The sequence below is a fragment of the uncultured Caulobacter sp. genome, assembly GCF_937900395.1.
Lineage (GTDB): Bacteria > Pseudomonadota > Alphaproteobacteria > Caulobacterales > Caulobacteraceae > Caulobacter.
Map to the genome: position 1 here is coordinate 1 of NZ_CALCDX010000240.1, position 55,103 is coordinate 55,103.

Below are 55,103 nucleotides of genomic sequence, written 5' to 3' on the forward strand. Positions count from 1 at the left end.
GAGGGTCGGACGCGGCGCCGCGGCCGGCGCGGGCGGCGGCGGCGGCGCCGGCGAAGCCGGGGGCGGCGCGGTCAGCCGGACAAACGCCATCCCGGCCAAGCCGCCGATCAGGAAGACGTTGATGGCCGCCGAGACGGCCAGGGCGATCATCCAGGGACGCGATCCGTTCATCAGGCGTCCGGCTCGGCGATGGCGTCCTGCAGCGACGCGTTGGTGTCCACGGCCGTCACCACCGGCTCGACAGCGGCGGCGACGGCCACCGGCGCGGCGACCTGGGGCGAGCGCTCGACCGCGACGCCGACGAACACCCCGGCGAAGGCCGCCGCCGAAAGCCCCAGGGCGGCGGAGAGGCCCGCGATCCAGCGCGGTCCCGCCGCGGCGGGCCGCGGCGCGGCCGAGATCAGGCGGCCGATCAGCGCGGCGTCGGGGCTCTGGGCCGGCGCGAGATCCAGCAAGCGATCCAGTTGGGCGGCGGCGGCGAGCACCGGCGCCAGGCGCTCGGCCTGCCCCGCCAGCACGGCGCGCGCGGCCTCGCGCTCGCCTTCCGGCCAGCGGGCGATGTCGCCGCCATAGATCTCGGCCAGATCCTCGAACCTTTCGAGAGACATCATGACCACGCCTCCTTCATCCGCTCGCCCCCCGCAGATCCGCCAGCGACGCCTTCAACGCCCGGCGCCCCCGCGCGAGCAAGCTTTCCAGGGCCTCGACGCTGAGCTCCATCAGCGCCGCGGCCTCGATATTCCCAAGGCCTTGGTGGTGGCACAGCACGATCGCCTCGCGCTGACGCGGCGGCAGCGCCGCCAGCGCCGCCTCGACCCGCCGCGAGAGCTCCGCCCCCATCAAGCCCGCGTCCGGCGCGGGTCCGGTATCGACCTGCTCCGGCGGCGTATCGGTCGCGATCTCGCGCCGACGCCGCAGACGATCGTAGCACAGGTTCAGCGCCACCCGGTGCAGCCAGGTGTCGAACCGCGCCGCGCCGGGTCTCCAGGCCTTCGCCTGCTTCCAGGCCCGCAGAAACGTCTCCTGCGCCACGTCCTCGGCCTCGCCGGCGTCGTTCAGCATCCGCCGGGCCAGGGCCAGGATGCGCGGCAGGCGCCGGTCCAGCAGCTGTCGCACGGCGGTCGGCTCGCCTCGGCTCACCCCCGCCAGCAGCACCTCGTCGGGATCGTTCCCGTCGGACAAGCTTCAACCCGCCGCGCACGCCGCCATCAGACCCCGACCTTGGCCCTGCCGGACTTGGCCTGCAACTCCTCCAGCGTCAGGATCCCGTCGTTGTTGGCGTCCATGCGCTTGAACCGCATGGCCAGGACGTCGGCGGCCTCGGCCCGGGACAGCGAACCGTCCTTGTCCTTGTCGAAGCGCGCGAACATCCGTTTCCCGCGCTTGCCAGCCTTGGTCGCCTTGGCGTCGGCCTTGGCGTTGTTTTCGCGGAAGGCGGCGAACTCGTCGGGCGAGATCTTGCCGTCCTTGTTCGTATCCAGGCGCTCGAACATCTTGTCGGTGTTCTTGGCTTGGAACTGTTCGAGGGTCATCCCCGTGGGGGTCTGGCGCGCGGGGGGCGCGCTGGTCTGGGCCAGCGCGGGGGCCGCCAAGGCCAGCACGGCGCCGGCGGCGATCAGGGTGCGTTTGATCATCTGTCTCAAGGTCTCCGAAACTGGAAGGCCCGTCCCGGAGAGTGAAACGCGTGGACAGGGGGATTCCGTCGGAGGCTTGATCAATAAATCCCGACCTCCCCGGCGAATGCCGGGGCCCAGATTCATCCTGAGCGGTTTGGGTGGGCGCGCCGACCCTCTCGCGAACTTCTGCAGACGACGTGGGTTCGATCTGGGCCCCGGCATTCGCCGGGGAGATCGGCTGTAGGTTACCCCTTCACCACCGCCTCGTAAGCCGCCCTCGCCTCGGCCTTGGCCTTCGCCAGCTTCGGTTTCAGCGACTTGAACTGGGCCACGCCGCCGGCCTTGGCCAGCAGGGCCTTGAAGGCCTTGGGCTCGGCCTCCGGGTCGCCGCCGTCCTCCAGCGCCACCTTGATCAGCTGCGAGAGATCCTGCTCCAGCCGCCAGGCCGCCTCCAGCCGAGACAGCGCCCCCTCATCGGCGAGGGCCGCCTCGCGCAGGGCCGCCAAGGCCTCGCCGGTGTTCTGGCGCAGGGGGCCGCCCGCCGCGGCGTGGGCCAGTTGCAGGAACTGGGCGGCGAACTCGATGTCCACCAGGCCGCCGGGATCGAGCTTCAGGTCCCAGTCGCCCTTGCCCGGTCGCTCGCGCTCCATCAGCTGGCGCATCTCGACGACATCGGCGGCGGTCTTCTTGGGATCGCGCGCCCGGCGCAGCGCCGCCGCGATCGCCCCTTCGGCCCGTTCCCGGAACGCTTCGGAGCTGGCCCAGACCACCCGCGCGCGGGTCAGGGCCAGGAGCTCCCAGGTCTCGGCCTCGCGCTCGTAATAGTCCTCGAAGGCCGCGAAGCTGACCGCCACCGGCCCCTTGGTCCCGGAGGGCCGGAGCTTCAGGTCGACCTCGTACAGCGTCCCCTCCCCCGTGGGCGCCGACAGGGCCGAGGTTAGGCGCTGGGTGAAGCGCGCGTAGAAGACGTCGGCGCTCCACTCCTTGACCGCCGACATCCCCGCGGGATCGTCGGCGGCGTAGAGGGTCATCAGGTCCAGGTCCGACTTGGCGGTCATTTCGCGCGAGCCGGCCTTGCCCAGGGCCACCACCGCCACCTGGCCCGGGAAGGCGCCGCCCAGCCGCTCGACCTCGGCCAGGGCCGCGGGCGCCAGGCCACCGATGATCAGGTCGGCCAGCTCCGCGAACGCTCGGCCGATATCGCGGGCGTCGGCCGTGCCGCTCATCACCCGCACCCCGATCCGGAAGCTCTGGTCGCGGAACAGGCGGCGCGCGGCGTCCATCGCGCCCTCGAAGTCCTCGGGATCCCACGGCGCGACGGCGGGCGTCTCGATCGGACCGAAGAAGCTGGGGTCCAAGAGGGCGTCCAGCGCCGTCGGCCGCTTGGCCATGGTGGTCGCCAGGCGCGGGGCGAAGGCCATGACCTCGACGATCAGCTCGAACAGGCGCGGCTGGGCCAGGAACAGCGACTGGATCTGCACGCCCGAGCTCAGGCGGCTGAAGAAGTCGGCGAAGCGGTTGAAGGCCTGGTCCGGCGCGCCGGTGGCGTTGGCGGCGTCCAACAGGCGCGGGGCCAGGCGCGTGAACAACTCGCGCCCCCGCTCGGTGCGGGTGGCGGCGATATGGCCGTGGTGCCAGCCGCGGATGGTGGCGGCGACGCGCTCGGGGCTGGAGAAGCCCATGCGCTTGAGGGTCGCCAGGGTCTCGGGATCGTCGTCGACGCCGGTGAAGACCAGGCTGCCGAAGCGCGAGGACAGCTCCTCCTCGCCCGCGAACAGGCGGCCGTAGCGCAGGTTGACGCCCTTCAGGACCTTGCCGACGGCGGCGTCGAAGCTGCGCAGATTGCCCTCGCCCCACAGCGCGGCAACGCGCTTGCGGTCGGTGTCGGAGTCCGGGAGCTTGTGAGTCTGGTCGTCGGCGATCATCTGGGCGCGGTGCTCCAGCGCCCGCAGGTCCTTGTAGGCCTTGGTCAGCCAGGCGGCGTCCTCGGGCGTCACGTGGCCGGCTTCCGACAGCGCCTTCAGGGCGTCCAGCGTGCGCGGGCTGCGCAGGTCGGGCTGGCGGCCACCCAGGATTAGCTGCTGGGTCTGGACGAAGAACTCGATCTCACGGATGCCGCCCCGGCCCAGCTTCAGGTCCGCGCCCTTGGCGGTCAGGCGGTCGTCGACCTTGTAGGTGTGGATCTGGCGCTTGATCGAGTGGATGTCGGCGATCGCCGCGAAATCGAGGTTCCGCCGCCAGATGAACGGCTGCAGCTCCGCCAGGAAGGCCGCTCCCTCGGCCAGGTCGCCAGCGGCGATGCGCGCCTTGATGTGCGCCGCGCGCTCCCAGTTCTGGCCGACGCTCTCGTAGTAGTCCATGGCCGCGTCGACCGGCATGGCCGGCGGGGTCGAGGACGGGTCGGGGCGCAGGCGCAGGTCGATGCGGAAGACATAGCCGTCGCCGGTCCGCTCCTGCAGGATCCGGCCCAGGTGGTTGGCGATCCGCACCGCCACGGCCTGGGGCTCGTGCCCCTCGGTCACCGGCAGCTTCTCGGGCGCGTAGAAGATCGAGAAGTCGATGTCGCTGGAATAGTTCAGCTCGAACGCGCCGTGCTTGCCCATGGCGACGCAGAACAGGCCCGGCGCGGGGCCGTCCTCGCCGTCGCCGACGTGGGTCAGGGCGCCGCGATCGACCTCCTGGCGCACGGCCTGGGCCAGGGCGGCGTGGAGCACGGCGTCGGCGAAGCGCGTCAGGGCGCCGGTCACCTGGTCGAGGTCCCAGACCCCGGACAGGTCGCACAGCGCCGTCAGCAGGTGCAGGTCGGCCTTCAGCTCCCGCAGCACCCGGCGAGCGGTTTCGAAGTCCGGCTCGGCGCCCACGGCCTCGGCGGCGTCCAGGATTTGCGCCAGACGCGCCTCCGGCTCGGCCTCCAGGATCGACGGCAGCCGCACGCCGTCGCGCCGCGCCAGGCTGGTCAGGTAGGGCGAGGCGGCGAACACCGGGGCCAGGGCCGGCCAGGCGGCCTCGACGACCGCAAAGGCCTCGCCGACCCGCTTGGCGATCGCCTCGTAGGCGCGCTCGGCGGCCTTGGGATCGACGATGGGGCCGCAGGGCGTCAGCTGGTCAGCGAGGCGAGTCATGGCGGCACCGTCGCGCGCCTTGCTCTCTGGAACAAGACTCCGGCTTGACGCGGGATATTACAGTTGTAACCATCACATCCGAGGAAACGGCAGGAACCGCCCGAGGATGATCGAGCTCTTCGCCCTAGCCCTGATCCGCGCCCAGGTGGCGGCCGCCGCGGCGGTGCTGCTGATCATCGCCCTAAGGCCGTTCGCGCGCCGGCTGTTCGGGCCTCGCCGGGCCTATGGCCTCTGGATCATCGCGCCGGCCGCCGCCGCCGCCGCCTTCTTCCCCAGCCTGGCCGAGACCATGGACCTGGGCGCGCCGGCTCGGCCGCTGGGCGTCTGGGCGCCCAAGCTGGTGATGCTGTGGCTGGCCGGCTGCGCGATCGCCACGGCGATCCTGGTGCTGCGCGAGCACCTGTTCCGCCGCAAGGTCCGCCAGGGCCTGGCCGGTCCCGCCGTCATGGGCGCGCTGTGGCCGCGCATCGTGCTCCCCGCCGACTTCGCCCAGCGCTTCGACGCCCGCGAGCGCGAGATGATCCAGCTGCACGAGCGCACCCACATCAATCGCGGCGACCCAATCGCCAACCTCGCCATCGCCGTCTTCGGCGTCCTGGGCTGGTGCAATCCGCTGGTGGCGCTCGCCCAGCGCCTGGTGCGCATCGATCAGGAGCTGGCCTGCGACGCCACGGTCGTGGCCCTGCGCTCAAACATCCGGGCCGACTACGCCAAGGCCCTGATGAAGGCGCAGCTCAGCGTCTCGACCTCGCCGCTGGCCTGTGGTTGGGCGACTCATCCGCTGATCCTGCGCGTCTCGCTGCTGAACCGCGGCGAGCCTAGCCTGACCCGCGACATCGCTGGGTTCCTGACCATGACCTTTCTGGCCGTCGCGGCCATGGCGATCGTCTGGAGCGTTGCCCCGCGCGGACCCGACTACAGCGACATGCCGCCGGCCTATACGCCGCAGATGGATCCCTATACCGGCGCGATCACCTGGGTGGCGGAGACCCCGTAGGGCGTAAGAGCGCCCCTCCGTCACGCCGCTTCGCGTCGCGACACCTCCCCCGCTTCGCGGGTGAGGAGGACGTCATCCTCCCCCGTGCAACGGGGGAGGTGGATCGGCGCCGACAGGCGACGAGACGGAGGGGGGCGCTTAAGCCCGCCCCCTATTCCACCCGCGGCAGCACCAGGGCCACGCGCAGGCCAGGACCCGTGCCGTTGTACTCGCCAGGCCCTTCCGCCAGCTCCAGCCGCCCGCCGTGCGAGGCGGCCACGGCCTGGACCAGCGACAGGCCAAGGCCGGCGCCGGGCTCGCTGCGGCTGTTCTCCAGGCGCACGAAGCGCTGGACCACCCGGGCGCGGTCGGCCTCGGGCACGCCGGGGCCGGTGTCGGTGACCGAGAACTCCAGTTCGCCCGACGAGGTGCGCCGCGCGCGCAGCATGATCGCCCCGCCCTCGGGCGTGTATTTGATGGCGTTGTCGAGGATGTTGGCCAGGGCCTGGGCCAGGAACTCGCGGTTGCCCTTGATCGACAGGGCCGGCGTGATCTCGGCCTTGAAGTCGAGGCCCTTGTCCTCGCAGGACAGCTCGTAGAGCTCGGCCATGTCGCCGGCCAGCTCCGAGGCGTCGAACACCCGCTGGTCGGGGGCCGAGCCGGCGGCCTGCAGGCGGGCGATGGCCAGCACGGCGTTGAAGGTCTTCAACACCCCGTCGGCGTCGGCCAGCGCCGTCTCCAAGGCCGCGACCGGATCGCCCTTGCCGTTCTCGGCGTCGATCAGGGCGACCTCCATGCGGGCGCGCAGGCGGGTGAGCGGCGAGCGCAGGTCGTGGGCGATGGCGTCGCCGGCGTGGCGCAGGCCGCCCATCAGGCGCTCGATCCGGTCGAGCATGTCGTTCAGGCCCTCGGCCAGCTCGTCGTACTCGTCACGGGCGCCGCGAATCTTGGCCCGGGCGTGCAGGTCGCCCGCGCGCACGTCGTTGACCACATCCACCAGCCCCTGCATCGAGCGGCTGACATTGCGGCTGATCACCACCCCGCCCGCCAACCCCAACAGGATGACCAGCGCCCCGGCGCCCCACAGCGCCCGGACGATCTTGCGGACATAGGCCTCGGAGGCGTCGACGTCGGCGCCGACAAACAGGATCTCGCCGTGGTCGAGGCGCTGCTGAACGCCGCGCGCGGCGGCCTTGACCTCGGCCCCGTCGGGATCGGTCTCGGTGACCTTGAAACTGGCCCATTCGGGACCGTCGCCGGAGAAGTTGGCGATCGGCGATTCCTCGATCGAGCCCGAGATGCGCTTGCCGGTGTTGTCGGCCAGGAAATAGAGGAACGGCCGCTCGCCGGTCGCCCGCTCGACGATGGTCTGGTTTAGGGCGTCGACGCCGCCTTGGCGGTAGGCCGCCTCAAGGCTCTCGAACTCGCGGCTGATCTCGGCCTGGGCGCGCCGGTTCACCTCGCCCGCCGTGGCCACGTAGATATAGCCCAGAAAGGCGCTGGCCGCCGCGGCGAACAACGCCAGGAACAGCAAGGTCAGCCGGAACGGCGTGGTGCGGAGAAGGCGCGGCAGACGCATGGTGTCGTAGGCGCTAAGGCCTCCTCGGGTCCGACCTCGTTGGAGCTCGGAGCATTGAAATCTCCAACCTTCCCGGCGAAGGCCGGGATCCAGATTCAGCCTGAGCGAAAATCCAGTCCGGCGCCGCTCGGCCCTTCGATCTGGGCCCCGGCCTTCGCCGGGGAGATCGGATGAAAGTTACGGATCCAGCCGGTAGCCGGCGCCGCGCACGGTCTGCAGCATGGCCCGATCGAAGCCTTTATCGATCTTGCTGCGCAGGCGCGAGATGTGCACGTCGATGACGTTGGTCTGGGGGTCGAAGTGATACTCCCAGACCTTCTCCAGCAGCATGGTGCGAGTCACCGACTGGCCGGCGTGGCGCATCATGAATTCCAGCAGCTGGAACTCGCGCGGCTGCAGGTCGATCTCCTTGCCCTGGCGATGGACCGTCCGGTTGATCAGGTTCATTTCCAGTTCGCCCACCTTGAGGGTGGTCGCGACGGCGCCCGTCTCGCGGCGGCGCGACAGAGCCTCGACCCGGGCCATCAGCTCGGGGAAGGCGTAGGGCTTGACCAGATAGTCGTCGGCGCCGGCGCGCAGGCCGGTGACGCGGTCGTTGACCTCGCCCAGGGCCGACAGAAACAGCACCGGCGTCTGGTCGCCCTCGCGGCGCAGGGTCTCGACCACGGTGACGCCGTCCATCTTCGGCATCATGCGGTCGACGACCAGGACGTCGAAGCCGCCCTTCTGAGCCACGCCCAGGCCGGCCTCGCCGTCGGGCGCATGCTCGACCTCATAGCCGGCCTCCTTCAGGCCGTGCGCCATGGCGCCGGCGGCTTCCAGGTCGTCTTCGATAATCAGAATACGCATCAGCGAGCCCCTCATGCGCGCGGACAGACAAGTTGGACGATCGACGTTCAACCGATTCTGCGCCAGCGCGCGATAGTTGCTTCGGAAATACCGCTTTCGGCGACCCGCGTAACTTAAACCTTGGTCAGAAACGAAAAAGCCCCGCTCCGGCGCACCGGAGCGGGGCTCTGTCGTTAAAAGGCCGATCCGCCTACGGCGCGATCTTCAGCGGAACGAAGACCGGGCGGTTCTGGCGGATGACCTTCGCCAGGACAGCGGTGCGGCCAGCCTTCTTGGCGGACGCGACGGCCGCGTTGACCTCGGCCGCGCTGGTGACCGCCACGCCGTTGATGTTGGCCAGGACATCGCCCTTCGCCAGGCCCTTCTCGCCCGCGTCGCTGTCGCCCTTCACCCCAGCGATCAGCAGACCCTTGATCTCGCTGTCGATCTTGTAGGTGTCGCGAGCGGCCTGGTCGATCGGCGCCAAGGTCAGGCCCAGGGCGTCGACCCGCTGGTTGGCGGGCTTGCCCGGGCTGGGGGCGGCGCCGCCCTCCTGATCCTGATCGTCGTCATTGACCGCCAGGGAGTTCTCCGACGGGCGCGTGCCCGAGCGGACGTCGACGACCCGCGGCTTGCCGTCGCGGATGATCGACATCTTGATGATCTCGCCAGGACGGGCCTTGGACACTTCGCGGGTCAGTTCCGAGCGGTCGGCGACCTTGACGCCGTTGACGCCCACCAGGATGTCGTCGGGCAGCAGGCCGGCCTTGGCGGCCGGGCCGCCGGCGACGACCTCGGCGACGATCGCGCCCTTGACGTCCTTCAGGCCCAGCGCCTCGGCCGATTCCGCGCTGAAGTCCTGGATGCTGACGCCGATGTAGCCGCGCACCACCTTGCCAGCGGCGATCAGCTGCTTGGCGGTGTCCTCCGCGACGTCGGCGGGAATGGCGAAACCGATGCCGACCGAGCCGCCCGACGGCGAGTAGATGGCGCTGTTGACGCCGATCACCCGGCCGTAGATGTCGAAGCTGGGACCACCCGAATTGCCGCGGTTAATCGGGGCGTCGATCTGGATGTAGTCGACGAACGACGAGGTGGTGTCGCCCAGGTTACGGCCATAGGCCGAGATAATGCCCGCCGTGGCGGTGCCGCCCAGGCCGAACGGATTGCCGATCGTGATGACCCAGTCGCCAACGCGCGGCTTGGCCTGGTTCTCGAAGTTCACATACGGGAAATCGCCGGTCTTGGCCTTGGGATCGACGACCTTGATCACCGCCAGGTCGGTGCCTTCGTCGCGGCCGACCAGGGTGGCCTTAAGCTCGCGGCCGTCCTTCATCACCACCTGGATATCGTCGGCGTCGGCGACGACGTGGTTGTTGGTGACGATATAGCCGTCGGCGGAGATGAAGAAGCCCGAGCCGGCCGACTGCTGCTTCGGCGTGGCGGGCGTGTCGCCGTCATCGCCGTCCTGGCCTGGACCGGGGGCCTTCTTGCCGCGCGGCACGATGTCGAAGCCTTCGAAGCCGGGGATGCGCAGCGGTTGCGGGGAGGCCTTGGAGGTCACGTTGATCTGGACGACCGCGGGCGAAACCTTCTCGAAGATGTCGGCGAACGACATCGGCGCGCCGGGCGGCGGCGCGAAAGCCGGGGCGCTGGCCACGCTGGTGCGGACGGCCGGGGCTTCCGCGGCGGCGGTCCCCATGCGCATCCCCACGCCGGCCAAGGCCGCGCAGGCGACGCCCGCGCCTGCCACGGCGCCCACAATGAAACCCGACTTCCTAGCGGTCATTCTCGTCTTTCCTCACCCGCGCGTCGCCACGCGGTCCCTTATGCCTCAACCCGCGCCAGCGCGGTCCCTTTGACCTCAGAACCTAGTCCGGCGCGTAAAAGGTGCAATGGCTTCGACCCAATCTTTACGCCCCGGCTAGAGCTTCTTGCGGCCCCTTTTCGGCGCAATCGTGTCAATCGTCTTGGAGCAGACGCTTCAGGCGCTCTTCCTCGTCCTGCGAAAGCTCGCCGTCTGCTGGCGCGCGCCGACGCAGAAGCCCGACCATGAGGACGCCGCCGATCAGCAGAATGCCCACCGGAGCCAGCCACAGCACGGCGTTGCCGGCCGAGAACGGCGGCTTCAGCAGCACGAACTCGCCATAGCGCTCGACCAGGAAAGCGCGGATTTCGGAATCGCTGCGGCCGGCCTTGACCTGCTCGCGGACAATTCGCCGCAGATCGCCGGCCAGTTGGGCCTCGGAGTCGTCGATCGACTCGTTCTGGCAGACCAGACAGCGCACCTCGCGGAACAGAGCGCGGGCGTGGGCCTCCTGCGCCGGATCGGCCAGGCGCTCGGACGGCTCGGAGGCGCCGGCCGTCAAGGCGATGGCGCAGAGGGCGACGGCGGCCGTCTTGAGCTTGCGGATCACGACACCGTCTCCTGCGCCCGACGCCCGACGCCCAGCCGCACCCGGCGGTCCGATAGCGAGACGACGCCGCCCACGGCCATCAGCAGCGGCCCCAGGAAGATCAGCCGGACCCACGGGTTCACATAGGCGCGGATCAGCCAGGCGGGCTTGCCGTCCTCGCCCGCCCTGCGCTCGCCCATCACGACATAGATGTCGTTGAGAACGCTGGGGCAGATCGAGACCTCCGAGGTGGTCTGGCCGCCGGTGGGATAGAAGCGGCGCTCGGGCGCGGCGAGGCAGACCAGCCGGCCCGCCTTGTCGACCACCTTCACGACGCCGCGCTCGGCCAGATAGTTCGGCCCCTCGACCGTGCCGACCTTGGTCAGGGTCAGGGTGTAGGCGCCCAGCGGCTGGCTACCGTTCAGGCTCAGGGCCTGAGCCGCCTCGACGCGCCAGGCGGTCTCGAATGAGGCGCCGAGCACGAAGATCCCCAGGCCCGCGTGGGCCAGGGTCGTGCCCCAGGCGCCGCGCGGCAGGCCGCGGGCGCGGCGGGCGCTCTCGGCGGCGGGCGCGCGGAACAGCTTCAGGCGCTCGGCTAGCTCCAGCAGCGCGCCGCCGATCAGCCAGAAGCCGACGACGAGGCCGCCGCTGGCCAGGGCCTTGCGCGGCTGGACGACGGCGTAGGCGATCAGGCCCAGCACGACGGCGGCGGCCAGGACCACCCACAGCTTGCGGGCTGCGCCGCCGGCGTCGCCGCGCTTCCAGGCCAGGAGCGGCCCGGCCGGCAGAACCGCGAAGGCCAGGATCATCAGCGGCACGAAGGTCAGGTTGAAGAACGGCGCGCCGACCGAGACGGCCTCGCCGTCCATGGCCTCGCGGATCAGCGGGAACAGGGTGCCCAGCAGCACCACCGCCGTCGCGGTCGACAGCAGGATGTTGTTGAGAACGATCGCGCTCTCGCGGCTGATCGTGCGGAACTGGCCGCCAGGATTGAGGCTGGGCGCGCGGAGGGCGAACAGCAGGAAGCCCGCGCCGGCCGCGACGCCCATCATGATCAGCAGCAGCACGCCGCGGGTCGGATCGACGGCGAAGGCGTGGACGCTGGTCAGCACGCCCGAGCGCACCAGGAAGGCGCCCAGCATCGAGAAGGTGAAGGCCGCCAGGGCCAGGAAGGCCGTCCAGCCCGGCAGGGCGCCGCGCTTCTCGGTGACGATGGCCGAGTGCAGCAGCGCCGCGCCGATCAGCCAGGGCATAAAGCTGGCGTTCTCGACCGGGTCCCAGAACCACCAGCCGCCCCAGCCCAGCTCGTAATAGGCCCAGAAGGCGCCCAGGGTGATGCCGACGGTCAGCAGGCTCCAGGCCGCCAGGGTCCAGGGCCGCACCCAGCGGGCCCAGGCCGCGTCGATGCGGCCCTCGATCAGCGCCGCCAGCGACAGCGAATAGACCACCGAGAAGCCGACATAGCCGGCGTAGAGGAACGGCGGGTGGAAGGCCAGGGCCGGGTCCTGCAGCAGCGGATTGAGCGAGCGCCCTTCGATCGGCGCGTCCAGAAGGCGCTCCATCGGGTTCGAGGCGAACACCGTGTAGGCCAGGAAGAGGACGCCCAGCGCGCCCTGGATCGCGATGGCGTAGGCCCGCAGGCGCGGCGGCAGGCTGTCGCCGAAGAAGGCCGTGGCCGCGCCGTAGCCCGTCAGCACCAGGCACCACAGCAGCATCGAGCCCTCGTGGCTGCCCCAGGCGCCGGCCACCTTGTAGAGCATCGGCTTGGCCGTGTGCGAGTTGGCCGCGACGTTGGCGACCGAGAAGTCCGAGACCACGAAGGCGTGGATCAGGCAGGCGAAGGCGACGGCCACGGCCAGGAACACCGCGACGGCCGCGCCGCGTCCCGCGCCGGCCAGCACCACGGATCGCCGCGCGCCGCCGACCGCCGACAGGCCGGTCTGGGCGACCGACAGCATCAGCGCCAGGACGAGGGCGAATGCGCCAAGCTCGGTGATCATTGGAACTCTCCCCTTCTCCCCTTGCGGGAGAAGGTGGCTGGCGGAGCCAGACGGATGAGGGGTCGCGCGGACAGGATCGAGAAACCCCTCATCCGTCGCTGCGCGACACCTTCTCCCGCTAGGGGAGAAGGGAACCGAAGGGCGATCATTGCTGATACCCCGGATAGGAAGGTTTAGCGCCCCCGCCGCGCCACTCGCCCTGCTTCTTCAGCGCCTTGGCGACGTCGCGCGGCATGTAGCGCTCGTCGTGCTTGGCCAGCACCTGCTTGGCGACGAAGACGCCCTGGTCGTCGAAGGTCCCCTCGGCGACGATCCCCTGCCCTTCGCGGAACAGGTCAGGCAGGTCGCCATGATAGACAACCTTCGCCGAGGCCTTCTGATCGGCGACCACGAATTCGACATTGCCGTCCGGGTGCTTGACCACGCTGCCGTGCTGGACGAGGCCGCCCAGCTGCACCTTGCGGCCCGGCTTGACGTGCGCCTCCTGGGCCTGGGCCGGCGTGTAGAACAGCGAGATGCTGTCGCGCATGCCGTACAGCGCCAGACCCACGGCCAGGGCCAGCACCGGCGCGACGGCCAGCAGGACGGTCAGGCGCCGGCGCGCCTTGCGGGATTTCGGCCAGAAGCTCATTTCGCGATCTTTTGGTCTTTGGTCTGGCCGGCCATGTTGGCCTGCGGGGGCGTATCGGCGGCCTGGCGCAGGGCCGACAGCACCTTGGGCTGGTCCTTGAAGCGGGCGGAGGCGGTCGCCAGGGCCGCGTCGCGCTTGGCGGTCTCGCCCAGCACGGCGTAGGCGCGAACGAGCCGCACCCAGCCGTCCGGATCGTCGGGCGATTGGGCCAGGCGGGCCGCCAGGCCCTCGACCATGCCGGCGATCATGCCCTGCACCTGCGGGTTCTCCGACGCTGTCGGCTGAACCGAGGGAAGGCCGCCGGCGGCCTCGACGTCGGCGATCTCGCGGCCCAGCGCCGTGCGCGCCGGATCGTTGGGGGCGAGGCTGTTCAACAGCGCGCGCCAGTCTCCGACGCCGCCGGCCACGTCGCCCTCGGCGATGCGGGCGCGGCCCAGATAGTAGCGGGCCCGCAGGTCCTTCGGGTCGGCCTTCAGCGCGCGGCTGAAGGCCAGCTTGGCGTCGGCGCCGATGTCGCCCTTGGCCTCGATGACGAACGTCTCACCCAGCAGGCTCCAGATGTCGGCGCGGTTCGGGGCGCGGTCCACCGCGCGGCGCAGGGCCTGTTCGGCGCCCGCCATGTCGCCGGCGGCCGCCCGGGCCTTGGCCAGGAACACCAGCGGCTCGGCGTCGTTCGGGCGCTCGGCCGCGACGCCTTCCAGCACGGCGGCGATCTGGGCGGGCTGCAGCAACGCCGGGTCGGCGGCCTTCCATTCGGCGACGCGCTTGGCGTAGGGCTGGTCGGGCAACTCGGGATGGCCAAGCCAGACATAGAGGCCCACGCCCGCGACGCAGGCGGCGCCGGCGATGGCGACGACCGCCTTGCGCGCGGCGACGCCGCCCCGCTCCCAGGTCTCGGCCTGGTCGGCGGCGGCCAGCAGGCCTCGGCCCGCCTCGGCGCGGGCGGCCTTCAGCTCGTCCTGCGCCAAAAGGCCGTCCATGGCCAGGCGTTCGACCTCGGCCAGGCGGCGGCGATGCGGCTCCAGCCGGGCCTGGGCGTCGTCTACGGGCCGGGCCCGCGCGGCGCCGCGCAGCACCAGCCCCGCGGTCACGGCCGACAGCCCGGTCGCGGCGATCCAGAATGCGATCATGATGCGGGTGTTAGCTTGTTCTGAGGCCGGCCGTTAGTGGGAAAAGCGCTTAAGGGCGTCAAGCCGCGCCTTCCGAACGGCATAAGCAAGACTCCCGACCTCCCCGGCGAATGCCGGGGCCCAGATTCATCCTGAGAGGCTTGGGGTGACGCGCCGTCTGCCTACGCCATACGTTTGATGTCGTGGGCTCGATCTGGATCCCGGCATTCGCCGGGAAGATCGGAAGGGATTGATCAGGCCGCGATCGCCGCGGCGGCGCGGCGGCGGACGATCTCGGCGGTCTTGTCGTCGCGGGTGTAGGCGATGAAGCTGGCGGCGACGTTCAGATAGTCCATAGCGATGGCCGGATCGCCGCCGTCGCCGGTGCGGGCCACGTGCAGGACGTCCTCGATATACGGGTCGAGATAGGCGTTCAGCTTCTCGAGGAACTTGTTGCGGCTGCTGCCATAACCCGCCTTGTCGGCGCAGGGCCGCAGGTCGGCGATAAAGGCCAGCCCGCCTCGGGCCCGGTCCAGCATGGCCTCGTCGGGCGGGGCGACCAGCTTGGCCACGCCGCGCGCGCCCTTCTTGGCCAGCATCGAGATCGGCCGGGTCGGCAACGCCTTGCCCAGTTCACGCTCGATCTGGTCCATCCGCGTTTCGCAGGCCTTGGCCATGGTCTGCTTGAAGCGCGCCACGCGTCGGCCCCAGGGACCGTCCTTGTTGAGATCCACCGACTGCTGGAACTCGACGATCTGCAGCTGCACCTTCTGGGCGCGCAGGGCGGCCTCGCGGCCCGCCGCCTCGCCGCCGCCGAAGTCGAAGGTCTCGACATGAGCGATCGACGCTTCGATGTCGGCCAGGAAGCGCTCGCCAAGGCCCTTGACCTCGGACGAGGCCAGATAGCGATCGCTCGGCCGATCCATCACCGCCGAGATCACGCGCAGGATGCGCCACTCGTCGGGCAGATGGGCCGACAGGATGTCCAGCAGCAGCGGCCCGGCGTCCTCGCGGATACGGCAGGCGTCGGCATAGGCCAGCCGCGCGGCGGCGGCCCGCTCGTCCGACATCCGGCTGACCCATTCCGACAGCCGAGGCAGGCAGGTGCGGACGATCGGCGCCAGCTGCAGGCACATGGCCAGCTCTTCGGGATCGCAGAGCGAGCGGACGCTGTCGAAGGCGGCGTTCTCGGGATCGCGCAGCGCCGCCGCGCCGATCTTGCACAGCTCGTCGAAGACCAGGGGGGAGCCTTGATCGAGGTCCCAGGGATTGCACTTGGCCGCCGCTTCCTGGGCCTCGCGCGGGGCGATGCCGCGCAGGGCGCGCCAGGTTCGCGCCAGCACCGGCGGGGGAAAGGCGATGGCCCCCTCCTCGCGCTTGGCGCACAGGGGGACGATCGGGGCCAACACGCTGTTACGGACGAAGCGGTTGGCGGTCTCTTCCTCGACCAGCTCGCGCACGGGCGCGAAAATGCTCTGGGCGCTGGTCCCCGCCAGGGCCAGCTCCAGGCTGCGCAGCGCCGCATCCGGCGCGGTCTCCACCAGCGTCCGGATCAGCTGCAGTTTATGGGCGGCTATGGCGGCCATTGTTCCCCATGTCGGTCCATGCAACCGACAGTTCCATCAACCATGTTCGGATCGAGGTTAAGGATTTCCGAAACGCGATAAAAATCGCGTCTGGGGCCCGGACGCTCATCGCGCCGAAAGCTCAAGCTTGTAAGCGGTTTAGCCGCTGTTCGCGGGCGCGGGGCCTACCGCGACGCCGGGTCGCGATCGCTCAGGTTTCGGCCCGCGGCAGATCGAGCATGACCCGCAATCCGCCCAATGGCGATTCACCAAGCTGGATAGAGCCGCCATAGGCGCGGGCCAGTTCGTCGACGATCGATAGACCCAGGCCCGAGCCGGGCGCGTTCTCGTCCAGCCTCTGGCCGCGCTTCAGCGCCTGGGCCCGCTCCTCGGGCGGCAGACCAGGACCATCATCGTCGACGGTGACGATCATCCGCGTCTCACCCGACGGCGCGGCGTCGACTCGGATCTTGCCGCGGCACCACTTGCCGGCGTTCTCCATGACGTTGCCGACCAGTTCCAAGAGGTCCTGCTTCTCGCCCTGGAAGGCCAGGTCCTCGGGGCAGCGCCAGTCGATCTCGATCCCCCGCCCATCCGCCTTGTCCTGGAAGATCCGCTCCAGGGTGACGGCCAACTCGTCCAGGATCGGCTCGACCGGCGTGCGCTCGCCGCTGGTCTGGGAGCGGGCGGCGGCGCGGGCGCGGCGCAGGTGGTGGTCGACCTGCTCGCGCATGGTCTGGGCCTGGCGCTCGACCACCTCGGCCAGCTGGCCCGGCTGTTGGTTGGCCTCGGTCAGCATCACCGAGATCGGCGTCTTCAGCGCGTGGGCCAGATTGCCGACGTGGGTCCGCTGGCGCTCGACGACCTCTTGGTTGTGCGCCAGCAGGGCGTTGAGCTCGGTCGCCAGCGGCGACAACTCCTCGGGATATACGCCCTCGACGCGCTCGGCCTTGCCGCGCCGGACCGACGCCACCTCGCGGCGCAGGCGGAACAGCGGCTGCAGGCCAAAGCGCACCTGCACCACCATGCCCAGGATCAGGCCGCCGCCCAGGATCAGCAGGGCGAAAGCGGTGATGCGCGCGAAGCGGTCGGCGTCGGCGTCGATCGGCGAGCGGTCCTCGGCGGCCAGGAACACGACGGGGTCCGGATAGCCCGGCAGGCGCGTCAGGATGGCGGCGGCGCGCAGCGGCTTGTCCTGCGGGCCGCGCATGTCGAAGTACTGGGTCTTGCCGGGCGCGGCGTCCAGCTTGTCGATCTGGGCCGAGGACAGCATCAGGTCGCTGTCGAACAGCGAGCGCGAGCGCTCGATCGGCTTCATCGATCCGTCGGGCGACTTATCGAGAATGACCCAGTAGCGGCCGGAATAGGCGCGCGTGGCCCGGATATCGGTCAGGAACGGCGCCTTCAGCACGCCGCCCTCGACCGTCGAGCCCGCATAGAGGTCGTCGGTCAGCACCGCCAGCGACTGGTCGAACCGCCGGATGGCCGCGCCGCGGAACTGGGCGGTCAGGAACACTCCGGCGATCACCACGACCAGCAGGGTCCAGATCCCGGCGATCAGGATCAGGCGGCGGACCAGCGAACGGCGGCGCAGGTCCAACAAAAGGCTAGGCCGCGTCTTCGCCGGGCAGCGGCGCCAGGCGATAGCCCAGGCCCCGGACGGTCTCGATCCGCTCGGCGCCCAGCTTTTTACGCAGGCGGCCGATGAACACCTCGATGGTGTTGCTGTCGCGGTCGAAGTCCTGGTCGTACAGGTGCTCGACCAGCTCGGTGCGGCCGATCACCCGGCCCTGGTGCATCATCATGTAGTGCAGCAGGCGGTATTCCAGCGAGGTCAGGCGCAGCGGCTCGCCATTGACGCTGGCGCGCGCGGCGCGCGGGTCCAAGCGCAGGGCGCCGCACGACAACGACGGCGCGGCGTGGCCGGCCGAGCGGCGAAGCAGGGCGCGCAGGCGGGCCAGCAGCTCCTCGGTATGGAACGGCTTGGCCAGATAGTCGTCGGCGCCCGCGTCGAAGCCGGCGACCTTGTCGCTCCAGGCGCCGCGCGCGGTCAGGATCAGGACGGGCGTCGTGACATTGCCGCGCCGCCAGCGCTCTAGCACCGACACGCCGTCCACCTTGGGCAGGCCGAGATCGAGGATCACGGCGTCATAGGGCTCGGTCTCGCCCAGGAACTGGGCTTCCTCGCCATCGGGGGCGTGGTCGACGGCGTAGCCGGCGTCGGCCAGGGCCAGCTTCAGCTGGCGCGTCAGATCGGGATCGTCCTCGACGAGCAGGATGCGCATGGGTCCTCGAAAACTCCTCAGCCCCCGCTGATGATCTGTCCGGTCTCGGCGTCGACGATGAAGTCGATGCGGCGGCCGTCGGCCGTGGCCCAGCGGACGCGGTAGTTGCGGCCCTCGAGGCCGGCGTCCAGCACCCGCCCCGGCACGCGGCGCGAGATCATCTCGATCACCCGCGACAGCGGCACCAGCCGACCCGACTGCACGCCGCCCCGCGCCTCGTCCTGCTGCGCGCGCCAGTCGGCGCCCAGCGAGTCGGGCCCACGACGCTGCGCCGACGCCGCGCCCGGAAGGGCGGCGGCCAGCGCGGCGGCGACGAGGATGACGCGGATCGTTTTCATGCTCTCCGGTCTAACGGAACGCGGCTGAATGGAGACTGAACGCCCAGCTTATGAACGGGCTGCGTCGTTCTGTCACGGTCGGACGGCGAAGATCACACACTCAGGAGCGCCTTCAGCTTCGCGCGCGCTTCGGCCAACACTGGCGCGGGCGCTACGCCCTTGCGCGTCGCCCGGCGAGCAACCCAGTCAACGCTCTTGATCTGGTCAGCCAACACGACACTTGGGGAAGGGCCGGGCACGACCACCTCGAAAGGATAGCCCTTCACGCGGCTAGTCATTGGGCAGCAAAGCATCATGCCCCGCTTGCCGTTGTAGGCCGAGGGCGAAAGCACCAGCGCTGGACGGTGGCCAGCCTGCTCGTGGCCTGCCTGCGGATCGAACTGCAGCCACACGATATCGCCGGCGTCGGGAACGTACCGCGCGCTCACCAGAACTCCTTGCCGACCACATCGCCAAAGTCGATGTCTTCGTGGAACGTCTCAGGCTCCATTTCGGCGAGCATGGCGTCGAGATCATACTCGGGCGCCCGGATCGGCTCGATGATAATCCGGCCGTTCTCCTCTCGCACATCGACGGCCTGGTCTATCGCGATGTCGGCGGCCGCCATCACTCGGGCCGGGATCCGGACCGAGGCGCTGTTGCCCCACTTCTTCACGATCACCTGCATGGCCGATCTCCTCGCGAACCAAGATCAGCCTACCAGCGCAATGTGTCAACAAATGTCGAGACATTGCCGGTAGCTTTGCCGACGCCCGCCTACTTCCGCTTCGGCGTGTAAGGCTTCTGCTCGCGCCAGGCCTGGGCGAATTTCTCGAGGTCCTGGTCGACCGTCTCGGGCAGGGTGACGACGAGGCGCGCCAAGAGGTCGCCGCGCTTGCCCTTGGCGTCGGCGAAGCCCCGACCCTTCAGGCGCAGGGTCTGGCCGCTGTTGCTGCCCTTGGGAACGTTCAGCATCACATTGCCGTCCGGCGTGGGCGCCTCGACCTTGCCGCCCAGCACCGCGTCGGGGACCGAGATCGGCAGGTCCATGACCAGCGCCTCGCCCTCGCGGCGGTAGATCGGGTGCGGCTTGATCACCAGCTCGATCATGGCGTCGCCCGCGCCGCCGCGGCCCGGGCTGCCCTGCCCTTTCAGGCGCAGGGTCTGGCCTTCCTGGGCGCCGGCCGGGATGGTCACGTCGATCGTGCGGCCGTCCGAGAAGGCCACGCGCTTCTTGCCGCCCTTGATCGCCTCTTCCAGGTCGATCTCGAGACGCGCCTTCACGTCGGCGCCGCGCGGAGCGAAGCCGCCGGTCTGGCCGCCGCCGCCAAAGGGACCGCGACCGCCGCCGAACATGCCGCCGAACAGGTCCGACAGGTCGATCTCCGGCCCCTCGTCGACGCGGAAGCCGCCCCGGCCGAAGCCGCCGGCGTTGAACGGGCCGTTGCCGGGTTGGCCGCCGAAGCCGCGCATGGTCTCGCGGCCATCGGCGTCGATCTGGCCCAGGTCGAACTTCTTGCGTTTCTCGGCGTCGCCCAGGATGTCGAAGGCGGCGCTGACCTGCTTGAACTTCTCCTCGGCCTTCTTGTCGCCGGGGTTCGCGTCGGGGTGATGCTGCTTGGCGAGCTTGCGGAACGCCTTGCGGATCTCGTCCGCGCTCGCGGTGCGGGAAACGCCGAGTTCCTGATAGGGGTCACGCGCCAAGGAAGGTCCTCATCGAGCTGGCTTAGAGCTTAGGCAAGTGGGGGTAACGCCCTCCATCTAGAACGTCCAGCGCCCCGCGCAAGACTTGATGTGGCATTTTTATCACAACCCTATCGTCACTACCGCGCCCCAGCCGTAGAGCGCGTCCGCCTGAGCGATCTCCAGGCGCGCCCCGGTCGGCGGCGCGTCGCTCGCTCGCATGGCGGCGGTGTAGACAAAGACCGGCGCCGACACCTCGACTTCCCGCAGCACCGAGGCGCCGTCCAGCACGCGGACACGGTAGCGCTCGACGCCCTCGACCAGCGGGACCTCGCCCGCCCAGACATCGCCGCCGGTCCGGGCGCGGCGGATCCAAGAGAGCTGGAGGTCGCCGCCGACCATCCGCGCGCGCAGATGCGTCGGGGCCAGCGGGCGCAGCGCTCGACCGGTCCAGACCACCGTCGTCTCGGCGGCGCCCGCCGGAGGACCGCCAGCCAGAGCCGCGCGGACCTTCAGCGGAACCCCGCGCTCGAAGGCCGCGACCTCCATCGGGACCACCGCCTCGTCCAGTAGCACGACCGCCGCGCCGGTCAGGATCGTCGTCGCGCTCGCCGCCCCGTCACGCTGACCGCGCAGCAGGCCAGAGAGCCGCCACACGTCGGGCGACAGCAGCGCCGCGTCGCGGAAGCCGATCACTTCCCAGCTTCCATCGCCGGCCATGATGGCCAGGCTGTTGCGGCCCGCCAGCATCGCGCCCAGCGAAACCGAGGACAGGCTGGTTCCCTCCATCCGCACCGTCAGGGCGCCCAGGCAATCGACGCGATGTGGCGAGGCCGGCGCGAGATCCGTCAGGGTCACGCCCAGGGTGGCTGGCTGAGTCAGGCGCGCCCTGACGCTGAGCGTGTCGAGGTCCGGGCCGGCGTGGATCTCCAGCGGACGCCAAGGCTCGCTCGCGGCGGCGACCAGCGGCCGGGCGTCGTCCGCCAGGGCGCCGTTCGACGGCAGGTCCAGCACCAACAGCGCCGCCGGCGGCGGCGGCTCGCGCGGCGGAGCCGGCGTCCAGTCGAGACCGCCGCCGACGCCTTGCCCGGCGACGACCGGGACCAGGGTCGCGTGCGGTCGCTCGTCGAGATCCAGGCGCGCCACCCGCCAGGCGCCGCCGTCGTGGGCCAGGCGGTCGCCGGGCTCCAGGCGCAGGGCCGCGGAGGGCGAGAGGTGGAGGATCCGCGAGCGCCGCGCGGCCTCGTCGGCGGCCAGCATCCGACGGGCGCAGGCTTCCGCGTCTGGCGCGGCCAGCACGATCGGCGCGTCGGCGTCTCGGGTTCCCTCGCCCTGCTCGCGGCGCACGACCACCGCCCCGACCTGGTAGTCGCGGCCGGCGTCCAGGAAGCGCAGGCGCAGGGCCTCGGCGGTGGGCTCCAGCACGCGGGTCTCGCGCTCGACAGGGCCGTCGTCGGGGCGGACCAGATCGCTTTCGGCCAGCGCGCCCGCCACGCGGCCGGACCGCGCCATCATCCGCACGTGGTCGCCGCGCTCGACGGGATCCAGGGCGAAGGCCTCCGTCAGGGGCGCGAGCGCGTCGCGCAGGCGCATGGGCCGATCGACGACGTAACCGCCCACTGAACCGCCCGCCTCGCCGGGGTCGATCGAGACGCCGGCCCGCGCGCTCAGGGCCCGGATCAGCTCCGGCAGCGGCGCGATCCCGGCGCGGCCGGTCAGCCAGTGCCCCAGGGTCCACGAGCTTCCGTCCGCCCAGACGTCCGACCGCGCCGGGAAATCCGGAAACGGCCGCGCGTCCCAGCACCAGGCGCTGGCCGCCTCGACCATCGGCCCGCCATAGACCGGCGAGACCGGATTGGCGGTCGGCTCGTCCAGCCAGGCCAGCACCGCCTCCAGGCAGCGCCGCTGGCCGAAGTCGTCGCGCTCGCCGGTCGAGTACGGCGGCAGGAAGCTCTCGGAGCTCTTCGGATCGATAAAGAGGTTCGGCGAATTGCTGCCCTTGTCGACGGCGGGACAGCCGAACTCGGTCAGGCGGATCGGCTTGGACCGCGGGACCCAGGCCGTCGGCGTCGCCGACCGCACGCCGCCGGGGCGGTCGTGGTGAGGGTTGCTCCACCACGACTTCAGGTCCTTGGCGCGGAACATCCAGGCCTCGCCGTGGGCGCCGTCGGCGATCGGCGTGCGGATCTGGGCGTCTCGGGCGGTCGGGCTGGCGTAGAACCAGTCGAAGTTCTCACCGCCGGTCAGGCCCGCGCGCAGATAGGCCGGGTCGTGCGGGCCCAAGAAGCCGGCGGCGGCGTCCAGATGGGTCTCGCCCTCGCGCCAGTCGGTGATCGGCGGATACCAGTCGACGCCGACGAAATCGATGTTCGGATCGGCCCACAGGGGATCGAGATGGAACACCGCATGGCCGCTTCCGTCGGCGGGCTGATGCCCAAAGTATTCGCTCCAGTCGGCGGCGTAGCCGAGCTTGGTCGAGGCGCCCAGCACGGCGCGGACCTCCGCGGCCAGAGCCTTCAGCTTGGCGACCGCCGGATAGGCGCCGCCCGGTCCGCGCGTCGTGGTGACCCCGCGCAGCTCCGAACCGATGACAAAGCCGTCCACCCCTCCGGCTTGGGCCGCGAGGCTCGCCTGGTGCAGCACCATCCGCCGCAGCCCCCATTCGCCGTCGAAGAAGGCGTTGACCTGGGCGGTCGCCGCCGCAGTTCCATCCGCGCCCGCCTCGCAGGCGATCCGGCCTCGCCAGGGATAGGCGGGCTGGCCTGGCGGGGTGTCCATCAGGATGAACGGATAGAGCGTGACCTTCAGCCCGCGCCGCTTCAGCTCGGCGATCGCCTGCAGCACCACCGCGTCGGCCGGGGTGCCGCCATAGGCGGGCTTGCCGTCCTTCAGCGAGACCAGATGCGCGCCCGAGCGCTCCACGCCCGCCACGCTCCAGGCGATCGGCAGGGTGTCCTTGCTCGACTGCTCCACCCCCGGCCGGATCTGGCACTGGCCGCAGCGCAGGTCGGACCCGAACCAGGCCACGACCAGGGTGACGTGGTCGACGTTCGGCAGTTGCGCCTGCAACTGGTCTAGCGCCACGACGATATCCGCGCGGCCGTCGGCGTTATGGACGCTCTCGCTGGCTGTCCGGGTGAGACCTTCGCGGCGCAGGACCGCTTCGGTCGCATAGACGAACTCGCCCGCGCCGGGGATCAGGCAAACGCCCTTCAGCCGCTCCTCAAGCCCCGGCGGATCGCCGGGCGTGCGCGGCCGGCGGAAGACCTCGAAAGACAACTGGGGCGGGCGATTGCCAAACGGCTCCAGCGGCAGGTCCTCGAACACCACATAGGCCACGCCGCGATAGGCCGGCGCCTGGCCCTCGATCGCGGCGATCAGCGGATCGGGCGCCTGATCCTCGCTCCCCAGGTGGACGCGCATCGTGGCCCCGGAGAGGTCCATCACCCGTCCGTCGGCCCAGACGCGGCCGATCCCGTCGATCGGCCCTTCGGCCACGGCGACGGCGAACGAGAGGCTGTAGGCGTAGGACGTCGTCTTCTGGCCTTTTGATCCGCCGACGCGGCCCTCGACCCGCTTCTCGCGAAACCGCGCGGCCCAGATCACCTGGCCGCCGACCCGCGCCCGGCCGAACACGCACGGCAGCGCCGCGCCCTCGGCCGCGCCGGTCAGTCGCAGCTCGGGGATGCGCGGACCGATCTGGCGGGCCGGCGACAGGGCCGAGAGCGCGGCCTGGTCGACCGCCGCCCCCAGCGCCGCCCCGGCCACGGCCCCCAGCGGTCCGCCGATCGCCGCGCCGACGCTGGAGAGGATGACTTGAGCCATTTGAACTTTCTCCTCCGGCTTCCCCGGCGAATGCCGGGGCCCAGATCGAACCCACGGACAAAGCGGGTTCTGCTCCGCCATCGGGCGCGAGCACCTCTGACTCTCAGGCTGAATCTGGGCCCCGGCGTTCGCCGGGGAGGTCGGGTGTTTGGGGGATTGGAAAACGGAAAGCCGCGACCAGGCGCTCGCGCCACCAGCGGCCCAGCGCGCTTTCGACGCAGGCCCGGCCCCAATAGGCGTGGATGATGCGGTCCGGGCCGGAGAGGATCGCGCAGTGCTTGGCGACCGCGCCGGGCGCCATGCGGAAGACGAGGACGTCGCCGGGACGGCCCGCGGACAGCGGCAGAGGCGTCAGCCAGCGGCCGAACGCTTCCAGCAGGAGTTCCCGCTCGCCGACCTCGGCCCAGTCGGGGCGGTAGGGCGGCGGGGTTTCGGGCTCGGCGCCGTGGATCGCGCGCCACACACCGCGCACCAGGCCCAGGCAGTCGCAGCCCGCGCCCAGGGTCGAGGCCTGGTGGCGGTAGGGGGTGCCGAGCCAGCGGCGGGCTTCTTGGACAACGAGATCCTCCCCCGCAATGCGGGGGAGGTGGCCCAGAGGGCCGGAGGGGGCTAGCTCTGATAATTTCCAGCTTGCCCCCTCAGTCGCTCCGCGACAGCTCCCCCGCATCGCGGGGGAGCATCTGCTCCTCCTCACCGCCGCCCGCCGTCGTTGCGCTCGCCCTCGACGGGGTACAGCGTGAGAAAGTCCTCGCCGGGCGACGTGGGGAAGCCTCGGAAGTTCACGCCATTGGCGAACACGCCGACACAGGTCGTCCAGCGCTTGTCACAGGTCGCGCCGGGATGGGCCGAGAGATCGGCGCCGCAGCGCGCGTCGCCCAGCCTTGCGTCGCACAGGCGCGTGAACGTCCGCCCCGCCACCCGCTCCAGAGCCGCGGCCGGACCTGCCAGGGTCGCCTTGAACGCCTGGCCCTCGCGGCTCAGCGCGGCGATCGTCGCGGTCCACAGGCGGACGAGGCGCGACGGCGCGCTCCAGTCGACGCGCAGCGCCGAGACCCTGGCGCCGTCATAGAGCCCCGCGTCGAGGTCGCCTTCCGAAATCCCCGCGTCGTCCAGCACGCCCAGAGCGGCCGCCTGCCCCGGCGCGTAGCCGACCCCGGCTTCGCTGGCGCCGGGGCTCCAGCCGCCGCCGACCCGGCAGGTGACGCCGTCGACGACGAGGTCGCGGTCGTGGTCGGTGAAGCCCAGCTTCACGCCGTCAGCCCGTTCGACGATCCAGACGTGGCACAGGCGGGAGAGGTCCAGCCCTTCCAGCAGCGCTCGCATCAGTCGCGCACCTCGATCAGGGCGCAGGCGCTGACGCGGCCGGCCGAGAAGCCTTCCAGAGCGATGTCCAGTCGATCGGTGTCGAAGCGCACCGGCGTGTCGAACTCGAAGCCCGCCGTCACCGCCGCGCCGGCGGCCGGGGCAGTCGACAGCGTGACGAGGCCGGTCGCCGCATCGACCGAATAGGCGCCCGCCGCCAGGGCGACTCCGGCCACCGCGACCTTGACCGTACCGCCGACCGGCTTGGCGATCGACCGCGCCAAGGCCGTCGGGCCTGTTCCATAGGTCTTGGTCAGCTGGAAGACCTTACGGCTTCCATCGCCGGTTCCGATCGGCTGGTCCGTGGCCGCCGGCTGGGCCGAGGGCGCGCAGGACTTGAAGTCGGCCGGATCCCGAAACCGGAAGCCCGCCAGCCGCCCGCGCCGCGCCTCGAAGAAGGCCAGCAGCTCGGCCAGCTCATCCAGAGGGCGAGCGGCGGTGGCGATCAGGTAGCGACGGCGGCCGCGCGTCCAGGCGCTGGTCCGCTGCTCGGCGCCCGAGGCCAGGGCGACGATGTCGGTGCGCCACTCGACGCCGCCGGCGCAGCCGAACGCCAGACGCGCGGGCAGGCGCGCCTCATGGAACTCGCTCATGGCGATCCTCACGAAAAGGTTTTGCGGAATTTGACGAGAAGCGGAGCCGTACGAGGCCGAACGCGATTAAGTCTTGGTCATGACCCGCTTTTCACTTCATCAGCGGGTCTTCGGCTCCTACCTATGGAGTCGAGATTGGAGATCGATATGGATTGGAAGACCCTGTTCCTGTCGCCGGAGGGCCGCATCGGCCGCCAGGCGTTCTGGATCGGCTGGCTGGTCCTGCTGGGCGTCAACATCGCGCTGGGCTGGCTGCCCGTCATTGGCGCGGTGATCAGCTTGGCGACGATCTATTCCAGCGTCTGCATCCACGCCAAGCGGCTGCACGACATGGGTCAGACCGGCTGGTGGCAGGTGCTGCCGTGGGTGCTGGGTCCGGTCCTGATCATGGGCTCGGCCCTGTCGATCGGCGTCATGCCGGCCATCGCGGCCCTGACCAGCGGCGAGCCTGAACTGGCGGCCCTGACCGCCCTGGGCGGCTTCTTCATCTCGTGCTTCATCGCCTTCGCCATCTGGCTGGCCTTCACGCTCTGGGTCGGCTGCAGCCTGGGCCAGCCGCGCGACAACCAGTACGGCCCGCCCCCGCCGAACACGGCCGCGGTGGCGCTGTAGGGGCCGCTCTGACTGATCCTCAGCGTCTATTCAGTCGCCTTCCTGGGCCTTGTGCCCAGGACCCATGGCGGCGGCGAACTCTCGTTATCCGCAAAAGGTTAGGTTGAAAGACCAGACACACTCGGTAGGCCCCTTGCGGGCTGAGCGATGGGTCCTGGGCACAAGGCCCAGGAAGGCGGGGTTTCTGACGCGAGGGCCTAAAGCCGCCTCGCGCCCAGACTCACCGCGCGGGCCAGGGCCTGGGCGATCTGGGCGTCGGAGCGGACCAGGCCCGACGCCTCGCCGCCCTGGACGTTGATCGTCACCGACATTCCGCCGCCTCCGACCGGCTCGATGCTCCCCGCCGAGGCCGGGCGGAACACCTCCGGCCCGCGCTCGCCGACCAGATAGGCGCCGCCGGGCAGCACCGGGCCGCCGTCGGCGCGCGCTCCAGAAAAGCTCTTCGACAGCGCCTCGCCAAGCCCCCCGCCCTTCAGCGCCGCCCCGGCCGCGCCCAGCACGGCGCGGGCCAGCTCGGCCAGCGACACCTGGCCGTCCGAGGCCGCCCGGGCCAGTGACTTGACCAGCGACGCGCCGGCGCGCGCGAAGGCCTCGTCGATCGAGCGGGCGGCGCGCTCGGCCGGCGCTTTCAGGGCGTCGAGGGCGGCGGCCGCCTCGGCGGCGCGGGCGGGAACAGCCGAAAGGCCGTCTTGGTCGAAGCTCATGCGGGGATCTCCTCGTCAGGATAGCGGACGATCAAGGCGGAGAGGTCGGCGCGGGACAGGACCGGCGCGGGCGCTGCCTCGGTCAGCACGCGCCACTCCTTCAGCGACAGGCGCCAGAAGGCCTCCGGCGGCAGGCCCAGGCTCAGCGCCAGACGCAGCGGCGCGGCCCAGGCGCTCATGCGCAGGCCGCGAGGGCGGCGGCTAGTGCGGAGGCGGCCTCAGGCACGGTGGCGCGCGCGGCGATCTCCGGCGGCTCGCCGCCGCCGTCGAGCAACGCGGCCAGCACGGCGAAGAGGTCGGTCGCGCTGAGCGTGGCGATGCGGTCCGGCAGCTGCGACCAGTCGGCGAGGTTCAGCGCGGCCTCGATGCGGGCCAGGGCGCCGAGCGTCAGGCACAGGCGTCGCGGCGCGCCGGCCAAGGTCACGACGACCTCGCCGCGCGCGGGATTGGGCGGGAGCATGGTTCTTGAACCTCAATAGGCCGTGTCATCCCGGCCGCAGCGCGAAGCGCGGAGAGCCGGGACCCAGGGGCGGCGCGCACGGCGCTTCGTCACCCCCTGGGTCCCGGATAGCCTCTGCGAGGCTTCCGGGATGACACGAGATTTTGCTTTGACGGTCGCCGATCCTAGATCGCCGTGAACGTCACCGCCCCGGCGCTGGCGAGGCTGATCGCGAACGACGCCTCGCCGTCGTGGTCGCCGGCGTATTCCAGCGCCGCGACCAGGAACGGTCCCTCCAGCTGCCCGAAGTCCGGGATCACCAGACGCCAGGTCCGCGCCGACTGGTCGAAGAAGCTCGTCCGCACCTGGGCGTCGGACGCGGCGTCGCGGAAGATGCCCGAGCCCGACACGGCCACGGACTTGATCCCCGCGCCGGCCAGCAGCTCGCGCCAGCGGCCCGCGCTGTCGCTGTCGGTGGCGTCGATGGTCTTGGCGTTGAGGCTGAGCGTGCGGGCGCGCAGGCCCGCGACGGTGTGGAAGGTCGGGGTCTGGGCCCCATCGCTGATCTTCAGCAGCATGTCCTTGCCGGCTTGGGCGGCCATGGTCGTCTCCCGTTCAGAGGTTTTCAGTCACCGCCCGCACGCGGACGATCCCGAGCGTGGTCTCGCGATCGGCGCCGGCGAAGCAGTCGGCGTAGGGGACGCGCAGGTTGACGAGCCGCCGGCCGCTCAGGTTCGGCTTGGCGTCGTGCAAAGCCGCGCGGACGGCGGCGACCAGGGCCCTGGCCTCCTCCGGCCCGCCGAAGCGGCTGGCGCAGGTCAGGGTCAGCAGGTGCTCGACGCCGTCGCCCTCCGACACCGGCCGGCCCTCCGAGCGGGTGACCACGACGCAGGGATAGGTCGGCAGGCGCGGTGCGGTGGCGTAGATCCGCTGGCCGGCGATGGTGGTGACGGCGGGCGCGGCCTTCAGCGTCGCGACCAGGGCGTCGATCAGGGGCTTGTCGGTCACAGCCGCGCCTTTCGGTAAGGGGTCAGCCACGGCTCGACGAGGGCGAGAGAAGGTTCTCCCGCGTCACGATGCTCGTAGGCGTGGGCGACCAGGGTGAGGACGGCCAGGCGCAGGGGCGCGGGGCTAGCGGCCGTCAGGGCGAGGCTCGCGGCGGCCGCGACGCGGGCCTCGGCGGCGTCGATCAGGAGCGTGAGGACGGCGTCCTCCGCCGCATCTGGGACGCGCAGGAACGCCCGGGCCTCGGCCAGGGTGAGGGATTGGGGCATGGGGGGAGGTCCGCTTTCCTTCTCCCCTTGCGGGAGAAGGTGTCGTCGTCAGACGACGGATGAGGGGTCACGCGGACGGATCAGGAGAAACCCCTCATCCGTCCGCTTCGCGGCCACCTTCTCCCGCAAGGGGAGAAGGGAAACCCTAGCTCGCCGCGAACTTCAGCAGCTTGATCGCGTCGAAGTTCTGCACGCCGCCGCCGACGCGCTTGGTGGTGTAGAAGAGGACGTGGGGCTTGGCCGAGTACGGGTCGCGCAGCACGCGGACACCCGCGCGATCAACGATCAGATAGCCCTTCTCGAAGTCGCCGAACGCCACGGCCAGGGCGTTGGCGGCCACGTCCGGCATGGCCTCGATCTCGGTGACCGGGAAGCCCAGCAGCGAGGCCGACTGGCCCGGCTGCAGGGCCGCGTTCCAGATGTAGTTGCCCTGGCTGTCCTTGAACTTGCGCACCGCGCTGACCGTGCGGCGGTTCATCACGAAGCGGCCGTTCTGGCGGTACTGGGTCTTGGTCGCATAGATCAGGTCGATCAGCTTGTCGGTCGGGTTGGAAGCCGCCCAGCCGCCCGCCACGCCCGTCGCCAGATAACCCGTCTGGCCCCAGGTGTAGCTCGCGTCCGGCGCGGCGGTGTAGGCCAAGAGACCCTTGGGCTTGTTCACCCCATCGCCGCTGATGAAGGCCGAGGTCTCCTGGGCGGCGAAGGCGTCCTGGACTTCCTCGGCCAGCCACTCGTCGATGCTGACATAGGCGTCGTCCAGCAGGGCCTGGGTCGCGGCCGGGCTGGCGTAGAGCTCGCCCGCCGGGAAGTCGATCACGTCCAGGGTCGGGGCCGTGGTCTCGGGCCGCGCGGCGGTCTCGGCCACCCAGGCGGCGGCCAGGCCCGTCGGCGAGACCGGCTTTCGGAAGGTCCCGGCGCCGATGGTGCGGACCTGGCAGATCTCGCGCATCGGCGAGGTGGCGGCCAGGCGACGCAGGATCAGGCGCTCCAGCTCCGGCGGGGCGACATAGCCGCCGGCCGTGGCCGTGCCTTCCGACAGACCCTTGGCCTCGAGCAGCGCGGCGGGTGTCTCGCCGGTCTTCACATAGCGGTCGAAGGCGGCCTTGCGCTCGTCCACGCTGGCGACCGGCGCCTCGCCGCCGAGGGCGGGGCGACGCAGGTCCGACATCAGGCGGTCCAGGCGGTCCTGGGCGCGCGAGACGGCCTCGTCGATGCGGCCGACCTTCTCCTCCAAGAGGACGTCGGCCCGCTTGGTCTCGATGGCCGCCAGGCGCGCGTCGTTGGCGGCCTTGAAGCTCTCGAACGCGGTCAGGACGTCAGCCAGCGCCGCGCGGGCCTCGGGCGAGGCCGCGTGTTTGGTTTCCTTCATGGGGTTCTCCGAAAGAGGTGACAGATGCTCCCCCGCGATGCGGGGGAGCTGTCGGCGAAGCCGACTGAGGGGGCTAACTGGACGATGCCGAGCTCGCCCCCTCCGGCCCTCTGGGCCACCTCCCCCGCGTCGCGGGAGAGGATCTCCTATTGCCAGCCTCGCGCCTTCACGCGACGCTGACGCCATGCCCGACCGCGCCACGCCGAATCTTCCGTCCAGCGACTTCGACGCGACCGAGAGCTTCTACGCGGCCCTCGGCTTCGAGCGGGTCTCGCGCGACCCAGGCTGGATGGTGCTGGAGCGCGGCCGGCTCATGCTGGAGTTCTTCCCGTTTCCCGGCCTGAAGCCGGCCACCAGCAACTTCGCCTGCTGCCTGCGGCTGGACGACCTGGAGGGCTTCTACGCGGTCTGCCAGGCGGCCGGGATCGAAGAGAAGACCGGAGGCTTTCCCCGCCTGCACCCGCCCGGCGACAAGAAGATCATGGCCGCCCTGATCGACCCGGACGGCACCCTGCTCAGGCTGATCCGGAACTGAGGGTCGTGCTGGGGTTTACGGCTTTAGAACGCGCTATCCTGGACGCCTATGAAGGCATTTACGGCGCCAACGAACCTCGCCTTGCCAGACAGATCGCCGCCGCTCGTCCGGCCTCTCGCGAGAACACCGGCGCCGGCTTTCACACATACCTGACCGTCGATCGAACGGCCTGTGAGAAGATCGTCGCTGGGGGACCGCTGGGCGATCACTATATGCATATCGAAGGCATGGAGCATGGCGTCGGGATTCTGCTGTTCTTCTCGGAAGGCTATCTCAACGAGATCGACGGCTATTCCACGGCTGGCGAGGATACGAGCGCCATCGACTTTACCACCACCGCCTTCGGCCCGCTGACTGAGCTCATCGTGCCGACAGCTGAAGCCGAGCGCCCGGCAGCATCGGGAAGGTGACGATCGACACCTCCCAGAGCTCGACGCGGCTGAGCACGCGCAGGCGACCTTGCGTCCGCGCCTTCACCTGGCGAAAGCCGATCGACAGGCCGTCCAAGGCGCCGGCCTCGACCAGGGCGGCCACGAGGCGACCGCGCGGCGTGGTTCGCAGAATGCGGCCGCGCACGAACAGCCCCTTGGCGTCCTCGACCACCGCGTCCCAGACGCCGATCGGCTCTGCCTCGTCGTGCTGGTGCAACATCTTGACCGGCGCGCCGGCCGCCAGGCTCTCGGCGAAGGCCCCGGCGGCGGTGACGTCGTCATTGAGGTCGCGGGTCCAGAACAGGGACGCGTAGCCTTCGATAGAAAGATGATCGGACAAGGAACAGGCCTTTCCTTTTCTGCGCCTTCCCAGGGCTTGTCCCTGGGACCCAACGTTCCGCCGACGCGGCGTGCGGCAGGCGCGGCGCGAGCGGCGGCATGGGTCCTCGCCACGAGGGCGAGGAAGGCGGGTTATTGGGAGGAGCGGCTAGCGCGAGCGCTCCAGCTTGGCTTCGATGCGGTTCAGCGACTGGCGGGTGGCGTCGGCCTGGGCTTCGAGACGCGCCAGGCGCTCGGCCACCGGGGCCTGGGCCTCGAGCCGGCGCTGCATCTCGTCGATCCGCGCCGAGGCCTTGCCGGCCCACAGCAGAGCGGCGGCGGCTTGGATGGCGACGGCGACCAGCACGGCGGCGGAGACCTGGCGGTCCAGCCGCCAGCGGGTGACCGGGCCGCTCAATGCTCCAGCCCCGCCAGCCGCCGGCGCTCGGCGTCGGTCAGGAAGGAGGCCGTCTCCAGCCGGCTCCACAGGGCGTCGCGCTCGGCCGACAGGGCCGGGACGGCGTCGAGGTCGGGGGCGATCCGCGCGCCGGGGAACTTCGCGGCCAGCCAGGCGGTCAGGGCGCGCGCCGCCCGCTCGGCCAGCGGAACCACCGTGCTGCGCCAGAAGGCGGCGTTGGCCTCGCGGTAGTTGGCGTAGGTGTTGTCGCCGGGGATGCCGAGCAGCTGCGGCGGAACCCCGAACGCCAGGGCGATCTCGCGGGCGGCGGCGTGCTTGCCCTGCGTGAAGTCCATCTCGGCCGGCGTCAGCGACATGGCCCGCCAGTCGAGGCCGCCTTCCAGCAAGAGCGGCCGACCGGCGTTGGCGGCCCCGGAGTGCGCGTTGGCCAGCTCGGTCTTCAGCCGGTCGAACTGCTCGTCGGTCAGGCGGTCGCCGGCGTCCTTGCTGGAGTAGACCAGCGCGCCCGAGGGCCTCGCCGAGTTGTCCAGCAACGCCTTGTTCCAGGCGCTGGAGGCGTTGTGCACGTCGATCGCGAAGGCGGCGGCTTCGAGCGGCGAGAAGCCGTAGTGGTCGTTGGTCGGGTTGAACAGCTTGAGGTGCAGCACCGGCAGCCAGCCGTCGCCGTCGCGCCCGATCCGGACCGTGCGCCCGGCGGCTTGATAGTCATAGGCCAGCGGCCAACCGCGCGGTCCCGGGACCACGGTCATCCGGTCGGGGCGCAGGGCGTAGAGCTCGCCAATGGACCTATTCTCCCGAGCGTCGCCGGCCGCTTCCAGATAGGCGTTGCCGGCCACCTGCAGATTGCCGAAGAACGCCTCCATCAGATCCGGACCGCCCTGCTCGGGATTGGGCCGATCCAGCAGGCGCTTGAGCGGATGGTCGTCGGCGCGGCGGCCGTCGACGAAGACCGCCAGCGGCGTCGCGGCGGCGGCCTCGGCGATCATCCGCACGCAGCGATAGGCCACCGGGTTCTTGCCGAACCCCTCGGCGGCGAGCGCGCCATAGTCCCGCGGCGTCCACTGAGGGCGGCCGCCCGTGGTCAACGCGATCAGCCGCGCGACGCGGGAGTCCTTGCGCTCGGGCGGGCGCGGTTTGGGGAAGAGCATGGCGGGAGCTCCAGTGGGCGCGAGTTGAGAACGAATAGGGAACAATGTAGGGTGGTGGAGAAGGCGCGAAGGCCTCCAAAGATCCTCCCCCGCGATGCGGGGGAGGTGTCGCGGAGCGACGGAGGGGGCGAGCACGGGAGAAGCTAATGAGACCTCCCCTCGCGCAGCGTCTGACGGCACAGCGCTTCCGAACAGAGCTGACGTTGCCCGAAGGCTTGCTTTGGCAGAGATTGAAGGGCCGAAAAATCGCCGGCCTACACTTTCGCCGACAGCATCCCCTTGGACCTTACATTCTCGATTTCTACTGCGAGGAGATGCGCCTAGCCGTCGAGGTCGATGGCGAAGCGCATTGCTTCGATGACCGACCTCGCAGGGACGCTGCGCGAGATGCGTGGCTGATCGATCGGGGAGTCATCACGCTACGCATCCCGGCGCGTGACATTCTCGCATCGCCGGAGACGGCGGTGGGGCGAATACTGGATCAAGTCAGCGCTCGCCCCCTCCGGCCCTCTGGGCCACCTCCCCCGCATCGCGGGGGAGGATCTTGAGCGTTACTGACCCTCAAAGCGCCCTCAGCCTCGGCCGCCTCTCCGGCCCCAGCATCAGCTCACTCACCGCCCAGACCAGGGCGTCCGCGCGGTCGGGGCTGTGTTCAAGGTCGCCGGAGCCGAGGGCCATCAGCTCCTCCTCAAGCGCCGTGAACGACCCGCAGTGCAGCACCCGGCCCTGTTCGTAGAGCGCCGCCACCGGTTCGGCCCGCGCGCGCTTGCCCACGCTCGCCCGCACCAGCTTCACCCGGCAGGGCGGGTCGGCCTGGGCGAGCACCGAGCGGACCATGTCGCCGCCCTGGTTGGCCTCGGCCACGAGGGCGTCGGCGTTCCAGAGCCTCGCGGCCGCCACCGCCCTCGCCGCCCAAGCCGCCGGGGACAGCCCCCGCGCGGTCTCGTCGGCCAGGACGAAGGCGCGGTCGTCGCGGCGGGCGACCACCACGATGCCGCAGGCGTCGCCGCCGGCGGTGGCGGGCGGGTCGACGGCGACGACCACGCGGTCCAGGCGCGCCGGTCGCGCGGCGCGGCAGCGCGCCAGGTCCTCGGCGCGGAACAGGCCTCCGTCGGTCTCGACGATCACCCCGTCCAGCTCCTGGGCGGCCAGGCGGGTTCCGCCGTAGAGGCTGTCCAGCGTCCGCAGGAAGGCGGGCGCCAGGTTGCCGGCGTTGGCGGCCGTGCCGGCGCGGGTCAGGGAGACGCCGGGCTCGGCCATCAACACCTTGAGCGCCCGATGGGGCTTGGGCGTCGTGGTCACGACCAGTCGCGGATCGGTCCCCAGGCGTAGGCCGAAACGCAGCATGGCCAGGGTGTCGCCGGGCTTGGGCCAGGCGCAGAACTCGTCGGCCCAGGCGGCGTGGAACTGAGGGCCGCGTAGACTGTCGGGGTCCTCGGCCGAGAACGCGTAGGCGCAGGCGCCGTTGGGCCAGACCAGGCGCCGGCGAGAGGCTTCCCAGCGGGGGCGGAACGCCGGCCCACCCATCGCCTTGAGGCCCGATGGCCCCTCGATCATCACCTCGCGCACATCGTGCAGCGTGGGCCCGACCAGGGCGAGGTTGGGATAGGCCAGCGCGTTCAAAGTGATCCATCGAGCGCCCGCGAAGGTCTTGCCGGCGCCGCGTCCGCCCAGCATCAGCCAAGTGGACCAAGGCTCGCGATGCGGCGACATCTGGTGCTTCAGCGGATCGGCCTGGACCGCGCTAAGCAGGCGCTGCTGGTCCTCCTTCACCAGAAGCGACGCCGCCTGCGCCAGCGTCCTGATCATCTTGTTCTTTGAGCTCGAGCAGCTCAGCGAAGCGAGTGAAGCGGGCGACAAGAGCGGCCTGAAGTTCTTCGGGATCGTCCGGGATGCCATCATGCATGGAGGCCTCGTCGTCATCGGCCGCCTCGGCGGCGGCGGGCTTGGTCTTGGGTTCGGGGACCATCGTCGCCACCGCCTTGGCCGACCGGGCGAAGACGCCGCAGATGCGGGCGTCCTTCTCGATCTGGGCTTTCTCGGCGGGGTCGTCGGTGGCTTCGAAGGCGGCGATGAGTTCATCCATCTTCGCCGTGAGGCGGCCCTGCAGCGTCTCGCTCCAGGTCCGGACCTCGTCGCTATTTCCGGCCATGACACAAAGATACGGCGCCAGCGGACGCGGATGATCCAGAAGCCTGTAAAAGTGACAAGTCGTTGATTTAGCGCGACTCCATCTCGTCTATGCCGAGCATACAGCGGGCTGAACGCCCGTACTTGCCCCCGCGGGCGGCTCGACAGCGGCGCGCGCGCCGGCCACCTTGGCGAAAAAAGGGGAGAGAGCATGATCGACCTGACCGGAAGGACCGTCCTGGTCACCGGCGCCTCGTCCGGCATCGGGGCGCACCTGGCCCGCCGGGCCGCCGCCGCCGGAGCCAAGGTGGCGCTGGCCGCGCGCCGCGCCGACCGGCTCGAAGCCCTGGTCGCCGAGATCGGCGCCAATGCGGCGGCCTTTTCGATAGACGTCGAGGACGAGGGCTCGATCATCGCCGGCTATGACGCCATCAGCGACCGCCTGGGCGCGCCGGACACGGTGATCGCCAACGCCGGGATCAATATCCAGGGCTCGGCCCTCGACATCGAGGCGACCGACTTCGACAAGGTGATGGGGGTCAACACCCGCGGCGTGTTCCTGACGGCCCGCGAGGGAGCGCGGCGGATGATCCGGGCGGGTTCCGAGCAGTCGGGGCGCGGACGGATCCTGCTGGTCGCCTCGATCGGGGCGCACAAGGTGCTGCCCGGCGTGACCGCCTACTGCGCGTCCAAGGCCGCCACGGCCATGATGGGCAAGAGCCTGGCCCGCGAGTGGGCCCGCAAGGGGATCAACGTCAACGTCCTCTGCCCCGGCTATATCCGCACCGAGCTGAACAGCGACTGGTTCGACACCGAGGGCGGCGCGCGGCTGGTCGGAAGTTTCCCCCGCAAGCGGCTGATGGACGAGGACGACCTGACCGGAACGGCGCTCTACCTGTGCTCCGACGCCGCGCGAGCGGTGACGGGGAGCGTGTTCACCGTGGACGACGGGCAGTCGCTGTAGAAGATGCTCCCCCGCGATGCGGGGGAGCTGTCGCTCCCGCGTCGCGCGAAGCGCGCGCCCGAGGATAAACTCCGCGACTGAGGGGGCGAGCACCGTGATGGCCGAGCTTGCCCCTCCGGCCCTCTGGGCCACCTCCCACGCGTTGCGGGGGAGGAACATCACCCTTGGCGCCTGCGCCAAACCGGGCTTCAAAGCCCCCTTCGGGAACGGCCGCGGACAGCTTCGCGCTGAAAGCCGGATCGCGCGCATGGACTTGTCATGTTAGCGCTCCCATCTATAGCGATCGCAACGACAACACTTGCAGGACGACCAAAGTGCATCTGACCGGCCAGCTTCTGATCGGCGGCGAAAGCCGCAAGGGGACCAACGGCGAGATCAAGGGCGTCAATCCGGCGACCGGCGAGATCCTGGAGCCCGCGTTCGGCGGCGCGACCAAGGCCGACGTCGACGCGGCCGCCGCCCTGGCGCACGAGGCCTTCGCCAGCTACCGCGCCCTGCCCTACGAGACCCGCGCGACCTTCCTGGAGACGATCGCCGAGCACATCGAGGCGATCGGCGATGATCTGATCGTCCGCACCATGGCCGAGACAGGCCTGCCCCGCCCGCGCCTGGAAGGCGAACGCGGCCGCACGGTCGGCCAGCTGCGCCTGTTCGCCAGTGTGCTGCGCGACGGCGGCTTCCTGGAAGCCCGCATCGACCCGGCCCTGCCGGACCGCAAGCCGCTGCCGCGTCCGGACCTGCGCCTGCGCAACGTGCCCCTGGGTCCCGTGGCCGTGTTCGGCGCATCGAACTTCCCGCTGGCCTTCTCGGTGGCCGGCGGCGACACCGCCTCGGCCCTGGCCGCCGGCTGCCCGGTCATCGTCAAGGCCCACCCCGCCCACCCCGGCGCCTCGGAGCTGGTCGGCCGCGCCATCCAGAGCGCCGTCGCCGCCTGCGGCCTGCACCCGGGCGTGTTCTCGATGATCCACGACAGCGGCTATGAGGTCAGCCAGGCCCTGGTCGCCGATCCCCGTGTCAAGGCCGCCGGCTTCACCGGCTCGCGCCGCGGGGGCCTCGCTTTGCTCGCCATCGCCCAGGGCCGCCCCGAGCCGATCCCGTTCTACGCCGAGATGAGCAGCATCAATCCGGTGATCATGCTGCCCGCCGCCCTGAAGGCGCGCGGCCCGGCGATCGCCCCGGACTTCGTGGCCGCCCTGACCCTGGGCGCGGGCCAGTTCTGCACCAATCCCGGCCTGATCCTGGCGATCGACGGCCCTGAACTGGACGCCTTCATCGAGGCCGCCGGCAAGGCGGTCGAGGCCGCCCCGGCCTCGGTCATGCTGACCCCCGGCATCTGCAAGGCCTTCGCCCATGGCGTCGCGGCCCTCAGCGAAGCCAAGGAAGTGACCACCGTCGCGCGCGGCGTCCCCGGTCCGGACGGCAGCCACACCGGCCGCGCGGCCCTGTTCAGCGTCGCGGCCAAGGATTTCCTGGCCAATCCGCACCTGCACGAGGAAGTGTTCGGCGCCGCCTCGGTCGTGGTCCGCGCCACCGACCAGGCCGAGCTGGAGAAGGTGGTCGCCGCCGTCGAGGGCCAGCTGACCATCGCCATCCACATGGACGAGGCTGACCACGGCATCGCCGCCGCCCTGCTGCCGACCCTGGAGCTGAAGGCCGGCCGCATCCTGGTCAACGGCTTCGGCACCGGTGTCGAGGTGGCCCCGGCCATGGTCCACGGCGGCCCGTTCCCGGCCACCAGCGACGGCCGCACGACCTCGGTGGGCACCCTGGCCATCGCCCGCTTCCTGCGCCCGGTCAGCTACCAGAACCTGCCGGAAGCCCTGCTGCCGGCCGAGCTGAAGACCGACAACCCGCTGGGCATCGCCCGGCGGGTCGATGGGAAGGTGAAGGTGGGGTGAGGACGGATTAGGATCCTCCCCCGCGATGCGGGGGAGGTGGCCCGGAGGGCCGGAGGGGGCTAGCTCGGACTAAGCAGCACTTGCCCCCTCAGTCGCTCGGCGACAGCTCCCCCGCATCGCGGGGGAGCATCTTTTCCACCCAAACACTTAAGCAATCACTTGACTATATACCCTCCCCACGATACTTAACCTCATGCCTAACCAACAGCCCTCGCTCGATCTGATGTTCCAGGCCCTCGCGGACCCCGCGCGGCGGAGCATGGTCGAGCGGCTCAGCCGAGGCCCCGCCTCGGTGAGCGAGCTGGCCCGGCCGCTGGACATGTCGCTGCCGGCGGTCATGCAGCACCTGGCCATGCTGGAGGCGGGCGGGATCGTGACGTCGGAGAAGATCGGCCGGGTGCGCACCTGCCAGATCCGTTCCGAGGCCCTGTCGCTGGCCGAACAATGGATCAACCAGAGGCGCACCCAGTGGGAACAGCGCCTCGACCGGCTGGGGGCGTTTCTCGCGGCCGAGGAAGAGGAAACGAAATGACCCAACGCAGCGCCATCCACGCCACCTTCGTCGTCGAGCGGGTCTACGCCGCCTCGCCCGCCCGGGTGTTCGCCGCCTTCGCCGATCCGGAGAAGAAGGCCCAGTGGTTCCACGGCCCCGAGGAATGGGGCCCGCCGGAGAGCGGCATGGATTTCCGCGTCGGCGGCGAGGACTACGCCGTCAGCCGCCCGCCGGGCGAGCTGCCCCACCACTTCCGCAGCCGCTACCACGACATCGTTCCGAACGAGCGGATCGTCTACACCTACTGGATGCACCACGGCGAGAACCTGGCCTCGGTGTCGGTCTCGACCATCGAGGTGCGGCCGGAAGGCGCCAAGACCCGCCTGGTCATCACCGAGGTCGGGGTGTTCCTGGACGGCTACTACAGCCCCGCAGGCCGCGAGGACGGCACGCGCCAGCTGATGGAACAGATCGTTCCGATCGTGGAGGGGTGAGAATGGATCCTCCCCCGCGATGCGGGGGAGGTGGCCCAGAGGGCCGGAGGGGGCTAGCTCGGCGGGCTTCCAGTTCGCCCCTTCAGTCGCTCCGCGACAGCTCCCCCGCATCGCGGGGGGGCATCTTTCTAACTAATGCCCGCCCGCCGCCGGCGGCTTCGCCATCTTCGCCACGTCCGCTTCCGTCACCGGCTTGGCGTAGCTGTTCCCGAAGTGGGTCCGGACATAGGTGATCGCCTCGGCCATCTGGGCGTTGCTGAGCGTGCCGACGAAGCCGGGCATGGCGCCCTTGCCGCCGGTGACGATCATGATCGGATAGGCCGCGCCGGCCAGCCGGGGGTTCGAGGCCAGAGCGGGAATCGTCCCCGCCCCGACTCCCCCTTTCGCATCGGCCATGTGGCAGGCCTGGCAGACCTGGGTGTAGACCTGCTCGCCGGTCACCGGCTTGGCCGCGCGGACGATGCCGCCGCCGGTGTCGCCGCCGCCCGAAGCCGGCGTCTGGGCCATGGCCGGAAAGGCCGCCACGAGGGCCGCCGTCAGAACGATCTTCCTCATGATCAGGCCTCCAGCGCGCGCTTGTGCAGACGGGTGATGGCGTCGATGGACGAGAGCAGCGCCCCCTCCATCCAGCAGCCGACGTAGCTGGCGTGCTCGCCGGCCAGCACGATCCGGCGGTCCATGCCGACCAGGGTCTGGTAGTGCTGCTTGCGGGTGTCCTCGTTCCAGCGGGCGCAGCATCCGAGGGACCAGGGCACGCGGCTCCAGGCCACCGAGGCGCCCGACAGGAACTCCTTGCGGTAGCTTTCCGGGTGGATCACCGAGCCCTGCGCCAGGGCGACCTCGATCCGCTGCTCGGGCGTCATGCCGGCCAGGCGATAGGCGCCCAGCTCGCGGGCGAAGGCCCCCAGCAGCACCGCCGGCCCGTCCTTGAACATGTTATTGTTCGGATAGGAGATCAGGGCGATCTCCTGGTCGGTGAAGCTGTGGCCGCCGTAGATATAGTCGTCCTCTTCCCAGAAGCGGCGCTTCATCTCGAGGCCGATCTTGACCTGGCCCGAGTACGGCACGGCCTTGATCGCGGCCATCATCTCGTCGGTGACCTGCAGGTCCATCTGGCCCAGCACGCCCAGCGGGATGGTGCAGACGCACCAGTCGGCCTTGGCGTCGGTCGCCTTGCCGGTGACGGTGTCGGTCCAGCTGACGGTGACGCCCTTGTCGTCCTGGGCGATCTTGCCGACCTTGGCGTTGTAGGTGATCAGGCCCTCCACCTGCTTGGCGAAGCCCTTGCCGATCATGTCCATGCCGCCGACCGGCTGGAACATGGTCGTCTGCATCTCGTGGTTCATGAAGAAGCCCATCGAGGTCCAGACCTGCGGGTCCAGCACGTCGTGCAGGCTGTAGAGGTCCTTGGACGGGACCGGCGCGCCGTTGACGCCGCCGCCCGGCGGCCGCTCGTAACCCCGGTGCGACGAGGCCTTCAGGCTGGGCGAATACTTGTAGTCGTTGTCCAGCAGGCCCCAGCCCTTCATCGCCTCCAGCAGCTTGTCGCGGTCCTCGGCCGTGACGGTGTCGTCCAGCGCCTTGGCGTTGACCGACTTGGCCAGCAGCTCGGCGATGTTGCCCTCGAAGTCGGCGGCGGCGGCGTTGAAGCGCACCGGCTTGCCGCCGAAGGCCTGGGACGAGTGGATCCAGCCGGAGTGGTTGAACTGGATGAACGGCTCCAGGGCCACGCCGAACGCCTTGCAGTAGTGCAGCAGGGTCCGGTGGTGGTGCGGGATCCGCCAGGGGCCGGGGTTGAGGTAGTTGCCCGGCGAGAAGGCGACCTTCTGCGTCGCGCCGCCCAGCTCGGTGTAGGTGTCGCCGCCGCGCAGCGACCAGTTGCGGCCGCCGGCGCGGTTCTGGAACTCCAGGATCTGGACCTTGTAGCCGGCCTTGCGCAGCTCGTAGGCGGCCAGCATGCCGGCCAGGCCCGCGCCCAGCACGATGACGCTGGCGCCCGGCCGCGCGCCTTGCAGGTTGGGCGGACCGTGGAACTGCGTCTCGGCCGCGTGACCCAGCGTGGTCATCGCCTGATAGAGCGCCGCCGTGCCGCCGACCTTGGCGATGGCGGACAGAAGCTGGCGCCGCGTCGGCGCCCTGACACCGGAGTCCATGTAAGCCCTTCCCCTCACGCGCCGCCGACTTCGGCGTGCGGATGAAAGGGCTATCAGCGGATGGAGCTGCGGCGAGGCTTCACGGCGACCCGGCCGGACGATGCGGCCAAGGCTGCGAATTTATCGGCACAAGGACGGCCTGGTTGCGCGCGAACTGTGCAGCGCCCTATCTGACCACGCGCAGGTTCGGACGCTCGTCGGCGACGCGCTCCAGGGGGACGACGAAGAGGAAGCTGGAGCCCTGCCCCAGCGCCGTGTGGACGTCGATCGTTCCGCCCATCAGCTGCACTAGCTCGCGGCAGATCGACAGCCCCAGCCCCGCCCCCTCGTGAGGGCGCGTCGAGGACTCGTCGACCTGGGAAAAGCTCCTGAACAGGTCGGGCAGGTATTCCGCGGGAACGCCGGGGCCTGTGTCCTCGACCTCGAACCGCAGACCTTGCGTCGAGGGGCGGACGCGGACGGTGACCCCGCCGCGCTCGGTGAACTTGATCGCGTTGGCGACCAGGTTGCCCAGCACTTGGCGCAGCCGCATCGCGTCGCCCCGCCAACGCCCCCGGATATCGGGCGCGACATCGACCGTCAGGGACAGGCCCTTGACCGCCGCCGCGCCGGAAAACACCGCACAGGCCGCTTCGACCATGCTCTCCAGCTCGAACGCCTCCAAGCGCAGGCGCACGGCGTGGCTTTCCAGTCGCGCGATGTCCAGGATGTCGTTGAGCAGGGCCAGCAGCGCCCTCCCCGACTCTTCCAGGATCCGCAGGCGGCGCGCCTGGGGCTCGCTCAAGGTGTCGGCGGCCATGACCTGGGCCATGCCCAGCACCCCGTTCAGCGGCGTGCGAATTTCATGGCTCATATTGGCCAGGAACAGCGTCTTGGCCGCATTGGCGGCCTCGGCCTCCTCCTTGGCGGCGATCAGCTGGCGACGACTTTCGCTGATCTGGATCAGCGCCTCCATGACGCGGCGAAGCAGGAAGAAGGCCGCCAGACTCATCACCAGGAAGCCGAGCGCGAGCCAGGGCGCCAGGCTCTTGATCAGGGAAAGGCCAGGATCGGCGGCGTCCCACGACAAGACGCCGATCGGCGCCCCCGTGATATCGGCCAGCGCGACGCGAGGCTTGAGGCCGCGCGGCGCGGCGAGCAGTTGCAGCCCTTCGAGGCCCAGGTCATCGGCGAAGCGGCGAACGAAGGGCCCATCCATCCGCCGAGCGGCGACGACCACCGCGGGCGGTCCGGCATAGGCGTCGGCGACCGTCTGGCTTTCGGGGGTCACGGACGCGAACGCGACCAAATAGACCGCTCCGTCGACCCTCATGAGCCCGGCGCGGGTCACCTCCGCGCCGGTGCTCAGGCGGCCCTTGGACAGGCCGGCGGCGGCGTCCTTCGCCACAACGGCGGCGATCGGCGCGGCCCGGGCCGGGAAGCCGCCCAACGCCCCCGCGTCGCTGCGCTTGCCGTCCCTCGACGCGTAGATCACCCCGCCATCGCGCAGGACGAAGGCGACGTCGTGCTCGAACTGCTGCTTGTAGTAGGCGCCGAAATTGATGTCCGCCCAGGGTGCGTCGACCTTCGCCCCCATGGCGGCGTAGGCCGCGTCCCACACGGTGGCCGAGGTCAGCTCGCGCGTCATGCGCTCCAGCGAAACCTCGATCGAGCGGCGGACCAGGCGGATCTCATCCTGCGCCTCGATACGGTCCAGGGTGCGCGCCGTCAGGATCATCAGTCCAAGGCCACCGAGGATCGACACGATCACCAGAACGGCGACGGCGGCGACCATGCCCTGGATCAGTCGCATCGGCCGCTTGAAGGCGCGGCGGGAAGAAGAAGGTCGTCCCATCATCACTCCCGCCTACGCCGCTGGGGATATCGAACCGTAAAACGCGGCTTTTGGCCACAGGCGCCGTCCGTCGCGGTCTTTCGGCTGGAGCGCCTGGATCAATCCACCGCCAGCATGCCTTCCAGCTTCAGGCGGAAGATCAGCACGCTGTCGGGGGGGATCTCGCCCATGTCGCGCGAGCCGTAGCCCAGCTCCGGCGGGATGTAGAGGGTCCACTCGTCGCCGACATGCATCAGCGGCAGGGCCTCCAGCCAGCCCTGGATCAGGCCGTCGGCCGGCATGATCGCCGCCTTGCCGCGCGCGAAGCTTGAGTCGAACACCTGCCCGTTCAGCAGCTTGCCCTCGTAATTGACCTTGATGATGTCGCCCAGCTTCGGCGAGGGGCCGTCCTTGGGGCCGCTGGTCACGACCTTGTACTGCAGGCCCGACGGCAGGCTGACGACGCCCGGCGCCTTGGCGTTCGTCGCCAGGAAGGCCTTGGCCGCCTGGGCGTTGGCCGAGGGGGCGGCGTTCAGCTGCGGCGGCGGCGAAGGCTGCGGGGTCTGGGCGTGGGCGGCGCTGGCGGCCAAGGCGGCGACGAGGGCCAAGGGAGCGAGAAGGCGCATCAAGGGTCTTTCGGGACTCGTGGACGGTGTCGGAAGCGACACCCTAGCGGGGTTCACACGAACTTCGCGGCGAAATTTGGGGGAGGATGTAAGCGCCCCCTCCGTCACGCCGCCTTCGGCGTCGCGCCACCTCCCCCGCTTCGCGAGGGAGGAGGAAGCGTCATCCTCCCCCGACCAACGGGGGAGGTGGATCGCCGCGGATACGCGGCGAGACGGAGGGGGCGCTTCTAGCCCCTAGTTCTCCGCCCCATGCGCATAGACGCCCAGCATGGTCCCGACGAACCCGCCGGCGATCTTGGTGCTGAGGCTCGTCCCATCGGCCCCGGCCTTGATCACCTCCCACTTGCCGGGCGCGGTCCCGTAGGCGAAGTCCAGAGCCCCCGCCTTGACATCGATCTTCAGGTTCAGAGGTTGGCCGTTCTTGAGGGAAACCGCCTTTTCAGCCACCACGACGCCGTCGACGGGATCGTCCTTGCCGGTGCGCTTCTCGACCCGCACCAGGGTCTTGCCGCCATCGCGGACCAGGCCGACGAACCAGTAGAAGTCGTCGTTCTGCAGGGCCACCAGGCCGGCCTTGTCGCCGTCGGCCTTGGGCGTGAAGCGCACCGTGGTCGAGGCCGTGGCGTTCATGTGCTGCTGGCGGCGCGCCCAGATCGAGGGCTGCTCGTGGCCGCCCAGCCTGTCCTTGCGCGCCTCGACGTTCAGCGTCCCGCCCTTGACCGACCACCAGCGCGAGGTCGGGATGCGCATGGTCATCCAGCTCTTGGGCAGTTCAGGACCCGAGAAGCTCTCGGCCGCCTTGAACGGGCCCGAGGTCGGCGGGGCCGGCGTCGCGGGGAGCTTCGGCGCGTCGGCGACGTACGGAATGGTCTTGCCGTTCTCCAGGATCACCGGCCAGCCGTCCTTCCACTCGACCGGCAAGAGGAAGGTCTCGCGGCCGGTGTTGTAGAGGTCGTCGCCATACGGCCGCACGGCCAGGAAGGTCGCCCACCACTGGCCGTCCGGCGTGTCGACGATGTCGGCGTGGCCGGCCGAGGTGATCGGCAGCGGGCGGTCCTTGGGCAGGCCGCGCTGGGTCAGGATCGGGTTCTTCTCGTAGGGGACGTAGGGCCCGGTGACGGCCTTCGACCGCAGCACCACCTGGCTGTGGCCCTCGGCCGTGCCGCCCTCGGCGGCGACCAGATAGTACCAGCCATCCTTCTTCAGGATATGCGGTCCCTCGGGCCAGATCGGCTTGGTCGAGGGATCAACGCCCTTGTCCAGCAGCACCGAGCGGGGGCCGATCGTCTTCTGGGTCTTGGGGTCGTACTCCTGGATCCAGATGGCGCGGTGGCCGCGGTACTCAGGCGGTCCCGGCGGCTCGTCGTTGTTGACGATCCAGCCGCGACCGTCGTCGTCGAAGAACAGCGAGGCGTCGATGCCGCCTACCTCGGGCAGCCACACCGGATCCGACCACGGCCCCTTCGGGTCCTTAGCGGTGATCAGGAAGTTGCCCTGGCAGTCGACGCAGGTGTTGAGGATGTAGAACAGGCCGTCGTGATAGGTGATGGCCGGGGCGAACACCGCGCGCGACAGGCCCAGGCGCTTGAAGTCCAGCATGCCCGGCCGGTCGATCGCGTTACCGATCTGGGTCCAGTTCACCAGGTCGGTCGAGTGGTGGATCGGCAGCCCCGGGAACCAGGCGAAGGTCGAGTTGACCAGGTAGTAATCCTTGCCCACCCGCGTGATGCTGGGGTCGGGATAGAAGCCCTGGACGACCGGGTTGCGGTACTGGCCGGGCCCGGCCTTGATCGCGTCGGACGGGTCCGAGCCCTGGTAGACGAAGTTGCTGAAGGCGGCGGTGTTGGGCGCGGCGCTCGCCGCCATCGGGGCCAGCGCGGGGGCGGCCAGCAGGGCCAGGGCTAGGGTCAGTCTGATCATGCTCACATCCCTAAATCTTCCGACCTTCCCGGCGAATGCCGGGACCCAGATTCATCCGGGGTGTTGGCCGTTCTTGAAACTCTTGAGCTTTGCGATCTGGGCCCCGGCATTCGCCGGGGAGATCGGGGTTTTGAGGGTAGAAGCGCCTACCTACCGCGCCGGCGCCGCGCGCAGCGCCGCCGCCACCGCCTCGCGCAGGGGCTTGGGCTTGTAGTCGTCGTCATAGAGCGTCGGGCGCTTGGGTTTCTTGTCCTCACGCAGCCACTGGCCTTGCAGCCACGAGTACTTGTCGATCATGCCCCAGGCCAGGACCTCCTTGGTCTGGCGATAGCTGAGCACCTGGTCGAGGAAGGCCTTGGCGTAGGCCGCCACCGCCGCGTCGCGGGGACCGAACTCGTAGGGCAGGCCCTTGTCGTGGACGTCGAACTCGGTGACTAGCAAATCATAGCCCATGCCGGTGACGTCGTTCAGGAACGCCGTCCACTCCTTCTCCTGCGGTTTGCCAAAGCCGGTGAAGGTGTCGGCGTTCTCGGCGCCGATGTGGCTTTGGATGCCCAGGGCGTCGACCGGCGTGCCGCGCTTCTTGAAGCCTTCCAGCAGCTTGAGCACGCCGTAGCGGTGCTTCTCGTTGCCGACCTCCTGGCTCATGTAGTCGTTGTAGACGAGGCGGGCCTTGGGCGCGGCCTGGCGGGCCACGTGGAAGGAGAGATCCAGCACCTCCTCCTTGCCCATGGCGTCCGACAGGAAGGTCGAGCGGATCGAGCCGTCCTTGGGGTCGACGGTCTCGTTGACCACGTCCCACGAGATCATCTGCGGGTAGCGCTTGCACAGGGTCTGGATGTGTTCGGTGACCATCTTGGCCGCCGCCTGGGCGGGGTTGGCGCCGAAGTCGTAGGTCTTGGTCCAGGCCGGGAACCACTGCGGATGGTGCCACAGCAGGGTGTGGCCGCGCAGGGCCTGGCCGTTCTCCTTGGCGAAGGCGGCGATGCGGTCGGCGCGGCTGAAGTCGAAAGCCTCCGGCCCGGCCAGGCGGACCACGTACCACTTCAGCTCGTTCTCGGGGACCAGCACCCCGCACTCGCGGGCCAGGATGGCCTTGTAACGGGCATCCTCGAACGGGCCACGCGTCGAGCCGAGCGGGCCGGCCGGCACGGCTGAGCCGAAGTACAGGCCCTTGGCCTTAGCCAGGTCGCGCAGAGGAGTCTCGTCGGCGAAGGCGCGGGGCGCGGCCAAGGTCGCGGCGGCGCCGGCGGCCATCGCCAGGGCCTGTCGTCGTGTGGGTTCGAACCTGTCTGAAGCCATGAAGCGCCTCCCGTCTTATCGGCGGCGCGGTAGCGCTACCATTTTGGGAGCAGAGGACCTGACCAGGACGGCGGGGTCAACCCATAAGAGCGCTCAAAAAATCCGTGTCATCCCGGCCGGAGCGTAGCGTAGAGCCGGGACCCAGGGGGTGCGGAATGCGGCGCTTGCGGCCCCTGGGTCCCGGATAACGCCTGCGGCGTTTCCGGGATGACACGGGAAATGCTGGTTGGCTGATCTACTTCCCCGTCACCGACAGCACCGCGAGGGTCATGGCCTCGACGCCCGTGCGGATGCTGGGTTCCGGCGTGGGCGCGAAGTACGGCGAGTGGTTGGTCGGCAGGGGCTTGCCCTCGGCCTTGGCCTTCTCGACCGTCGCCTTGTCGAACCCGCCGATGCCGAAATAGAGCGACGGCACGCCGGCGATCACGAACTCCGAATAGTCCTCGGACGCCGAGCCCGGCTTGGTCTCGGCCACGGCGCGCGGGCCGAAGGCGGCCTTGAACACCGCCGCTGTCCGGTCGGTCAGGGCCTGGTCGTTGACCACCATCTTGCCGCCGGACGTCAGCTTGACGTCGGCCGGGGGCGCGCCGGCCATGTCGACCACCGCCTTGGCCGTGCGCTTGACGCCATCGAGGATCTTCTCGCGCACCGCGTCGTCCTGGGTGCGGATGGTCCCGCGCACCCGGGCGTTGTCGGGGATGATGTTGCCGGCGCTGCCGGCCTGGATCGAGCCGATGGTGACGACGCCGAAGGCCGACGGGTCCTTCTCGCGGCTGATCACGCTCTGGACGTCGACGGTGAAGCGGGCGGCCATCATCACCGGATCGATCGTCGTCGACGGCATCGAGCCGTGGCCGCCGCGGCCGTTGAAGGTGATGTCGAGCCCGTCCGAGGTCGAGCTGATCACGCCCGCCTTGTAGGAGATCTCGCCGGCCACGCCGTTACCCACGTGCAAAGCAAAACCGTAGTCGGGCTTGCCGCCGATCTTGTTCCAGAGGCCGTCGGCCAGCATGGCCTTGGCGCCGCCGATCGTCTCCTCGGCCGGTTGGGCGACGAAGACCAGCGTGCCCTTCCACTTGGACTTCATGGCGACCAGCTGGCGGGCGGTCCCCAGCCAGGCGGCCATGTGGATGTCGTGGCCGCAGGAATGGGCGACGAAGGTCTGGCCGTCGCGCCAGGTCGCGGTCGCCCGGCTGGCATAGGGCAGGCCCGACTTCTCCTCCATCGGCAGGCCGTCCATCTCGGTGCGGATCAGCACCTTGGGCCCCTCCCCGTTCTTGAGGATCGCCACCACGCCGGTCTTGCCGACGCCCTCGGTGACGGTGAAGCCCAGGGCCCGCATCTCGGCCGCCAGGGTCTTGGCGGTCTGGACCTCCTGGAAGGCCAGCTCCGGGTGAGCGTGGATTTGCTTGTAGGTCGCCTCCAGCGCCGGGTAGTCGCGGTCGAGCTGGGCGTCGATGACCTTCAGCGTCGCCGACGCATTGAGCGGCGCGGCCTGGGCGGAGGCGGCGAGGACAAGCGCCAGGGCGGCGGCGGCGAACAGGGCCTTCATGGGCGCGGTCTCGGATGCAAAGCTTCGCCTAGATGACGCACGGCGAAGCCAAATCCGCTAGCCCCTTCCCTCTCCCCTTGCGGGAGAGGGTGGCCCTAAGGGCCGGGTGAGGGGTCGCGCGGCGACGCCGAGAAACCCCTCATCCGTCGGCTACGCCGACACCTTCTCCCGCAAGGGGAGAAGGATCGCCTACAGCCCGTTCCCCGGCGCCCAGCGGAACTTGAGGCCCTCGTAGTACTCCAGCGACTTCTCCGGAGGCTTCTCGCCTGCCGGCAGCGGACGCTTGGAGAAGGTCTGGAACCAGGCGATCGAGGCGTCGCGCCACCACTGGGCCTCGTTGCGCTGGATCTTCAGGAAGTCGGCGACCTCGGCGTGGCGCGGGGCGTCGACATACGGCGCCAGACTGGCCCAGGTGCGGTTCATGCCGTCCACGTACGAGACGCCGCGCGAGTAGGACTTGACCATGCCGTCCCACAGGGTGTCGCCGGACTTCAGGCGGTAGTCCCAGGGCAGGTGGTGGAACCACAAGAGGTCCTTCTCGTCGACGCACTTGAGGTCGGCGAAGCAGGCCCCGACCGGCGGCGCGTACTGGCTGGTGGCGTTGCTGCCCGTGGGCGTGCGGTCGAAGCCGATGCCATCGGCGCTGGCCTTGGCGTAATAGACGCTGGTCCAGTCGGCGCGCGGACCGCCCGACACCCAGGGGCCGGGACCGTAATGGTGTCCCTCGCCCATCTGGTGGTGCAGGCCCAGCGGCGTCATGTAGTCCACCGCCGCCTCGCGCGACCCCATCATCATGTCCACCACCGGCGTCACGAAGCGCTCGTCATTGGTGAAGGTCATCTTGGCCCAGTCGCGAGCGATCGCGCGGGTGTCGGCCTCCGGATCCCAGGCCAGGCGCCCGAAGACGTACCAGTTGGCCTGGTCGAACTGCGAGCCGCTCCAGTTGCGGTCGCTGCCGATGTTGGCGACCCCCGCCATCACCGTCAGCTTGCGGCCGTCCAGCGATCCGTCGACCACCTTGGCCACCGTCGAGCCCTTGCCCTTGGCCATGGTGTCCGAGCGCAGGGTCTCCTCGTAGAGCGGGCCCAGATAGACGAGGTGGGTGGCGAAGCCGAGGTATTCCTTGGTGATCTGGAACTCCATGCCGAGATTGCTCTTGGGCATGGCCCCGAACAGCGGGTGGAAAGGCTCGCGCGGCTGGAAGTCGATCGCGCCGTTCTTGACCTGGATGACCACGTTGTCGGCGAACTGACCGTCGAACGGCTTGAACTCCGAATAGCCCTGCTTGGCGCGGTCGTCGGGCTGCTCGTGCGAATAGACGAAGGCGCGCCAGATCACGACGCCGCCGTGCGGGCCGACAGCCTCGGCCAGCATGTTGGCGCCGTCCACGTGCGTGCGGCCGTAGTCCTGCGGGCCGGGCTGGCCTTCGGAATTGGCCTTGACCAGGAAGCCGCCGAAGTCGGGGATTTCCTTGTAGATCTCGTCGGCCTTGGCCTTCCAGAAGGCGCGGACGGCCGGGTCCAGCGGGTCGGCGGTCTTCAGGCCGCCGATCTCGATCGGGGCCGAGAACCGCGCCGACAGATAGACCTTGATGCCGTACGGGCGGAACGTGTCAGCCAGGGCGGCCGCCTTGGCGATAAACGGCGCGGTCAGGCTGTCGGCCTTGGCGTTGACGTTGTTCAACACCGTCCCGTTGACGCCCAGCGAGGCGTTGGCGCGCGCGTAGTCGACCATGCGCGGATCGACGTGGTCGGGCAGCTTCCACCAGTCGAAGATCGACTGGCCCGAATAGCCGCGCTCGACCGTGCGGTTCAGGTTGTCCCAGTGGTTCAGCATCCGCAGCTTGACCTTGGGCGCGCTGGCGAGGTCGAGGCTGGCGACGGGCTGGCGGGTCTGGATCAGCTCCAGATAGCGGAACACGCCGTAGAGCACGCCGATGTCGCGGTTGGCGGCGATCACCGTGGTCGCCTTGCCGTTCACGGTCAGGGTGCGGATCAGATAGCCGTCCTCGCCCAGGCTTTTCAGCGGCAGGTTCAGCTTGGCGATCGCGGGATCGGCGGCCGCGCCCAGCAGGATCACGCCGTCGCGCGTCCCGGCGGCGGCGGTCGCGGGCTTGCCAACCAAGCCGGTCAGGCCTCGCTCGAGCTCGGCGCGGGCGACCTTTATGGTGGGCGCGTCGCGGGTCGGCGCGATGGCGGCGGCGCGGGCGGCGTAGGCGCCCTTGGCCGAGGCCTCGACCGGCTTGTAGCGCAGCCACAGGTCATAGCCGTCCTCGGCCCGGACGGCCGGGGCGGTCATGAGCAAGAGCCCGAGGGCCAAGGCGATCAGACGCATCTTCGTTTCCTACCCTAATCCCGACCTCCCCGACGAATGCCGGGGTCCAGTTGAAGGGACCGGGCGACGCCAGGTTCGGCGCCTTCACGGCCCTATGATCTGGGTCCCGGCGTTCGCCGGGAAGATCGGCTTTTATGAACTTCCGAACACGGAGAGACGCGAGAAACGTACGCGCCCACCCAAGGTCGGGTCTTGTAGTCTTAGAGGTCAGACCACTGGGTTGACAACCTTTATGGTACCGGTACATCGATAAGCCAGGGAGGAAGTCTTGGACGCTGGCGCGGCTTACGCGCCTGGCGTCCCGTGCTTTCGGCCCCACCCTCTCACGCCCCCGCGGCCAGCCGAAGCGCCCCATGCCCAAGATCATCGCCGCCAAGACCATCGTCACCTGCCCGGGGCGCAACTTCGTCACGCTGAAGATCATGACGGAAGACGGCGTCTACGGGATCGGCGACGCCACGCTGAACGGCCGTGAATTGGCGGTCGAGGCGTACCTCTCCGAGCACGTCATCCCCTGCCTGATCGGCCGCGACGCCCACCAGATCGAGGACATCTGGCAGTACCTGTATCGCGGCGCCTACTGGCGTCGGGGTCCGGTGACCATGGCCGCCATCGCGGCGGTCGACATGGCGCTGTGGGACATCAAGGGCAAGGTCGCCGGCCTGCCGGTCTACCAGCTGCTGGGCGGCGCCTGCCGCACCGGGGTCATGGTCTACGGCCACGCCAATGGCGAGACGATCGAGGAGACCCTCGACAACGCCGCCCACTACGCCGAGCAGGGCTACAAGGCCATCCGCCTGCAGACCGGCGTGCCCGGCATGAGCGGCACCTACGGCGTCTCCAAGGACAAGATGTTCTACGAGCCGGCCGACAGCGACCTGCCCAAGGAGACCATCTGGTCGACCGAGCGCTATCTGCGCTCGACCCCCGCCCTCTTCGAGGCCGCGCGCCTGCGGCTGGGTGACGATCTCCACCTGCTGCACGACGTCCACCACCGCCTGACCCCGATCGAGGCCGGGCGCCTGGGCAAGGACCTGGAGCCCTACCGCCTGTTCTGGATGGAGGACGCCACCCCGGCCGAGAACCAGGCCAGCTTCCGGATCATTCGCCAGCACACCACGACACCGCTGGCGATCGGCGAGATCTTCAACTCGATCTGGGACTGCAAGCAGCTGATCGAGGAGCAGCTGATCGACTACATCCGCGCCACGGCCGTGCACGCCGGCGGGATCACCCACCTGAAGAAGCTGGCCGCCTTCGCCGACCTGCACCACGTGCGCACCGGCTGCCATGGGGCCACCGACCTGTCGCCGGTCTGCATGGGCGCGGCCCTGCACTTCGACCTGTCGATCCCGAACTTCGGCGTCCAGGAGTACATGCGCCACACGGCCGAGACCGACGCGGTGTTCCCGCACGCCTACACGTTCAAGGACGGCATGCTGCACCCCGGCGACGCGCCGGGCCTGGGCGTCGACATCGACGAGGAATTGGCCGCCAAGTATCCCTACAAGCGCGCCTATCTGCCGATCGCCCGCCGCCTGGACGGCTCGATGCACGATTGGTGAGCGCAGGCGGAGGGAGCCTGTCAGGAGAAAACACGCCAAGCGTCGCCGTGGTCCGTGGTAGAAACGACACCTAGACAAGCTAGCGCCTTTCGGGCCCCTTCGCCGACCATGTCAGACAACGTCAAGCTCTACCGTAAGATCGCCGACACCGTGGCCGAGGCCATCGAGGCCGGGCAGTACAAGATCGGCGATCGCCTGCCGACCGAGCGGGAGCTGGCCGAACAGTTCGGGGTCTCCCGCCCCACCCTGCGCGAGGCGATGATCGCGCTGGAAATGCTGGGCATGATCGAGGCCCGCCACGGCCTGGGCATCTATGTCACCGGCAATGTGCGGCCGGTCGCGCCCTCCAGCGACATTGACTTCGAGATCGGCGCCTTCGAGCTGATCGAGGCCCGCCGCCTGTTCGAAGGCGAGGCCGCCGCCCTCGCCGCCACCTCGATCACCGACGAGCAGATCGCCGAGCTGGAAAGCCTTCTGCAGCGGATGCATGAGGAGGAGGAGATCCGGGGCGAGGACGCCGACCGCGAGTTCCACCTGACCATCGCCCGCGCCACCGGCAACGGCGCGATCATCGCCACGATCGAGAACCTGTGGGACTGGCGCAATCGCTCGCCCCTGGCCCGTAACATCCTGGCCCGCGCCCGCGGCATGGGCCTTGAGCCCCGCATCGTCGAGCACCGCCGCGTGGTCGAAGCGCTAAAGGCCCGCGACCCCGCCGCCGCCCGCCAGGCCATGCGCAACCACCTGGAACGCGTCATCGACCACCTGCTGCACGCGACCGAGACCGAAGCGGTCCAGAAAGCCCAGCAGGAGACCAAGGCGCGCCGCAGCGCGATCGCGAAAAGGGTGGCGATTTGAGGAAATCCCTCTCTCTTTGAGAGAGGGAGGGGCCCATCGCGCAGCGATGGGAGGGTGAGTGGTCAAGCGCTCGCCGAAACGCGGATTCCTTTGGTTGAACACTCTCGAAGAGCACAGCCATGCTCTTCCGGTGAACCGCACCGTGATCGCCCGTCAGCTTCGTCAGCGCCAGACCTTCGCCGAGAAGACGCTCTGGGCGATAGTCCGCAACCGACGTCTGGGTGGCTTCAAGTTCATGCGCCAGGCGGTCGTGGACCGCTACATCGTCGATTTCGTCTGCCAGTCCGCGAAAGTCGTCGTCGAACTCGACGGGCCCGTTCACGAGGGGCGGGAGGAGCAGGACGCGGACCGTGCGCGGATCCTGGAGCTCTGCGGCTATCTTGCGCTGAGATTTCGCAACGAGCGGGTTCTGACCGATCCAGGTGGGACCGCCGATGAAATCCTGGCCGTGTTGCGCATGGGAAGGGCTTGACCACTCACCTTCCCGCCGCTGCGCGGCGGGCCCCTCCCTCTCTCAAAGAGAGAGGGTATCTGTTCTGAAGCCCCTTCCCATGCCACCACTGCCCCATGCTGAAGCTCCCGCCCCTCAAGCCTGATTCCGACCAGATGCTGCATCTCGACGCCCTGCGGATCGTCGGGGCGGTGATGATCGTGGTGTTCCACTTCAACCGGTTCATCAATCTGGACGGCCACTGGCAGTGGGCGGACGACACGATCAAGACCTTCAGCCTGATCGTGGACCTGTTCTTCCTGATCTCCGGCTATGTGATGGCGGCGATCTATACCGGGAAGCTGAGCACCTTCGGCAAGTACCGGGACTTCCTGCAAAAGCGCGTGGCGCGGCTGGGGCCACTGCACTGGGCGACAATGCTGGTGTTCATCGCCGTGGCCGCCGCCGGCGCGGCCGGCTGGATCCAGGACCGCGATCCGCGTCGCTACGATGTGGCCTGCATCGTGCCCAACATCGTCTTCATCCACGCGTGGGGAGTCTGCCATTCCCAGACCTGGAACTTCGTCAGCTGGGCGATCAGCGCCGAGATGGGGATGTACCTGATCCTGCCGCTGCTGTTCCTGCTGACGGCGCGCGGCCCGTGGGTCACCTTGGCGACGGCCCTGCTGTCGATCGTGGTCATGCTGCAGACCCCGCACGGCGACAGGCCCTTCCACCAGTGGACCTGGGACTACGGGGTGCTCCGCGCGGTTCCGGGCTTCCTGATCGGCATGGCGGCCTTCCAGCTGCGAGGGCCGCTGGCGAAGATCCCGCGCCCGAACCTGCTGATGTGGCTGCTGCTCGCGGCCTATCTGGTCGCCTCGTGGGCGGGAACGCCGAGGACCGTCCTGCTGTTCGTCGTCTACGCCATCGGCCTGCTGGGCGTGGCGGCCGACGCCAAGGGCGTCCAGGGCGGCGTCAGCCGGCGACTGGCGCCGTGGGCGCAGCTGTCGTTCAGCCTGTACCTTCTGCACCCGATCGCCCTGAAGATGGGCCTGGCCTGGGTGGGTCTGGGGATGTGGAGCCTGAACGGCGACCTGATGCGCCTGTGGGTTCTGTTCTGGGTCGTGGCCCTGTTCCCGATCGCCTATCTGTCGCTGGTGTTCTTCGAGCGCCCGGCGCGGGATTGGCTGGCGGGGCTGGGGAAGCCCCCAAAGCCCCCTCTCTCCTAGAGAGAGGGTTGGGGTGAGAGGTTACGAGGTTTGACGGCGCGCCGGCAGAGCGGTCACCGCCGCAACCACTCACCCTCCCACCGCTTCGCGGCGGGCCCCTCCCTCTCTCAAAGAGAGAGGGATTTCGCTACGTGATCCACCCACGCCGGCAGCTCGCTGATGCTGGCCAGCTCGACGTAGCGCGGATGGTTCTCGGGCGCCTCG

The 55,103-nt window shown here is 69.8% G+C and carries 55 protein-coding genes and 2 pseudogenes (1 of these 57 running past the window's edge); 14 read left to right on the forward strand and 43 right to left on the reverse strand.

Annotation, left to right across the window (positions count from 1 at the left end; translation table 11 throughout):
• Positions 1-170 precede the first annotated feature (170 nt).
• The 4 genes from Q0379_RS21635 to Q0379_RS21650 all read right to left on the reverse strand — a co-directional run bounded on the left by Q0379_RS21635 (position 171) and on the right by Q0379_RS21650 (position 4,738).
• The gene (locus Q0379_RS21635) at positions 171-611 is read right to left on the reverse strand and encodes a hypothetical protein (protein WP_299016619.1); all 441 of its coding nucleotides are present in this window, start codon (positions 609-611) and stop codon (positions 171-173) included.
• Positions 612-624: 13 nt separating this feature from the next.
• Positions 625-1,182: an RNA polymerase sigma factor gene (locus tag Q0379_RS21640; protein ID WP_299016621.1), complete on the reverse strand. Its 558-nt coding sequence runs from the start codon at positions 1,180-1,182 to the stop codon at positions 625-627.
• Positions 1,183-1,208: 26 nt separating this feature from the next.
• Positions 1,209-1,634 (reverse strand): EF-hand domain-containing protein, encoded by a 426-nt coding sequence (locus Q0379_RS21645; RefSeq protein ID WP_299016623.1) that lies wholly within the window; start codon positions 1,632-1,634, stop codon positions 1,209-1,211.
• A 227-nt stretch (positions 1,635-1,861) separates the two neighbouring features.
• The gene (locus Q0379_RS21650) at positions 1,862-4,738 is read right to left on the reverse strand and encodes a bifunctional [glutamine synthetase] adenylyltransferase/[glutamine synthetase]-adenylyl-L-tyrosine phosphorylase (protein ID WP_299016626.1); all 2,877 of its coding nucleotides are present in this window, start codon (positions 4,736-4,738) and stop codon (positions 1,862-1,864) included.
• Between the two features lie 106 nt (positions 4,739-4,844).
• On the opposite strand from Q0379_RS21650, the gene Q0379_RS21655 reads away from it, so the two are divergent.
• The gene (locus tag Q0379_RS21655; protein ID WP_299016628.1) at positions 4,845-5,735 is read left to right on the forward strand and encodes a M56 family metallopeptidase; all 891 of its coding nucleotides are present in this window, start codon (positions 4,845-4,847) and stop codon (positions 5,733-5,735) included.
• 151 nt (positions 5,736-5,886) lie between these two features.
• Here Q0379_RS21655 and uczS read toward each other — a convergent pair whose 3' ends face one another.
• The 18 genes from uczS to Q0379_RS21745 form a co-directional block, all read right to left on the reverse strand.
• Entirely contained in the window at positions 5,887-7,293 is a 1,407-nt protein-coding gene (uczS, locus tag Q0379_RS21660) for a two-component system sensor histidine kinase UczS (RefSeq protein ID WP_299016631.1), read from the reverse strand.
• Positions 7,294-7,470: 177 nt separating this feature from the next.
• On the reverse strand, positions 7,471-8,142 hold the full coding sequence (gene uczR / locus Q0379_RS21665) for a two-component system response regulator UczR (protein ID WP_299016634.1): 672 nt from the start codon (positions 8,140-8,142) through the stop codon (positions 7,471-7,473).
• 190 nt (positions 8,143-8,332) lie between these two features.
• Complete coding sequence (locus Q0379_RS21670; protein ID WP_299016636.1) at positions 8,333-9,910, reverse strand: Do family serine endopeptidase; 1,578 nt, start codon at positions 9,908-9,910, stop codon at positions 8,333-8,335.
• A gap of 172 nt (positions 9,911-10,082) precedes the next feature.
• A complete protein-coding gene (locus tag Q0379_RS21675; RefSeq protein ID WP_299016752.1) occupies positions 10,083-10,535 on the reverse strand; it encodes a cytochrome c-type biogenesis protein in 453 nt (150 codons plus the stop codon).
• A complete protein-coding gene (locus tag Q0379_RS21680) occupies positions 10,535-12,517 on the reverse strand; it encodes a heme lyase CcmF/NrfE family subunit (RefSeq protein ID WP_299016638.1) in 1,983 nt (660 codons plus the stop codon). The genes Q0379_RS21675 and Q0379_RS21680 overlap by 1 nt, the downstream gene beginning before the upstream one ends.
• Before the next feature lie 145 nt (positions 12,518-12,662).
• The gene (gene ccmE, locus Q0379_RS21685) at positions 12,663-13,148 is read right to left on the reverse strand and encodes a cytochrome c maturation protein CcmE (protein WP_299016640.1); all 486 of its coding nucleotides are present in this window, start codon (positions 13,146-13,148) and stop codon (positions 12,663-12,665) included.
• Positions 13,145-14,278 carry a c-type cytochrome biogenesis protein CcmI gene (gene ccmI / locus Q0379_RS21690; RefSeq protein ID WP_299016642.1) on the reverse strand — a complete coding sequence of 378 codons (1,134 nt, stop codon included), beginning with the start codon at positions 14,276-14,278 and terminating at the stop codon, positions 13,145-13,147. Before ccmI ends, ccmE begins: the two co-directional genes overlap by 4 nt.
• A 233-nt stretch (positions 14,279-14,511) precedes the next feature.
• A complete protein-coding gene (locus tag Q0379_RS21695) occupies positions 14,512-15,843 on the reverse strand; it encodes a hypothetical protein (RefSeq protein ID WP_299016644.1) in 1,332 nt (443 codons plus the stop codon).
• A gap of 190 nt (positions 15,844-16,033) precedes the next feature.
• Positions 16,034-17,425: an ATP-binding protein gene (locus Q0379_RS21700; protein WP_299016646.1), complete on the reverse strand. Its 1,392-nt coding sequence runs from the start codon at positions 17,423-17,425 to the stop codon at positions 16,034-16,036.
• A gap of 4 nt (positions 17,426-17,429) precedes the next feature.
• A complete protein-coding gene (locus Q0379_RS21705; protein WP_099538388.1) occupies positions 17,430-18,107 on the reverse strand; it encodes a response regulator transcription factor in 678 nt (225 codons plus the stop codon).
• A 17-nt stretch (positions 18,108-18,124) separates the two neighbouring features.
• Entirely contained in the window at positions 18,125-18,445 is a 321-nt protein-coding gene (locus tag Q0379_RS21710; protein ID WP_066680169.1) for a PepSY domain-containing protein, read from the reverse strand.
• 92 nt (positions 18,446-18,537) lie between these two features.
• Positions 18,538-18,873 carry an endoribonuclease MazF gene (mazF, locus tag Q0379_RS21715; protein WP_066680171.1) on the reverse strand — a complete coding sequence of 112 codons (336 nt, stop codon included), beginning with the start codon at positions 18,871-18,873 and terminating at the stop codon, positions 18,538-18,540.
• On the reverse strand, positions 18,870-19,112 hold the full coding sequence (locus tag Q0379_RS21720) for an AbrB/MazE/SpoVT family DNA-binding domain-containing protein (RefSeq protein WP_299016650.1): 243 nt from the start codon (positions 19,110-19,112) through the stop codon (positions 18,870-18,872). Before Q0379_RS21720 ends, mazF begins: the two co-directional genes overlap by 4 nt.
• A gap of 89 nt (positions 19,113-19,201) precedes the next feature.
• Positions 19,202-20,128 (reverse strand): J domain-containing protein, encoded by a 927-nt coding sequence (locus Q0379_RS21725; RefSeq protein WP_299016653.1) that lies wholly within the window; start codon positions 20,126-20,128, stop codon positions 19,202-19,204.
• 102 nt (positions 20,129-20,230) lie between these two features.
• Positions 20,231-23,932, reverse strand: coding sequence for a glycoside hydrolase/phage tail family protein (locus tag Q0379_RS21730; protein WP_299016656.1), 3,702 nt, complete (start codon positions 23,930-23,932; stop codon positions 20,231-20,233).
• Between the two features lie 103 nt (positions 23,933-24,035).
• On the reverse strand, positions 24,036-24,599 hold the full coding sequence (locus tag Q0379_RS21735) for an NlpC/P60 family protein (RefSeq protein WP_299016659.1): 564 nt from the start codon (positions 24,597-24,599) through the stop codon (positions 24,036-24,038).
• A gap of 23 nt (positions 24,600-24,622) precedes the next feature.
• On the reverse strand, positions 24,623-25,255 hold the full coding sequence (locus tag Q0379_RS21740) for a DUF2163 domain-containing protein (RefSeq protein ID WP_299016661.1): 633 nt from the start codon (positions 25,253-25,255) through the stop codon (positions 24,623-24,625).
• Positions 25,255-25,887 (reverse strand): DUF2460 domain-containing protein, encoded by a 633-nt coding sequence (locus Q0379_RS21745; protein ID WP_299016662.1) that lies wholly within the window; start codon positions 25,885-25,887, stop codon positions 25,255-25,257. Before Q0379_RS21745 ends, Q0379_RS21740 begins: the two co-directional genes overlap by 1 nt.
• Positions 25,888-26,034: 147 nt before the next feature.
• Here Q0379_RS21745 and Q0379_RS21750 point away from each other — a divergent pair, with 147 nt between their 5' ends.
• Entirely contained in the window at positions 26,035-26,499 is a 465-nt protein-coding gene (locus tag Q0379_RS21750; RefSeq protein WP_299016664.1) for a DUF805 domain-containing protein, read from the forward strand.
• A gap of 197 nt (positions 26,500-26,696) precedes the next feature.
• Here Q0379_RS21750 and Q0379_RS21755 read toward each other — a convergent pair whose 3' ends face one another.
• From Q0379_RS21755 to Q0379_RS21765, 3 genes are read right to left on the reverse strand one after another with little or no spacing between them, the layout of a single operon-like run.
• A complete protein-coding gene (locus Q0379_RS21755; RefSeq protein WP_299016666.1) occupies positions 26,697-27,203 on the reverse strand; it encodes a phage tail tape measure protein in 507 nt (168 codons plus the stop codon).
• Entirely contained in the window at positions 27,200-27,382 is a 183-nt protein-coding gene (locus tag Q0379_RS21760) for a phage tail assembly chaperone (protein ID WP_299016667.1), read from the reverse strand. Before Q0379_RS21760 ends, Q0379_RS21755 begins: the two co-directional genes overlap by 4 nt.
• On the reverse strand, positions 27,379-27,663 hold the full coding sequence (locus Q0379_RS21765) for a GTA-gp10 family protein (protein WP_299016668.1): 285 nt from the start codon (positions 27,661-27,663) through the stop codon (positions 27,379-27,381). Before Q0379_RS21765 ends, Q0379_RS21760 begins: the two co-directional genes overlap by 4 nt.
• Before the next feature lie 5 nt (positions 27,664-27,668).
• Between Q0379_RS21765 and Q0379_RS21770 the strand changes: the two are divergent.
• Positions 27,669-27,771, forward strand: a pseudogene (locus Q0379_RS21770) (hypothetical protein); the annotation flags it as partial.
• 56 nt (positions 27,772-27,827) lie between these two features.
• Here the strand turns inward: Q0379_RS21770 and Q0379_RS21775 are convergent.
• From Q0379_RS21775 to Q0379_RS21790, 4 genes are all read right to left on the reverse strand, one after another.
• Positions 27,828-28,244: a phage major tail protein, TP901-1 family gene (locus tag Q0379_RS21775; protein ID WP_299016669.1), complete on the reverse strand. Its 417-nt coding sequence runs from the start codon at positions 28,242-28,244 to the stop codon at positions 27,828-27,830.
• Positions 28,245-28,257: 13 nt separating this feature from the next.
• The gene (locus tag Q0379_RS21780; protein WP_299016671.1) at positions 28,258-28,650 is read right to left on the reverse strand and encodes a DUF3168 domain-containing protein; all 393 of its coding nucleotides are present in this window, start codon (positions 28,648-28,650) and stop codon (positions 28,258-28,260) included.
• A complete protein-coding gene (locus Q0379_RS21785; RefSeq protein ID WP_299016672.1) occupies positions 28,647-28,916 on the reverse strand; it encodes a head-tail connector protein in 270 nt (89 codons plus the stop codon). The genes Q0379_RS21780 and Q0379_RS21785 overlap by 4 nt, the downstream gene beginning before the upstream one ends.
• Positions 28,917-29,061: 145 nt before the next feature.
• Positions 29,062-30,285, reverse strand: coding sequence for a phage major capsid protein (locus tag Q0379_RS21790; protein ID WP_299016675.1), 1,224 nt, complete (start codon positions 30,283-30,285; stop codon positions 29,062-29,064).
• 184 nt (positions 30,286-30,469) lie between these two features.
• On the opposite strand from Q0379_RS21790, the gene Q0379_RS21795 reads away from it, so the two are divergent.
• On the forward strand, positions 30,470-30,820 hold the full coding sequence (locus Q0379_RS21795; protein WP_299016678.1) for a bleomycin resistance protein: 351 nt from the start codon (positions 30,470-30,472) through the stop codon (positions 30,818-30,820).
• 5 nt (positions 30,821-30,825) lie between these two features.
• Positions 30,826-31,230: a hypothetical protein gene (locus Q0379_RS21800; RefSeq protein WP_299016680.1), complete on the forward strand. Its 405-nt coding sequence runs from the start codon at positions 30,826-30,828 to the stop codon at positions 31,228-31,230.
• Here the strand turns inward: Q0379_RS21800 and Q0379_RS21805 are convergent.
• From Q0379_RS21805 to Q0379_RS21815, 3 genes and pseudogenes are all read right to left on the reverse strand, one after another.
• Positions 31,181-31,591, reverse strand: a complete 411-nt coding sequence (locus Q0379_RS21805) for an HK97 family phage prohead protease (RefSeq protein ID WP_299016682.1) — start codon at positions 31,589-31,591, stop codon at positions 31,181-31,183. The genes Q0379_RS21800 and Q0379_RS21805 overlap by 50 nt on opposite strands.
• A gap of 147 nt (positions 31,592-31,738) precedes the next feature.
• Positions 31,739-31,987: a hypothetical protein gene (locus tag Q0379_RS21810; protein WP_299016684.1), complete on the reverse strand. Its 249-nt coding sequence runs from the start codon at positions 31,985-31,987 to the stop codon at positions 31,739-31,741.
• A pseudogene (locus Q0379_RS21815) lies at positions 31,984-33,218 on the reverse strand (phage portal protein). The gene Q0379_RS21810 and the pseudogene Q0379_RS21815 overlap by 4 nt, the downstream one beginning before the upstream one ends.
• Positions 33,219-33,281: 63 nt before the next feature.
• On the opposite strand from Q0379_RS21815, the gene Q0379_RS21820 reads away from it, so the two are divergent.
• A complete protein-coding gene (locus tag Q0379_RS21820) occupies positions 33,282-33,683 on the forward strand; it encodes a DUF559 domain-containing protein (protein WP_299016687.1) in 402 nt (133 codons plus the stop codon).
• Between the two features lie 13 nt (positions 33,684-33,696).
• On the opposite strand, the gene Q0379_RS21825 is transcribed toward Q0379_RS21820, so the two are convergent.
• Together Q0379_RS21825 and Q0379_RS21830 are read right to left on the reverse strand one after the other, a co-directional pair.
• Complete coding sequence (locus tag Q0379_RS21825) at positions 33,697-34,995, reverse strand: terminase family protein (RefSeq protein ID WP_299016690.1); 1,299 nt, start codon at positions 34,993-34,995, stop codon at positions 33,697-33,699.
• Positions 34,880-35,287 carry a hypothetical protein gene (locus Q0379_RS21830; RefSeq protein ID WP_299016693.1) on the reverse strand — a complete coding sequence of 136 codons (408 nt, stop codon included), beginning with the start codon at positions 35,285-35,287 and terminating at the stop codon, positions 34,880-34,882. The genes Q0379_RS21825 and Q0379_RS21830 overlap by 116 nt, the downstream gene beginning before the upstream one ends.
• A gap of 189 nt (positions 35,288-35,476) precedes the next feature.
• Here Q0379_RS21830 and Q0379_RS21835 point away from each other — a divergent pair, with 189 nt between their 5' ends.
• The 4 genes from Q0379_RS21835 (at position 35,477) to Q0379_RS21850 (ending at position 39,114) form a co-directional block, all read left to right on the forward strand.
• Complete coding sequence (locus tag Q0379_RS21835) at positions 35,477-36,229, forward strand: SDR family oxidoreductase (protein WP_299016694.1); 753 nt, start codon at positions 35,477-35,479, stop codon at positions 36,227-36,229.
• Positions 36,230-36,543: 314 nt separating this feature from the next.
• The gene (locus tag Q0379_RS21840; protein ID WP_299016696.1) at positions 36,544-38,127 is read left to right on the forward strand and encodes an aldehyde dehydrogenase (NADP(+)); all 1,584 of its coding nucleotides are present in this window, start codon (positions 36,544-36,546) and stop codon (positions 38,125-38,127) included.
• 193 nt (positions 38,128-38,320) lie between these two features.
• A complete protein-coding gene (locus Q0379_RS21845; protein WP_299016698.1) occupies positions 38,321-38,659 on the forward strand; it encodes a metalloregulator ArsR/SmtB family transcription factor in 339 nt (112 codons plus the stop codon).
• Positions 38,656-39,114 carry an SRPBCC family protein gene (locus Q0379_RS21850; RefSeq protein WP_299016700.1) on the forward strand — a complete coding sequence of 153 codons (459 nt, stop codon included), beginning with the start codon at positions 38,656-38,658 and terminating at the stop codon, positions 39,112-39,114. Before Q0379_RS21845 ends, Q0379_RS21850 begins: the two co-directional genes overlap by 4 nt.
• 132 nt (positions 39,115-39,246) lie before the next feature.
• On the opposite strand, the gene Q0379_RS21855 is transcribed toward Q0379_RS21850, so the two are convergent.
• The 8 genes from Q0379_RS21855 to Q0379_RS21890 all read right to left on the reverse strand — a co-directional run bounded on the left by Q0379_RS21855 (position 39,247) and on the right by Q0379_RS21890 (position 50,814).
• A complete protein-coding gene (locus tag Q0379_RS21855; RefSeq protein ID WP_299016701.1) occupies positions 39,247-39,669 on the reverse strand; it encodes a cytochrome c in 423 nt (140 codons plus the stop codon).
• Positions 39,670-39,671: 2 nt separating this feature from the next.
• On the reverse strand, positions 39,672-41,267 hold the full coding sequence (locus tag Q0379_RS21860) for a flavin monoamine oxidase family protein (protein ID WP_299016702.1): 1,596 nt from the start codon (positions 41,265-41,267) through the stop codon (positions 39,672-39,674).
• Positions 41,268-41,433: 166 nt separating this feature from the next.
• Complete coding sequence (locus Q0379_RS21865) at positions 41,434-43,059, reverse strand: ATP-binding protein (RefSeq protein ID WP_299016703.1); 1,626 nt, start codon at positions 43,057-43,059, stop codon at positions 41,434-41,436.
• A 140-nt stretch (positions 43,060-43,199) separates the two neighbouring features.
• Positions 43,200-43,706 carry an FKBP-type peptidyl-prolyl cis-trans isomerase gene (locus Q0379_RS21870; RefSeq protein WP_299016705.1) on the reverse strand — a complete coding sequence of 169 codons (507 nt, stop codon included), beginning with the start codon at positions 43,704-43,706 and terminating at the stop codon, positions 43,200-43,202.
• A 234-nt stretch (positions 43,707-43,940) separates the two neighbouring features.
• Positions 43,941-45,626 (reverse strand): glycoside hydrolase family 43 protein, encoded by a 1,686-nt coding sequence (locus Q0379_RS21875; RefSeq protein WP_299016707.1) that lies wholly within the window; start codon positions 45,624-45,626, stop codon positions 43,941-43,943.
• Between the two features lie 150 nt (positions 45,627-45,776).
• Positions 45,777-46,928, reverse strand: coding sequence for an endo-1,4-beta-xylanase (locus Q0379_RS21880; protein ID WP_299016709.1), 1,152 nt, complete (start codon positions 46,926-46,928; stop codon positions 45,777-45,779).
• A gap of 235 nt (positions 46,929-47,163) precedes the next feature.
• Entirely contained in the window at positions 47,164-48,480 is a 1,317-nt protein-coding gene (locus tag Q0379_RS21885) for an amidohydrolase (protein WP_299016711.1), read from the reverse strand.
• A 189-nt stretch (positions 48,481-48,669) separates the two neighbouring features.
• Complete coding sequence (locus Q0379_RS21890; protein ID WP_299016712.1) at positions 48,670-50,814, reverse strand: alpha-glucuronidase family glycosyl hydrolase; 2,145 nt, start codon at positions 50,812-50,814, stop codon at positions 48,670-48,672.
• A gap of 353 nt (positions 50,815-51,167) precedes the next feature.
• On the opposite strand from Q0379_RS21890, the gene manD reads away from it, so the two are divergent.
• The 4 genes from manD (at position 51,168) to Q0379_RS21910 (ending at position 54,899) form a co-directional block, all read left to right on the forward strand.
• Positions 51,168-52,379 (forward strand): D-mannonate dehydratase ManD, encoded by a 1,212-nt coding sequence (gene manD, locus Q0379_RS21895; protein ID WP_299016714.1) that lies wholly within the window; start codon positions 51,168-51,170, stop codon positions 52,377-52,379.
• Between the two features lie 108 nt (positions 52,380-52,487).
• On the forward strand, positions 52,488-53,237 hold the full coding sequence (locus tag Q0379_RS21900) for a FadR/GntR family transcriptional regulator (RefSeq protein WP_299016716.1): 750 nt from the start codon (positions 52,488-52,490) through the stop codon (positions 53,235-53,237).
• A gap of 94 nt (positions 53,238-53,331) precedes the next feature.
• Complete coding sequence (locus Q0379_RS21905; RefSeq protein ID WP_299016753.1) at positions 53,332-53,709, forward strand: DUF559 domain-containing protein; 378 nt, start codon at positions 53,332-53,334, stop codon at positions 53,707-53,709.
• A 95-nt stretch (positions 53,710-53,804) separates the two neighbouring features.
• Positions 53,805-54,899 (forward strand): acyltransferase, encoded by a 1,095-nt coding sequence (locus tag Q0379_RS21910; protein WP_299016718.1) that lies wholly within the window; start codon positions 53,805-53,807, stop codon positions 54,897-54,899.
• 107 nt (positions 54,900-55,006) lie between these two features.
• On the opposite strand, the gene Q0379_RS21915 is transcribed toward Q0379_RS21910, so the two are convergent.
• On the reverse strand, positions 55,007-55,103 hold the 3' end of the coding sequence (locus Q0379_RS21915) for an HAD family hydrolase (RefSeq protein ID WP_299016720.1). 617 nt of this gene lie beyond the right edge of the window; the window shows 97 of its 714 coding nt (coding positions 618-714); the start codon falls outside the window, past its right edge; it ends in the stop codon at positions 55,007-55,009.

Bases quoted from the DNA above. Each gene is read 5' to 3' on its own strand.
- Q0379_RS21635 (WP_299016619.1), bottom strand. From the start codon at position 611: ATGATGTCTCTCGAAAGGTTCGAGGATCTGGCCGAGATCTATGGCGGC.
- Q0379_RS21645 (WP_299016623.1), bottom strand. From the start codon at position 1,634: ATGATCAAACGCACCCTGATCGCCGCCGGCGCCGTGCTGGCCTTGGCG.
- Q0379_RS21650 (WP_299016626.1), bottom strand. From the start codon at position 4,738: ATGACTCGCCTCGCTGACCAGCTGACGCCCTGCGGCCCCATCGTCGAT.
- Q0379_RS21655 (WP_299016628.1), top strand. From the start codon at position 4,845: ATGATCGAGCTCTTCGCCCTAGCCCTGATCCGCGCCCAGGTGGCGGCC.
- uczS (WP_299016631.1), bottom strand. From the start codon at position 7,293: ATGCGTCTGCCGCGCCTTCTCCGCACCACGCCGTTCCGGCTGACCTTG.
- uczR (WP_299016634.1), bottom strand. From the start codon at position 8,142: ATGCGTATTCTGATTATCGAAGACGACCTGGAAGCCGCCGGCGCCATG.
- Q0379_RS21670 (WP_299016636.1), bottom strand. From the start codon at position 9,910: ATGACCGCTAGGAAGTCGGGTTTCATTGTGGGCGCCGTGGCAGGCGCG.
- Q0379_RS21680 (WP_299016638.1), bottom strand. From the start codon at position 12,517: ATGATCACCGAGCTTGGCGCATTCGCCCTCGTCCTGGCGCTGATGCTG.
- ccmE (WP_299016640.1), bottom strand. From the start codon at position 13,148: ATGAGCTTCTGGCCGAAATCCCGCAAGGCGCGCCGGCGCCTGACCGTC.
- ccmI (WP_299016642.1), bottom strand. From the start codon at position 14,278: ATGATCGCATTCTGGATCGCCGCGACCGGGCTGTCGGCCGTGACCGCG.
- Q0379_RS21695 (WP_299016644.1), bottom strand. From the start codon at position 15,843: ATGGCCGCCATAGCCGCCCATAAACTGCAGCTGATCCGGACGCTGGTG.
- Q0379_RS21705 (WP_099538388.1), bottom strand. From the start codon at position 18,107: ATGCGCATCCTGCTCGTCGAGGACGATCCCGATCTGACGCGCCAGCTG.
- Q0379_RS21710 (WP_066680169.1), bottom strand. From the start codon at position 18,445: ATGAAAACGATCCGCGTCATCCTCGTCGCCGCCGCGCTGGCCGCCGCC.
- Q0379_RS21720 (WP_299016650.1), bottom strand. From the start codon at position 19,112: ATGCAGGTGATCGTGAAGAAGTGGGGCAACAGCGCCTCGGTCCGGATC.
- Q0379_RS21730 (WP_299016656.1), bottom strand. From the start codon at position 23,932: ATGGCTCAAGTCATCCTCTCCAGCGTCGGCGCGGCGATCGGCGGACCG.
- Q0379_RS21735 (WP_299016659.1), bottom strand. From the start codon at position 24,599: ATGCGGGGGAGCTGTCGCGGAGCGACTGAGGGGGCAAGCTGGAAATTA.
- Q0379_RS21740 (WP_299016661.1), bottom strand. From the start codon at position 25,255: ATGCGAGCGCTGCTGGAAGGGCTGGACCTCTCCCGCCTGTGCCACGTC.
- Q0379_RS21745 (WP_299016662.1), bottom strand. From the start codon at position 25,887: ATGAGCGAGTTCCATGAGGCGCGCCTGCCCGCGCGTCTGGCGTTCGGC.
- Q0379_RS21750 (WP_299016664.1), top strand. From the start codon at position 26,035: ATGGATTGGAAGACCCTGTTCCTGTCGCCGGAGGGCCGCATCGGCCGC.
- Q0379_RS21755 (WP_299016666.1), bottom strand. From the start codon at position 27,203: ATGAGCTTCGACCAAGACGGCCTTTCGGCTGTTCCCGCCCGCGCCGCC.
- Q0379_RS21760 (WP_299016667.1), bottom strand. From the start codon at position 27,382: ATGAGCGCCTGGGCCGCGCCGCTGCGTCTGGCGCTGAGCCTGGGCCTG.
- Q0379_RS21765 (WP_299016668.1), bottom strand. From the start codon at position 27,663: ATGCTCCCGCCCAATCCCGCGCGCGGCGAGGTCGTCGTGACCTTGGCC.
- Q0379_RS21775 (WP_299016669.1), bottom strand. From the start codon at position 28,244: ATGGCCGCCCAAGCCGGCAAGGACATGCTGCTGAAGATCAGCGATGGG.
- Q0379_RS21785 (WP_299016672.1), bottom strand. From the start codon at position 28,916: ATGCCCCAATCCCTCACCCTGGCCGAGGCCCGGGCGTTCCTGCGCGTC.
- Q0379_RS21790 (WP_299016675.1), bottom strand. From the start codon at position 30,285: ATGAAGGAAACCAAACACGCGGCCTCGCCCGAGGCCCGCGCGGCGCTG.
- Q0379_RS21795 (WP_299016678.1), top strand. From the start codon at position 30,470: ATGCCCGACCGCGCCACGCCGAATCTTCCGTCCAGCGACTTCGACGCG.
- Q0379_RS21820 (WP_299016687.1), top strand. From the start codon at position 33,282: ATGAGACCTCCCCTCGCGCAGCGTCTGACGGCACAGCGCTTCCGAACA.
- Q0379_RS21830 (WP_299016693.1), bottom strand. From the start codon at position 35,287: ATGGCCGGAAATAGCGACGAGGTCCGGACCTGGAGCGAGACGCTGCAG.
- Q0379_RS21835 (WP_299016694.1), top strand. From the start codon at position 35,477: ATGATCGACCTGACCGGAAGGACCGTCCTGGTCACCGGCGCCTCGTCC.
- Q0379_RS21845 (WP_299016698.1), top strand. From the start codon at position 38,321: ATGCCTAACCAACAGCCCTCGCTCGATCTGATGTTCCAGGCCCTCGCG.
- Q0379_RS21850 (WP_299016700.1), top strand. From the start codon at position 38,656: ATGACCCAACGCAGCGCCATCCACGCCACCTTCGTCGTCGAGCGGGTC.
- Q0379_RS21855 (WP_299016701.1), bottom strand. From the start codon at position 39,669: ATGAGGAAGATCGTTCTGACGGCGGCCCTCGTGGCGGCCTTTCCGGCC.
- Q0379_RS21860 (WP_299016702.1), bottom strand. From the start codon at position 41,267: ATGGACTCCGGTGTCAGGGCGCCGACGCGGCGCCAGCTTCTGTCCGCC.
- Q0379_RS21865 (WP_299016703.1), bottom strand. From the start codon at position 43,059: ATGCGACTGATCCAGGGCATGGTCGCCGCCGTCGCCGTTCTGGTGATC.
- Q0379_RS21870 (WP_299016705.1), bottom strand. From the start codon at position 43,706: ATGCGCCTTCTCGCTCCCTTGGCCCTCGTCGCCGCCTTGGCCGCCAGC.
- Q0379_RS21875 (WP_299016707.1), bottom strand. From the start codon at position 45,626: ATGATCAGACTGACCCTAGCCCTGGCCCTGCTGGCCGCCCCCGCGCTG.
- Q0379_RS21880 (WP_299016709.1), bottom strand. From the start codon at position 46,928: ATGGCTTCAGACAGGTTCGAACCCACACGACGACAGGCCCTGGCGATG.
- Q0379_RS21885 (WP_299016711.1), bottom strand. From the start codon at position 48,480: ATGAAGGCCCTGTTCGCCGCCGCCGCCCTGGCGCTTGTCCTCGCCGCC.
- Q0379_RS21890 (WP_299016712.1), bottom strand. From the start codon at position 50,814: ATGCGTCTGATCGCCTTGGCCCTCGGGCTCTTGCTCATGACCGCCCCG.
- manD (WP_299016714.1), top strand. From the start codon at position 51,168: ATGCCCAAGATCATCGCCGCCAAGACCATCGTCACCTGCCCGGGGCGC.
- Q0379_RS21900 (WP_299016716.1), top strand. From the start codon at position 52,488: ATGTCAGACAACGTCAAGCTCTACCGTAAGATCGCCGACACCGTGGCC.
- Q0379_RS21910 (WP_299016718.1), top strand. From the start codon at position 53,805: ATGCTGAAGCTCCCGCCCCTCAAGCCTGATTCCGACCAGATGCTGCAT.